The sequence below is a fragment of the Anoxybacillus sp. LAT27 genome (assembly GCF_022030075.1).
GTDB lineage: Bacteria > Bacillota > Bacilli > Bacillales > Anoxybacillaceae > Anoxybacillus > Anoxybacillus kestanbolensis.
The window spans coordinates 1-57,671 of sequence record NZ_JAIWYK010000068.1 but is presented as its reverse complement, the minus strand read 5'-3'; the positions used below and the strand labels follow the sequence as shown (position 1 = coordinate 57,671).

Sequence of the window (57,671 nt, the reverse complement as noted above, 5' to 3'; positions counted from 1 at the left end):
TTATCAACTCTTTCCTCTCCCCTCTTCAGCTCTTCTAAAGGATTTATTAAACAATAAATTATGAAAACTATTTAAATAATCGAGTTAAAAAGAAAAGACTACTTACTATATACCAATATCAGAAGTAACCAAAAAAATCTGTCGAATCCTGTCGTTGGAAGTAAAAAAAGACAGAAGTTTTAACAACTTCTGTCGTAAATGGATGGCTGAGCTGTATCTTTCTTCGCTAATTTTGTCTATATAGCGCCTCCAACCCTTTTATCGTCTTATTCGAATCAACATCATCGTGCGGGATTAACAAGTATACCCATTCTTTTCCGTTGTTTGCACGAGCGTGGTCGGAAGCGTGTTGGCACCAAGTGATTGCTGCTTTTGCTTTTGCTTTGACTTCTTTATCGTCTTCGATTTTATTGGTCGCTTTGATTTCACATATATACATTTTTTCGTTTGTTTCCACAATGAAGTCCGGAATGTATGCTTTTGTCTGGTTGTAGTAAATTTTCAGGTGATTTTGTGTCGGTTTCAGCCATTTTAAAACGGATGGATCACTTTCGCAAATGACGGCGAATCTACGTTCGGCGTTAGATTCGAATTTTTGCGTTCGATATAAGCATTTTGTAAAGCCGCCAAAGCACATGCCACGAATCGAGGATTTATTCGTAATCGGTTGGCGAAAATCGCGCACTTCTTCATCAGCATCGACGGTTACTACGTTGCTCTTTAATGTGTCGAATCCTACCCGAACAATCACTTCATAATTCGTTTGTTCTTCATAATAATGTGCTTTCATTTGCGCATAAATAAGTTGAGCTAGCCGTTTGGCATTGTAGACGACAACATTTTTCACGTCTTCTTCTTTTAAATAACTACGAAGATACGCAATTAGCTGTCCTGATAGTTTATATAACAATTCCGCATGATCATCGTACGAAATGTTTGGATAATCTATGAGATGAAACACAATGTAATTTTCTAAATGCTCTTCTGCTTCTCGGACGTCTTTTTTAATTTGCAGCCATTCTCTTTCATGCGTACGTAAATGCTCAATTAAAATGTTTTCCGCAACTGGCTGTAATTTCGGGATCACGCTACAATCTAAATCAAAATCGTGATACCCCCATGAAATGTCGCCCGTTGGTTGTAAAATCACCCTTGGAATTTCAATCGACAAATCAGGAATTAACTCAACCGCCTTTGCCACCATGTTTTCCACGATTTTTTGCGGCTCTTCTTCAAACCAAGACAACTGGGACGATGTGTAAAGTTCATTGACTTCGTGAATAATCTGTTGTTGAACTGACGGGTCTTTTAATTGTTTGGAACTATACAACGTTTGTTTATTAGCAATCGTTTTCACCACAGTTTCTGCAATACTTTTCTTTAGCTCGATTTTCTTTTCTTCCTCAGGAGTAACAGGTTTATTTTCACCGACAAGTTGCTCAATGAGCGTTGCTTCTACGTTTGATTCAACGACAACCATTTTCTTCTCTGTCTGCGCTATATCACGACCAATGACAACACCACGGCGGATAATCGATGTAGGATTGTTCGCCTCGTCAATAATTTCTTGGAATTTATCATGAGCAATAATCGTTAAACGATCAACCGCCGGCACACCTGTTCGTTTTCCATACGGAAGACGAAGACCGCGGCCGATCGATTGTTCGACTAGCGTCTTTGAGTTTGCCGCACGAAGTGGAATAATCGTATATAAATTGGTGACGTCCCAACCTTCCTTTAACATATTCACATGGATAACAATTTCTACTTTTGAATGAGGATCTTCAAGCGCTAACAGTTCTTTAATTGTTTCATCTTTTTCTTCCCCACGCTGATTGGAATGGACGGTAATCACTTTCCCTTTATAACGCCCTCCAAAAAAGTCGTCGTTTTCCATCATATTCATGAGATCTTCTGCATGTTTCGTATCTTGAGCCACAACAAGAATAAACGGCTTTACTAATTTTTCGTTGTTTTCCCGCGCATATAGTTCTAATTCTAGTTTTGTTTCCTCATGAACTCGAACGCCGTCTTCAAGTTTTAAGCGCTCTAACTGCTCCTGACTTAATTTCTCTGGATTGAAATTTTCCCTTGTGGCAACCGCAGGTTCTTTTACATATCCATCTTCCATCGCTTTATAAAGAGGATAGCTGTAAATCACGTTTTTAAACGGAATCGTTTTGCTTCCGCTCTCGACTTGCGGCGTCGCAGTTAATTCCAAACCAAGAATTGGGTTTAACTCGTTAATCGCTTTTACACCTGCCGTTGCGCGATAACGGTGCGATTCGTCCATTAGCAGCACAAGATCAGGTAGCGATTTTAAATAATCGTAATAGCTCTGTCCTAAATATTCACTTAACCGTTTAATACGCGGCGATTTTCCTCCCCTTACTTCGCTGTTAATCTTAGATATATTGAAAATATTAATATTTACAGCTAGAGGATCTTCTAAAAAGAGGGCTTGTTGTTCATAGTTATCCCCTGTAATAATATTTGGCTGTTTATTTGCGAACGATGAAAGCCCCTTAAATACATACTTCGGTGTATTTGGTGTAAAATCTTGAATTAATTTTTCATAAATCGTTAAGTTCGGTGCTAACACAAAGAAGTTGCGAATTCCTTTCGCCATATGTAAATAAGCAATAAACGCCCCCATCAGCCGTGTTTTCCCGACGCCTGTTGCCAACGCAAAACAGAGCGAAGGAAATTCGCGTTCAAAATCTGTTACGCTTGGAAAGTTCGCGTTAACAGCAGCTAACTTCTCTTGTAATGATTGGGGATCATTTTGTTTATTTAAGCCGAAGTGTTCAATCACTTCGGCAAGAATTTCTAACGACTCTTTTTGTGGTTTACGCAGGCTAAGACGGGATGAAATAGCGCTAACGATACGATTCATGACCTCTTCCCCCTAAAATAACTCCAATTGTTCTGGTTCTCTTTCTTTCATCGGTAAATTGTTGACATTTAAGCTATAGTCGTCACGACCAAATTCGCATTTATTTAAAATCGCTTGCGGCAATTTTTTAATCGTAATTTGTGGAAATTCATCTACATTTACATTATATGCCTTACAGCAAATCAACAGCGTTTCGTTTTCTTTCATTTGTTCCACGATGCCAGCGACCATTTGGTGAGTGACGAGCTGCGTTGTTGTGAAAATAAAATCATTTTCCGTCGATTGACCTTGCTTCCAAAATACGTGCGGGTCTGGATTGTACGTAAACCCTTCATGCTTACACATCGCTTCCGCGAGCATTTCGGCATTGTATTCTGGGTTGATAATCCAATTGCCGAATTTGTCTTTCTTTAATAAGCTTGGCGCTAGTTTATAATAGCGAAAACCGCCGCCGCCTTGCCAATTGACCGCTTTACTAATTCCACCTTGATCCGTTCCATCAATCACTCGCTTCATCCGTGGAATAATATGCGTATGGCAATGTTCGCCAAGCTCAATCATAATCCACCGACGCCCCATCTTATGCGCCACCGCCCCAGTCGTACCAGAACCGGCAAACGAATCAAGAACCCAGTCGCCTTCGTTGGTTGCTATTTGCAATATTCTTTGTATCAGCCGTTCAGGCTTAGGAGTAGCAAAAACATTTTGCTCATTAAATTTTTTAACCTCTCTTTTTGCTTCCTGATTATCTCCTACTTCATCTCTTAACCATAAGGTCTTAGGAACTATCCCCTCCTGAACTTCGCTTAAAAATCTTTTTAAACGTGGAACGTTATTTCCTTTTTCTCCAAACCAAATACGATTATCTTTTACTAATTCTTCGAACTTACTTTTTGGAATTCTCCAACAAGAACCTTTAGGTGGATAAACAACTCTTCCAGAAGGTGTGGTTATAGGATAATCATATTCTTCAGAATATGTTTTTACTGACAAATCACCAGATGTCCATGGACCTCTCGGATCATTATCAGGGTTTTTATATCTACTATTACTCTCCGTTGTTCTAGGCAGCAAATTTCTTTTCCACAAGTCCTTATTTTTGGCATAAACAAGTATATAGTCGTGGCTATCTGAAATAAATTTCGCATCATTACTAGGAGAAAACTTTTTTTGCCATATAATACTAGAGATAAAATTTCTTCTCCCAAATATTTCGTCACAAAGAACCTTTAAATAATGAGCCTCATCGTCATCTATTGAAATCCATAACGAACCGTCTTCACTTATAAGGTTTCTTATAATTTCTAATCTAGCTTTCATTAATGATAACCAAATACTATGCTCCAACCCATCATCATAATGCTCAAATGCATTCCCTGTATTATACGGTGGATCAATATAAATGCACTTAATTTTCCCCGTAAACTCCTGCTCCAATGCTTTCAACGCGAGCAAGTTGTCTCCGAAAATTAACCGATTATCAAAAATATCATTTTCCGTCACCCGTTCTTTTGCATGATAAGAAAGTTCCGGATCTTCGAGAAGAATGCGCGGTTCGAGCTTTGGCTGCTCGCCTTTGCCAATCCACGTTAACTCTAGTTTTTGTGCCAATGTACTCCCTCCTGTTGCTATACGATTCTCCATTTGATAGTAAATAAGTGTTCGGTTGCGGTGCGTTGTTCAAGCTTTTTCTCGATTTCTTCAAACAGCCGGTCTTTTTGTTCATCGATTTCATCTTGCTGGTCATAAAGACTTCGGCGCATTTCATTTCGCTTTTTTTCCAGCTCTTTAATTTGCTTGTTCATTTCTAGCTTTTCGGCAAGATTGCGGGTTAATTTCGCTTCCCGCTTCAAATGTTCAATTTCCACCGTCATTTCATCTATATCTTTTTCGAGCTTATTTTTCAAGTCTTGTGACCATTTTTCTAATTTTTCTAATTCCGCGTCAAAATAGACAGATGTCCGCTCCATAATGTCATTTAAAATCGATTGCTGCTGTGCTTCGCTAATACGGTTAATGGTATTTCCGATCGATTCGGAAAGTTCGGTTTCTTCTCCTTCCACAGCAGGCAACTCAAACATTTTTTTACAAATTTCTTGATCGAGTTGCTCCCCTTCTAAATCAATTGCTGAAAAAATCAAATGCTGCTCGTTTTCCAACGATTGAACATGAAGCAAATCTAGCGACAGCCATCCTTCTTTCCCAATCAATTGTTCCAAAATCGTCACTTTTCCCTCATAATCTGAATAGCGGAAAGTAATTTCTTTCGGGATAAGCTGGCGGCTTTTTGCCTGTTCGATCCATTTTTGCGCCAATGGATGAGAAAAACGATAATGATGGACGTTTGAACGATCTTGTTTTTTCGCTTGCGATATCATTTGGTACGTTTCATCATCTTTCGTAAAGCTTAACGTTTCATCATCAAATATCGCTTCTTTTGCACCTTCATACTTAGACAAACTCCAGAGATAGCGCTCCATCCGATTGAGATGCAAGCTTGTTTGATGGTAATGATCTCGTAGCTTCTCCCGCACTTCATCGTCAAAATTCTCTAATAAGTGCATACGCGTTTCTTTCATTTTCAGTTGAATTTGCTCATCTAGCTCTGCTTGCAATTGTTTAAACGCTTGCTCAATTTCCTCTGCTGTACGGCATGTTTGATAAATTTGTTGAATTCGCTTTTCAAAATCGACGCCTGATTCAAGCGCACCTAGCACTTCATCTGAAGAGCCAAAAACTCCTTCAAACAGCCGAAATTTTTCAGAAAGAATTTCATACACTTTTTTATCTGCTTCGTTTTTATGGTTCAAAAAATTAATGACAACGACATCATGGGTTTGTCCATATCGATGGCAGCGACCGATCCGCTGCTCAATCCGCTGCGGATTCCATGGCAAATCATAGTTGACAACTAAGCTGCAAAATTGCAGGTTAATTCCTTCTGATGCTGATTCTGTTGCAATCATAATCGATGCCTGCTCTTTAAAATATTCCACAAGAGCCGCGCGCATATCGGCTGTTTTTGAGCCAGTTATTTTGTCGCTATGCTGATGTTTTTCTAGCCACTGTGCATAAATTTGTTTTGCCTGTTCATCTTCATTTTTCCCATTAAATAATACGATTTTCCTTGCATATCCATTGCGTTCAAGAAATTCGCGCAAATACGATTGCGTTCGGCGCGATTCGGTGAAGATAACGGCTTTTTCATTTGCGCCTATCATTTTTAATTTCTCAAATCCTTTTTCAAGAGCAATTAATAGCGCTTCTGCTTTTGAATTTTCCCGAATCGATTTCGCGAGCTCATAATATTGTTCTAGTTCTTGTTTTTCTTGTAAAATCAGCTGCTTCATTTCAGAAAGTGACAACCCGTTATGTATTGGCTGTTCCTCTTCTTCCCACTCTTCCATTGTTTCATTAAATTCATCAACATCTTCGTAAACATCAGAACATTCTGCCGCCGCCTCAAGCTTCCCCCGCTCTAGCTCGATTAATAATTGATCCAATCGTTTGATGAGAGAATGCAATGTGTCAGAAATCGCAAACGAAGAAGAAGCAAGCAATTTGCGGACAACTAACGTCATTAGCGCCCGCTGGCTTGTCGGTAATGCAAAAAGCTGTTCCCACTGCAAATACGCCGATACTTTTTCGTACAATTCCCATTCGTTGTTTGTCGGCATAAATTCTTGTGTAATTGGGATACGTTGCGTGTAGTTGACATACTCCGTCACTTGCCGCCGCAACGTCCGGTGGCAAACAGGTTTAATGCGTCGTTTCAAATCGAGAAAATCCGCATCTGACATTTCTTTTGCCCCACGCGCAAACTGGCGCCGGAATGTCGTTTCATCCCCGAAAATATGTGGGTCGATAAAGCTAATCAATCCATATAATTCCATCAATGAATTTTGCAATGGTGTAGCGGTAAGTAAAATTTTTGGGCATCCAGCTGTTGCTGTACGTAAAGCTCTGCCAATTTTGTTTGATTTTTTATATACATTTCTCATCCGGTGGGCTTCATCAAAAACAATTAAATCCCAATTTACTTTTCGTAACATGTCCGCTTTATTGCGTGCATATTGGTAAGAAGTAATGACAATTTGATCTTGCTGCAAGAAAGGGTTGCGATGACCTGAACGCACCATTTCATTAAAGTTTTTGCTTTCCAAAATGATCGACGGGATATAAAATTTCTCCCAAAGTTCTTGATTCCATTGCTTCCTTAGTGGTGGCGGTACAATAATAAGGATATTGCGCTTTCGTTCCGCCCACAATTGGCTAATAATGAGCCCTGCTTCAATCGTTTTTCCTAATCCTACTTCATCGGCTAAAATCGCTCCTCTCTCAAGCGGGGCGCGAAAAGCGAATAAAGCCGCCTCTACCTGATGAGGGTTTAAATCAACTGTCGCGTTAATTAATGACTGGCTTAACCGACCGATTGAACGTGAAGAATGTTGTCGAGTTAGCTCGTAAGCAAAATATTGGCTTTGGTATGGCGTTGTCACTACAAAAACCCCCCTATATATCCGAACAAACTATCTACGTCTTATTATACCCGACATTATTTTACAAGAACAGACATTCGACAAAACATGACATTTCTATATTTATCATTTTTAAAAATACCACAAGCCCCCTCCCTCATCACCAAGAAAGGGGGCATTCCATTCTCTTGAGCACGTAAATACTTCTTTCATGCGTCTTGCAGAATTTGTGAATCGTTTACAAATAAATGATCAAACCATCTTGGAATGGCTAGCGTCTTTTTTCCATTTCATAGCGAAAAGGCGGCATCCATACTTCAATAAAGACAACGGTTTTGTTATTTTTGTATGGAATGTCCGACAATTTTGAAGGCTCAGGAATGACTTCATTCTCCTGTTCTAATCCGTATAAATGCAGTGCCAATGCCTCTTTTGCCATTTGCAGCGCTTCTTCTTCTGTATCGCCACACGTGAAACATCCAGGAAGATCAGGAAATTCCACAGATATTCCGTCACTGTCATCATCGAAAATAGCCGGATAAATATAGCGGTCTTTTTTCATATACACTGTCCTCTCTATTGGAGCATAGATTCGTTTCAATGACCAATGTAATACACTATGTCATGATCCTCTTTGAATGCTATGGATGAACTCCTTATTGATCAACCTCCGATCATCTACAATATCCAACAGTTCATCATGCGGGCGAATGTCGTCGCTTTCATCAGAATAATAGAGAGTAATATGCACTCCTTCTGATTGTGCAATTTGCAACGCTGGCAAAAAGTCGCTATCCCCTGTTAAAAGAGCTGCATGCGTAATCAGTTTTTTCGTACTATGCATAACTAAGTCTGTCGCTAGCATAACATCAACACGCTTTTGCTCGAACACAAGGAAACCGCGATCATCAATACCGCGGAATGCAAGTTTTCCTTCTCGAACAGTGAAGCTTTCTAGCCTGTTCAATCTTTTGAAAAAGCTTTGGGCATTGGAAAAATACTCTTTTTCCTCTGAAGATGGATTTGGAGATTGATAAGGGAGACAGTGATAGTAGTACGTTCTCAGAAGCAAGTGGTCGTTAGCCATAGCTGCAGCAAGCTTACCATAATCAATTTTTGCTTTTCCATGCCATTTCAATACGTTGTCAAGATATCCGCCATCAATAAATAAGGCGATGCGTGAATACAAAAACATCCCTCCTCACATGAAAAACAAAAGGAGCGACACGATGCCGCTCCCTTCTTGACCTGCCATCCATATGAACGACAGCGTTTATTCTATGCACAATTATACAACAAAAACACGACATGTCAACACACCATCCTTGTAACGCAACGAGCTCGCCTATTGCATAGTGGTAAAACAAAAACCCATAGCCCCTCCCGCTATGGATCGACTCCATTCACAAAACTTCAGGCGGGTTGGCACTCCCGCATCTCCACCGAGGGCGATGGCTGCCTGTTCCATCCTCTGAACGCTTTGTGTGATTTTTATCTACTACACTGTTATTGTCAACTCCATATCGTGTACCATGTCTAGCTGAAGCTGTTTCATTGTCGTTGTCAGCGTTCCACGCACACAAATGTTTACTTTTAACTGTGGATTGGCCTTCGGGTAAATAAATTGAATGTTAGCTTTATATGCCCCACTACTTTCTTCAATAAGCCAAAACATAAATTCACTATAAAAAGCAGGGATATATCCTAATTTTTCCCCTTGTTTCGTCAATACGACAACCGCTTTCGGATCTTGTTCATTTGTCGATTCTAGTTGAAATATCACATCGTCCCCTACTTGCAACCGATCAAGTACTCGTTCCCCTTCATAATATCTCCATCCAGCAATGTAAAAATCAAAGTCAAACTCATTGCCGTATACATAAATGGGTGGTACAAACTCATACGTGTCCGTCGCCAGTCTTCCACCAGTAGCACGCAATAAATCCATATTTGTATAATCATCGGATAAGCCGTGTGCCCCTAGAATTTCTTGAAAATCCGGACGACGACGATTCAGGAAGACGTCTTTCAAAAGGACCAAACAAACGCTCGGATACATAAACTTTATTTACATCTGGGAAAGCTAAATGTAGATGATATCCGTTTTTTAATGCTTCGATAACTCCTCTTCTCTTTGCATGCTTCTCATAATAAAACATGTATTTTCCTTCATGATGCACTAAATTGCCTACATGATATCGCTGACGAGTACGTTCATTTTGCCAAATAAGCCAAAGCACAAAAGGTCGAATCATGTTTTCACCTCCGCAGATCAAAATCTTCCGCAATCGTAAAGAATAAATCACCGCCTTCGTAAAACTCTGCATTAGCAACAACGAAATTTTCCAGTAAACAACCTGTTAAACCATTATAAATTGCTAAATGTGCCTTCATTGTATTTATCCCTATCAACTCCCCTAACTTTGAGGCAACAACTTCTGCCCACGCTTCTCCTGTATTTTCTTTCGGAATTTTAAACAAATATCGTTTTTCGTTATGTGGACTAACTAACCAAAACTTTTGTCTTGTTCCAGATGCTTGCCTTTTATCATCTTTTTCCCAATGGCTAACGTCTAGTATATTCACAAACCCCATCCCTTTTTGACCACTTATCTTCTAAATAAAAACATAATTTTCTCCTTTACTTCGTCATCCTCACCAAAAATCCTGCCCATGCAAAAAACACCAGGGCCCCCTGGTGCTCTGGTGCTAGCAACATGTTTGTTTGTCGTCTTCGCAACAATCTTCTTGCTCTTTGCAGCAGTCCTCTTTCCCCTCGCAACAATCTTCCTTTTTCTCGTCATCTTTAACCTCAATAATTTGCACATCGCAACAACCTTTTTCTTTTTTCTCAAACAATTTTTTAAACATACGAATCTCCTCCATGTTTTATATGATGTAAAACAAAAATCCTGACAAAGTCGCCATCGAGATGACCGAGGCGATGAACGCCCAAACGAGTTTCTTATGAAAAATGCTATGCAGTAGTGTAATCTCTGGTAAACTTGCGCCCGCAGAGCTAATCATAAGCGCCATGAATGAATACGCCGATGCCAGCCCCGATGAATAAATATACTTTACAATATTTTTATTATGTGATAGATTGTTCTTAAAGTTCATAATTTTTCATCTACTAGGGGAGTCCAATAGCTTGGACTGAGAGAAGAACGCGCAAAAGTTCTTTGACCCTTCGAACCTGATCTGGGTGATGCCAGCGTAGGGAAGTAGATGGTGCAAGTGTTGTTTGCTTGTGCTATTTGCGGACAAAATCAGGTTCTCATTACGGAACCTGATTTTTTTTACGTGTTGGCATGACTCCGACAAAAACAAAAAAGGAGAGAATGTCGATGAACAATTTATTTTCACAGATGCATTTCCCTGCAAGTAAAAAAGTGTATGTACAAGGAACACGTGAAGATATTCGTGTTCCAATGCGTGAAATTCAACTAACACCAACAAAGACAGAAACATCCATACGAGAAAATGAACCGATTCGAGTATATGACACAAGTGGACCGTATACAGACCCACTTTTTAACCCGAACATTCATAAAGGACTACCAAAATTAAGGGAAAAATGGATAGCAGAACGTGGTGATGTAGAAGAATACAATGGTCAAACACCTAAAACGAAATTGCCTTTCGAACGAAGACCTCTTCGTTCGAAAAAAGGAAAAACGGTCACCCAAATGCATTACGCAAAACGAGGGATCATTACACCTGAAATGGAATTTGTTGCGATACGTGAGCAAATGGATCCAGAGTTTGTTCGTCAAGAAGTGGCGGCAGGACGGGCAATTATCCCAGCTAACATTAACCATCCTGAAAGTGAACCGATGATTATAGGGAATAAATTCCACGTTAAAATTAACGCAAATATCGGGAATTCAGCTGTGACATCCTCGATGGAGGAAGAAGTTGAAAAGATGCTTTGGGCCATTCGTTGGGGTGCAGATACGATCATGGACTTATCAACAGGAAAATATATACATGAAACAAGAGAGTACATTATTCGAAACTCACCTGTTCCCGTAGGTACTGTGCCTATTTATCAAGCACTAGAAAAAGTGAACGGTGTTGTGGAACGTTTATCATGGGACATTTATAAAGAAACGCTCATTGAACAAGCAGAGCAAGGTGTCGATTATTTTACTATTCACGCTGGGGTGCTACTTCGTTACATTCCATTAACAATTAATCGAACGACAGGTATCGTCTCACGCGGAGGTTCCATCATGGCGCAATGGTGTTTAGCGCATCATGAGGAGAACTTTTTATACACTCACTTTGAAGAAATTTGTGAAATTTTAAAAACTTACGATATTGCCATTTCCCTCGGAGACGGATTGCGTCCTGGATCGATCGCAGATGCGAACGACGAAGCGCAATTTGCCGAACTACAAACACTTGGTGAATTGACAAACATTGCATGGGAACATGATGTTCAAGTGATGATTGAAGGTCCAGGACATATTCCGATGCATAAAATTAAAGAAAACGTTGATAAGCAAATTGAAATTTGTCATGGAGCACCTTTTTACACATTAGGTCCAATCACTACTGACATTGCGCCAGGATACGACCATATTACATCAGCCATTGGAGCAGCGCTAATCGGTGCTTACGGTACGGCTATGCTTTGTTATGTCACACCAAAGGAACATCTTGGACTTCCGAACAAAGAAGATGTACGCGAAGGTGTTATTGCCTATAAAATCGCCGCCCATGCGGCTGATTTAGCAAAAGGGCATCCTGGTGCACAAAAACGAGATGACGCTTTATCAAAAGCTCGATTTGAATTTCGTTGGAACGATCAATTCAACTTATCTTTAGACCCTGAACGCGCACGTGAGTATCATGATGAAACATTGCCAGCCGAAGGAGCAAAGCTCGCCCATTTTTGCTCTATGTGCGGTCCAAAATTTTGTTCCATGAACATTTCACATCAACTTCAAAAAACTTTGCAAGACGAAGGTATGAAAGAAAAGGCAAAACAGTTCATTGAACAAGGAAAATCATTATATACAAATGCCGTGCAAGTTGAGCGCTAGCGCTCAACTTGTGCTCGTTTAGTATGATAATGTTAATCTAAAACAAGTCGTGCACATGCTCCGTTCATGACACCCCAATCCATACGTACATAAAGAAAAAAACAAAAATCGCTGTTAACACTGTACCTAACAATGTTTCGTTATGAATATCACGGCCTTGGTGCAATTTCTTCAACAGCAATGCCAAATTAAAAAACCATAAACCTGCGATAATCGGTAAAACCACAAAGCAAAGGTAAATCATTCACTCATCCCCCTTTTTCCTCATTATAACAAATGCATGCACGATCACTACAAAAAAAGACAGAAGTCCACCGACTTCCGCCTTTTATGTTTATGCAATTTGAAGTGGCATATTTTCTTTTAGGCCAAGCGTTTCAGCAGCGAGCGTTTGGACATCGCGTAAAAGCGCTTCGTTTTTCATTAGCGATACGCCATATGATGGGATCATCTCTTTAATTTTCGCTTCCCATTGTTTCATTTCATTTGGGAAGCATTTTTCAATGACTTCAAGCATGACATGAACAGCCGTTGAAGCGCCTGGTGATGCACCGAGTAAAGCAGCAACGGAGCCGTCATGGGCGGCAACAACTTCCGTACCGAATTGAAGCGTTCCTTTGCCACCTGCTTCTGTATCTTTAATGACTTGCACGCGCTGACCAGCGATAATAACATCCCAATCTTCGCTTTTCGCATTCGGGATAAATTCGCGCAATTCTTCCATGCGTTGTTCTTTTGATAACATGACTTGTTCAATTAAATATTTTGTAAGCGCCATGTTTTTCGCCCCTGCTGCAAGCATCGTCAACACGTTGTGCGGTTTGACAGACGTAATTAAGTCGAATATCGACCCGTTCTTTAAAAACTTTGGTGAAAACCCAGCGAACGGTCCAAATAATAACATTTTCTCATTGCCTATGAATCTCGTATCTAAATGTGGGACAGACATCGGCGGTGCACCAACTTTCGCTTTGCCGTACACTTTCGCATGATGTTGAGTAATGATATCCGGATTGTTGCACACCATAAATAGTCCGCTTACCGGGAATCCACCGATTCCTTTTCCTTCAGGGATACCTGACTTTTGTAGCAAATGTAGGCTTCCGCCACCTGCCCCGATAAAGACGAACTTCGCTGTATGAACGTCAACTTCCCCAGTCGCTAAATTGCGCACCTTTACTTCCCATAAATTGTCGCTTGTCCGTTTCATATCTTCAACATGATGTTTATAATATAAATTGACATGCTTATGTTCTAAATGTTCAAATAACATGCGCGTTAAAGCTCCAAAGTTCACATCTGTCCCTGACTCCATGCGCGTGGCAGCAATCGGTTCTGTGACGATGCGGTCTTCCATCATCAGCGGAATCCACTCTTTCAATTTTTGCGGATCGTCAGAAAACTCCATCCCTTTAAATAACGGATGATTAGCCATCTGCTCAAAGCGCTTTCTTAAAAACGCGACGTTTTCTTCTCCCTGCACAAAACTCATATGTGGGATTGGCATAACAAAGTCCTTCGGGTTGCGAATGTGCTTATTTTGAACGAGATAAGACCAAAATTGTAGCGACTCCTGAAATTGTTCGTTAATTTTAATCGCTTTGCTTATATCAACTGATCCGTCCGCTTTTTCCACTGTGTAGTTTAGTTCACAAAGTGCCGCATGTCCGGTTCCGGCATTGTTCCATTCGTTCGAACTTTCATCTGCTGGTTGATCAAGTCTTTCAAACACCGTAATTTCCCACTCTGGCGCTAACTCTTTCAACAATGTCCCTAATGTCGCACTCATAATCCCCGCACCAATTAAAATGACATCTGTTTTCATCATTGGACCCCCTAAATCCCATCGATTCGATCAAAAACCTCTCCGCATTTATTATAACACATTTAAATTATAGTATGTCACTATTATTCTACATGATTACAAACATGTTAATATAATTAAATGATTACAAATGCACTTACATATGTTCGATAAAAAGAAACAATATTCTTTTTTTAATGATTTTACAAAATGATTTGATATTTTTCTAGTTCAATTCAAAAAAAAACGAACGAGGTTATCCCTTGTTCGTTTTACTCAGCCAGCGCTTCTTGTGTACGAATAAATTGATCGTAAAACGCTGCAAGCGATGTGTAGACGTACGGAATGAGCCATAAAAGTCCGATCCCGAACGTTATAATCGAGAGTAGCCCCCAGCCGATGAAGCTCAAATATAACAAAAATAGTTTTCCTTTATATCCTTTCATTCGTTTTTTACTTTCGCTAATCGCTTGAAGTGCACCGTATTCGGGATGATCTTTTAATAAAAAGAATGTTTGTGAATAAGATAACGATTTAATAATTCCAGGGATAATAAGTAGCAAACTCCACAAAAACACAAAAATACCAAATAAAACAGACGTGCCAATGAGTTTTAATGATAACTTCCCATCTTGATATACTGTAAACATTGGAGAGATTCGGACAGGTTCATGACGATACACATCTAAAAATACCCAATACACAACAACACTAAACGGAATGAGCGCAAGTGAAAGAAGCAGACTGACGATCGAAACAGATGTTGGCACGTTTTCTTGTTCAATCCATACGTCCCATCCTCCACTTAATACAACCTCAACTACCATAGGGAAAACGATGGTCACGAACGCATAAACAAGCATAAGAAGCACGGCACTGCCCCATTTTCCTTTCAACGCTTCCCTTGCTTCACGCCTTAACAATGATAATGTCATATGATAAAACCTCCTTTTACGTGATCGCACTTACACATATAGTCTATGCGCTTTTTACTCTAACATACTTATTTGAAAAATGCTATTGATCTTTTAGTAAATGAGATGAATATTTTCTATGTTTTGTATATAATGGGTGTATCCATTATAAGGGAGGAAAAGCAAATGAAAAGCATCAAACCTGGCCGTGGACCGTCCATGCAAGGATTTATCGGCAGTATCGCCACCATTTTATTCGGTATGTTTTGGACGTTTATGACTTTTTCTATTACGAAAGATTCTCCCATTCCAGGGTCACAAATCTTTCCTTTTTTCGGATTCGTTATCATTGGTATCGGTATTTTTCAAGCTGTGTATCATTATAAAAACGCTACAGGGAAAGAACGGATGTCGATCGTCGATATTGTAGAAGAAGACGAGGAAAAAGATCCGCTCAATACTCGTTTCGGTCATATCGAAGGAGAAAAGTTTTGTCCACACTGTGGAACGAACGTACAAGCAAACTTCCGCTTTTGTCCATCTTGCGGAAAAGCATTATAAATCCAAGTGATACGCGAGAATAAGTAATGAATAAAAAGTTCGGCGCCTGCCGAACTTTTTTACCCTCTTTTTCCCTTTATAGACCTTGTCAACCACACAGCACCAGAATACAGCAAAAACCCCAAGCAACGTGCCGAGCATCACGAGTTGAAATACAATGTCCCCGATGTACATAAAATCAACTCCTTTTATTTCCATTATACTTTATTTTTCATATACGAGCCATGTTGGTTTGTTAATTTTTGCTGATAAACGAACGTATCTTTATCGCTCGGATTTTTATTGCCTCCGAACATAAAGTTGCCTAAGCTATAAACAATCATTTTTCCTTTATATTGTTCAATGCCTTGAATGACGTGCGGATGATGACCAACGACAAGATCTGCCCCACTATCGATCGTAAATCTTCCTAACGATGTTTGCGTGCGATTTGGTATATAGCTTCGCTCTTCACCCCAATGAAAATGAACGAGAATAATTTGTGCCCCTTGCTTTCGTAGTGCGCGAATGTCGGTGACAATTTGCTTTCGTACTGCTTTGGTGTCACTCCATCCTTTATAACCGAGCGTGCCGATTTTTACTCCTTTAACTGTTTTCATTAAAGGTATACCGTTCCCAAAATAGCCGATATTCGCTCGCTTTAGCGTTGCAATTGTATCCGCATATCCTTTTTGTCCATAGTCGAACGTATGATTATTCGCAAGATTCACTCCTTCAATACTTGCGCGCGTTAAAATATTGACATACGACGGATCACCTCGAAACCGAAACTTCTTCTCCGCTTTTTGCGTGGCGTTTGTTAATGTTGTTTCCAAATTAACCGTTCTGAATCTCCCGACGACTAAAGTCGCGGGGTTCTTGCGTACAAAAGGGTTTCTCGTACACCTGCGTGCAGAACTCGCCCTTGCTCCGCAAGACTTTCATGGGCAAACACCTTGGTGGTGCTTTCCGCCCTGTACGCCCGATTCAAGACGTTGGATTTTTCTTCTCTATAAGAGTAGTATACCATCTTTGACTGCGTCAAAGCAATCGGTTCATCCCATGTCTGAAGACGGGCTACGCCCTGCTTGGGCTTTCTCCGATTGTTCTTTGTAAAATCATCTTGCTTAAAAATCGGCTCAATGTATTTCGTAAAAAAAGCAAGACCATTTTTTTTCGCTTCATGATCAAATGAATACGTATAGCCATAGTTATCATCGCGACCGAGCGTGACGTCCCCGGCAACGCTTAATGTAATGCTCGTTTCTCCTTGCGCCCAAGCAGGATGGGCAAATAAAAACAGAAAAATCCATAAACACATCCATATCTTTCTCACTTTTTCCTCACTCCCCTTTGTGTATATAAATTTTTTCTACACATGGAGGAAAAACCCTTTTTTTATTTTATTTGTTGATGATTTAGAACATAGTTTTATAAAAATAGATAAAAAATGATTGTAGATGTTGTAGCAATGGCTATGCCTATGAGCGTTTCGTACGGAAGCAATGTAAGGCGCTCTTTCGTTGACATATGTACACTCGCTGCGGTGATATGAAAAAAACTGCCGTGCGGTAAATGATCGAGCACTGTTGCCCCCGCATGTACCATAGCTGCTCCCGCAAGCGATGGGACACCCGCTTCAACTAACGCTTTTCCAAACACGTGGCTTGCGACAGCTGTCCCCGCCGTTGTAGATGCAGTAATGCCTGACAATAATGCACCAGCTAACGATGCCATGACATATGGCGGAAACCGTAGCGATTCGAGCGTATACATAAACGTTTGGTGCAAAGCGGAGTTCGCAATTACACCTGCTAGCGTTCCAGTACCAAGAAGCATGAATACAACACCGCTCATTTTTTCCATGCCTACGCGTAGAAACACGTTCAACTCCCTCGTTTTATTCATAACAATCACACCAATCACTGCACCAGTCGGCAAAGCGATAAGCGGATCCATTGACACACCAAAGAGCGGACGTGACAATAAAAGAATCATCGCAACACCGGGAGCAACGATCGCTTTTTGCCATGGAGGTGTTTCTTTTTCAACCGTTTCAATTTTTGGCATATGTTTGTCATCACCCCGCCACCGTTTTGCAAGCTGGTACGTGACAAAAAGACCAATCACCGCCGGTGCGATGCCTGCCATCATGAGAGAGGAAAGAGGGACATGAAATGCCTCAGCAGCTGCAATCGTATTCGGATTAGGAGAAATAATATTCCCGGCTTTCCCCCCACCAATTAATGCAAGCAATATAGCAAAACGCGACACGTCAAGTCGATGTGCCATCGCAAGCGCAACAGGTGCAATCGTCATAATGGCAACGTCAACAAACACCCCACACGCTGTTAACATCATCGCTGCAACACATAGCGAAAATAGCGCATATTTTTCTCCGCATGCTTGCATAAGCTTTTCCGCAATTGCCATAGCTGCCCTAGAATGTATCAATACACCAGCAAGCACGCCAGCCGCTAAAACGCGCAAAATAGACGGGATCATCTCTTTTGCCCCATTCATCATTAGCCAAACAGCCTCATCGATGGAAGCTCCCCCTAATAAAGCACCAATAAACGCTCCGCCCATCATTCCATACCCCACCGGCACATTTCGTAAAATAAATACAACAGCTAGTAGAAAAGCAGCTATCGCTCCAAATGTGTTCAATTTGATCCCCTCCAAGTATACAATCTATAAACATATCATGATGTAACGTCATTTTTTTGTAAATATATCACAAATAACATAAAAACTGTGTAAAAATTTTTAAAAATACATACAGATGTATTGTCATCCGTATATACATATAGTATTTTTGTAATAGTCTTTTTGTCGGAGGTGACATATGTATTGTTCAGTGTAACAGGACGTTTTTTACTTATTTCTATCGGAACAGGTGTTATGATGGGGCTCGCTTTTCCGATCGTCGCTAGCTTTTTTACAATATACAAACATCCGTCATACGCTACATACTTTACACTTCTTTGCGTCGGAGCAGGCATCATCGTTGGGCTAACTAGTTTTTTCGTCGGAAAAGTAACGTTAATTCGCGCGATGAAAGAGATGAACAAACAATTTGAAACGATTGTACAACGTGGGGATTTAACGTCTCGACTTACTTTAAAAAGCAATGATGAAATCGGGCGCATCGTCGCCAATTTTAACGTCGTATTAGATACGCTTACCACGATGATTTGGCGCATCCAACACGAAGCACATGAACTTGATGGAATCGTTTCCACCGTCTATCAAGATATCCGTCATTTAAGTAAACAACTTGAACATATTTCATTAGCCACAAAAAATGTGTCTGGAAATGTTGATGAGACCGCTGCGTTTGCTGAGCAAATGTCCGCCACATCAAAAGAGATTGAGCATGCTGTTCAACAAATGATGCGAACAATGAAAGAGGGAGAACAAAATGCTTCGTCGATTCGCCAACAAGCTGTGAACATCCATCACATCGTAACAACATCATCAAAAAAATCAAGCGATCTGTTGGCAGAAACAAAAATAAGATTGGAAAAAGCAATCGAAGCTTCACATGTCGTAACAGATATTGAGTTATTCACAAATACGATTATGAATATCGCCAAACAAACAAATTTACTAGCCCTCAACGCCTCAATTGAAGCTTCTCGCGTTGGAGAACAAGGAAAAGGGTTTGCTGTCGTTGCAGAAGAAATTCGCAAGTTGGCTGAACAATCACAACAAGCGGGTGAAAACGTTCAGCACGTTGCTAAACAATTAGTATCCGCTGTAGAGCAACTATCCGCGAGCGCATCCACTGTCATATCATATATATCGACAGACGTTCAACATGATTACGAGCAAATGAAAACTATTTCAAAACAATATGAACAAACAGCTTTGTTCATTGAAGATATTGTTGCTCAATTTAGCAACACAGCGGGCGAACTTAGTCGCGCGCTGCATGAAATGATTACTTCCATTCATGAAGTATCTACAGCTACCGCTAGTAGTGCACAAGAAGTAAATGACTTGTCGAACCGATTAATCGAAACAAATGAAATTGTCGGCCAAATCGCAACATCTGCTGCAAAATCAGAACATATTTCCAATGAAATGAAGCGAGCCATTCGACAATTTTCCACGTAAGAAAAAGGTGCCCAATCGGACACCTTTTTCTTATGATGAAATCGTACGTTTAAACGTATCAAACTGCTCTGCCACTTGTTTATCTGGCGCTGCTGTCAATACGCTAACGATAACAATAGCGATGAGGCTTGCGATAAAACCAGGAACCATCTCATACATGACACTAGCGTAGGAAGAGTTTGCCCAAACGATGACCGTCGTCGCCCCTGCAATCATTCCTGCAAGCGCTCCCCATTTTGTCATGCGACGCCACCATAAGCTTAATATAATGACAGGACCGAACGAAGCACCAAACCCGGCCCACGCATAGCCGACAAGATTTAAAATCGTATTGTTTTGCTCATATGCCAAAATTAAAGCAACAACAGCAACAAGTAACACCGATAAACGACCAACAAACACAAGCTCTTTATCGGACGCTGAACGACGGAATAAAACTTTATATAAATCTTCTGTTAGGGAACTTGATGTCACAAGCAATTGTGATGAAATCGTGCTCATAATTGCCGCTAAAATGGCTGCAAGTAAAAACCCTGTAATAAGCGGATGGAATAAAATTTCCCCAAGTTTAATAAATACCGTTTCTGGATCTTCCAACGTCATGCCGGCTTGTTTAAAGTAAGCGATTCCAAAAAGACCTGTGAGCATCGCGCCGACAGATGAAAAAATCATCCAGCCCATTCCGATCCGACGAGCTTGTTTCATCTCTTTCACCGATGAAATCGCCATAAAGCGAACGATAATGTGAGGCTGTCCAAAATAACCAAGTCCCCAAGCGAATAAAGAAATGATGCCGACTACGCTTGTTCCTTTAAACAAATCGAGCAAATTCGGATCGATGTCTCGAATCGTTGTTGTCGTTTCTGTGAATCCACCTGTATGCATAAGCGTCACAACAGGTACGAGAATAAGTGCAATAAACATAATGAGACCTTGCACAAAGTCCGTCCAGCTGACCGCTAAAAATCCCCCGAATAACGTGTACGCAATAACAACACTAGCGACAATCCATAGCCCCGTATGATAATCTGTACCGAACGAGTTTTTAAACATGACCCCGCCAGAAACGAGACCAGAAGAAACGTAAAACGTAAAGAAAATCATAATGACGAACCCTGAGACGAGGCGAAGTAGCTTCGATGTATCACCAAAACGATTTTCTAAAAATGCTGGAATCGTAATCGAATCGTTTGCCACCTCTGTATACACACGCAAGCGTGGAGCGACGTATAACCAGTTCGCATACGCCCCTAAAGCTAGTCCGATGACGATCCATGAAGCGCTTAACCCTTGTGCATACATCGCGCCAGGCAAGCCAAGCAACAACCAACCACTCATATCTGACGCCCCAGCACTTAACGCCGTTACGGCTGGACCGAGCGTCCGTCCACCTAACATATAATCAGACAAGTTCGATGTCCGTTTATATGCCCAATACCCAATGAGTAACATCCCCACCATATATACGACAACAGATGCAATAACCAAAACAATCTCCCCTTCCTTTGTTGTCTATAAAAACCCCTTTGCATCTATCATTATACTAAAATATGTTCACAATTTGTACAAAAAATTATTTTCCAAAGAAACCTTTTAATGCGAATGCGACATTTTGCGGACGTTCTGCTAACCGGCGCATAAAATAACCGAACCAATCATTTCCGAAAGGGACGTATACTCGCATGGTATAACCTTCTTGTGCAAGCTGTTGTTGCATATCTGTCCGAAAGCCATACAACATTTGAAACTCAAATTGATTACGTGGAATATTATTTTCTTCTACAAATGTTTTTACTTTTTCAATAATATGATGATCGTGTGTAGCAATAGCTGTATAACTTCCGCTTAATAAATGGAGTCGAATGATATTCATATAGTTTTCATCGATTTGTTGTTTCTCTTGAAACGCCACTTCTGGCGGCTCTTTATATGCCCCTTTCACTAAACGAAGTGATACCCCTTTTAAATCTTTCACATCTTGTTCAGCGCGATATAAATATGCTTGAATGACGGTTCCAACGTTGTCGTATGTGCGACGCAGTTCTTGTAATAAATCAAGCGTCGCTTGACAGTGCCCCGAATCTTCCATATCGATGCGCACAAAATTGTTGTATCGTTTTGCTGTTTCGACGATTTGACGCATATTGTTTAAGCAAAAATCAAAGTCAATGTCGAGACCAAGTTGTGTCAATTTGACGGATAAATTACTGTGAACTCCTGCACGATGAATCGCTTCTAACGTACGAATGTTATATTGTGTTGCTTCAATTGCCTCTTCACGACTAGAGACAAATTCTCCTAAATGATCGAGCGTACAGACGAGTCCTTTTTCATTCAGTTCACGCACCTTTTTGATAGCGCTTTCAATCGTTTCCCCTGCAACAACTTGGGAAGCTCCAAAGCGGAGCCCCCATTTTTTCGCAGCTTGATTTAGCACTTTACTTTGCGAAGCGTATAAAAAGATGTTTTTCGATAGTTGTGCGAGCATTGTATTCACCTCTTTCAAACTTAAAACATTTCACTTACTGTTTTTGCTTGCATATGAAGCAATAAATAGTCTGGACCACCTGCTTTCGAGTCTGTTCCTGACATGTTAAAACCACCAAACGGATGATAACCGACAATCGCTCCTGTACAACCGCGGTTGAAGTATAAGTTACCAACGTGAAACTCTTCTCGCGCTTTTTCTAAATGCGCACGATTGTTTGAAATGACCGCCCCTGTTAATCCGTAATCTGTATTGTTCGCCACTTCAAGCGCTTCATCAAACGTACGCACTTTTGTAAATGCAACAACTGGCCCGAAAATTTCTTCTTGCATGATGCGTGCAGTTGGGGCGACATCCGCAAAAACCGTTGGTTGAATAAAAAATCCTTGCGAGTCGTCTCCTGTTCCACCTGTCATGAGCTTTCCTTCTCGTTTGCCAATGTCGATATAGCCCATAATTTTATTATACGAGGCTTGATCAATGACCGGGCCCATAAATGTGCTTTGTTCTTCTGGATTGCCAACTTTTAATTGTTTTGTTAATTCGACAACACGCGCAAGCACTTTGTCATATACATCTTCGAGCACGATCGCACGTGAGCATGCGGAACATTTTTGTCCCGAGAAACCGAATGCCGAAGCAACGATGGACTGTGCTGCTAATTCAAGATCAGCTTCGTTATCGACAATGATTGCATCTTTTCCACCCATTTCTGCAATGACACGTTTCAACCATTTTTGACCTGGCTGAACGATCGCGGCACGCTCATAAATGCGACAGCCAACAGCACGCGATCCTGTAAACGAAATGAAACGCGTTTGCGAATGTTCAACGATATATTCACCTACTTCCGCTTCTCCGCCCGGCAAGTAGTTTAATACACCTTTCGGAAGACCAGCTTCTTCCATCAGTTCAACAAATTTTGCAGCAACAATTGGCGCGCGATCAGATGGACGTAAAATAACTGTATTTCCCGTCACAATGGCAGCCACCGTCGTTCCAGCCATAATGGCAAGCGGAAAGTTAAATGGCGAAATAATTAAGCCAACACCAAGCGGTACGTAAAAAAATCGGTTTGCTTCTCCCGAACGGCTCAACACCGGTACACCTTCTGCAAGAGAGATCATTTGTCTCGCGTAATATTCTAAAAAGTCAATGGCTTCTGCGGTATCGGCATCCGCTTCTTTCCATGGTTTCCCGACTTCTTTTACTAGCCATGCTGAAAACTCGTGTTTCCTTCTTCTTAGTATAGCTGCAGCGCGCAATAACACATCGGCACGCGCCTGTGGTGACACGCGCTTCCATGTTTCAAACGCAGAGAGTGCCGCGTTCATCGCTTCATCAGCAAGCGCTTTCGTCGCTTTCGATACAACACCAACGACTTGTTGTTTATTCGCAGGATTGATCGACACGACTTTTTCTTCAGTAACGACCCGCTCTCCTCCGATGATAAGTGGATACTCTTGTCCGAGTTGTGATTCGACATAACTAAGCGCTTCACGAAACGCCTTCGATTCTTGTTCAAGCGCAAAATTTGTAAATGGCTCATGTTTGTATGGTACAGTCACATGCATCGATCCTTTCACGAATTTGTCACATATTCTACGATTCATTATAATTTATACTTTCTGAAAATTGTTTGTCGTCTGTACATAATCATTTCTATTTATTTTTGTTGTTTATCCACAGTACCTTCCTTATATTTGTATAAAAGGAGATCAATATACAACATCATTCGTTGTTCAAAATCATGAAGAGGGAGGCTTGTAATCGTCTGCATGCGTTTCAGCCGATAGTGTAACGTATTCGGGTGAATATATAAACTTTCGGCTGTTTGTTTTATGTTACAGTCGTGTTGAATATATGCCCGAAGCGTATGCAAAAAATCAGTTCCATGCTGTTCGTCATGCTTTTTTAGCTTTAACAGCGCTTCGTTTTTATATCGACGTTGTTTATATTGTTCGTATATGAATGGAATGATGCGATAAATGCCTAAATCGTTGTAAACATGTGGCAAAGGTTCATCGATATGTCTTTTTAAATGAATGACTTCCATCGCTTCTTTGTAGCTGTCACGCAGCCGCTTCAACTCGCTATACTCATTGCCAATGCCGACAATGACGTCACGATCTATATGATAACGGAAGTCTTGCTGCAATTTTGTAACCATCATTTTTGCTATATCTATCGGACGTTGTGTCGCCGTCCCTCCGACAATGAGCAAAAACGGATGGTGGCGATCGATAAAAAATATCGGGGCATGTGTCGTTTTTGTTATAAATGTCATGTATTGGCGGATATCATCTTTTTTTGCATCGTGTCCGACAAAAAAAGCTGCAACAGTAAATAATGAAGGAAATGTCACACCGAGTAGCTGTGCTTCCATTTGCACATCCCGCTCACTCACGTCACGATATTGAATAAAACGAAGAAAAAGGTCATTTATTTCTTCTTGACGTTTATAACGCTTTCCTATTTGCTCATGTAGCATTTGCGCCGCTTCCTTTGCTACATCTTCCATTCGTTTTCGCTGCGCTTCTGTCAAATCGTGAAACGCTGCTTGCACCCAAAGGTAGCCATACACTTTTCCCGCATGTTTTAAACAAACGACCGCGCGAGCCCCAAGATCAATATCGGGGAGTGGAGGAATGCTCACCACTCCGTCTGCTTGTTCAATTTTTTGTATCCATCCATGTTCATGTAAATAATGAAACACGTGGGCAGATGCCCGTTTACTTAAAATCGTGCGCATCCGCACTTCATCCGTTTCATCGTGATGGCCGCTATATGCAAGCAATTCAAAATCACGTGATTCAATCGTTACAGGACGTTGCAACTCGAGAAATAATTGATCGACTAATTTGTGCAATGCCATCCCCTCCTTAGCTTTTATTATGCGTGATCGAAGGAATAAAAAAAAGACTTCGAGTCCGTCCCGAAGTCTTTTCCAAAATTAACGTTTTCCTTTTTCATACGGAGTACCGAGCGCTTTTGGTGCATCTGCACGCCCGATAAATCCGGTCAGTGCTAAAATCGTTAAAGCATACGGTAAAATGAGCAAGTAAACGGTTGGAACGTTTTTTAAAAACGGAATGGCCTGCCCAACGATACTTAAGCTTTGGGCAAATCCGAAGAAAAGGGCCGCTCCCATCGCACCAAGCGGATGCCATTTTCCGAAAATCATCGCAGCAAGCGCCATAAATCCTTGCCCGGAAATTGTCGCGTGGCTAAAGTCGCGCGAGATGATTGTCGCATAAATTGAACCGCCAATTCCTGCAAGGGCACCGCTTAACATGACTGCGATGTAACGCATCTTTGCCACGTTAATTCCCATCGTATCTGCCGCCATCGGATGTTCCCCAACCGCGCGAAGACGAAGCCCAAACGGTGTTTTATAAATGACGTACCATACAACAAAGGCGAGTACAATTGCTAAATAGGATGGCACATATCCGTTTGAGAAAAAAATCGGACCGATAACTGGAATTTTGCTTAAAATCGGAATGTCAATTTTATCAAATCCAACTTGCACTTGATCCGTTTGTCCTTTTCCGTACCACATTTTCACAAGAAACAATGATAAACCTAACGCTAAAAAGTTGATGGCTACTCCGCTGACTACTTGATCCGCGCGAAGTGAAATAGCTGCGACCGCATGCATAAGCGAGAAAATCGAAGCAACAACCATCGCCACTAGCATCGCAAGCCATGGTGTGAATTGTCCAAATTGATCGGCAAACGTTAAGTTGAACACGACACCGGTAAATGCCCCGATGACCATCAATCCTTCTAATCCGATATTTACAACGCCGGAACGCTCACTAAATACGCCACCGAGCGCTGTAAAAATAAGTGGTGCCGCAAAGAAAATCGCGGAAGGAATAATAATTTCAAGGATGTGTAACATTTATTTTCCCTCCTTTTTGAAGCGCATAAGCACAAGGCGAATTAAGTAGCTTGATGCAACGAAGAAAATAATTAACGCAATGACGATGTCTACAAGTTCTGTCGGCACATCAGCTGCTGATGGCATTTCGAGCGCTCCAACTTTTAACGCTCCAAATAAAATAGCTGCTAAAATAATGCCAAACGCATTGTTTCCACCGAGAAGGGCGACGGCAATTCCATCAAATCCGACTCCGGTGAATCCAGCTTTAACGGAGACGTTTTCAAAAGTTCCTAACCCTTCCATCGCTCCAGCAATACCAGCAAATGCCCCAGAAATAACCATCGATAATATAATATTGCGATTAACGTTCATACCTGCATAATGTGATGCATGTTGGTTAAAACCGACGGCACGAAGTTCATATCCTGTTGTCGTTTTCTCAAGTAAAAACCACATGACAACAGCTGCAATTAACGAAATAATAATGCCGTAATGAAGGGTAGAGTAATCAGTTAATGACTGTAAAAATTCCGAACGTAACGATGCAGTCGGATGAATTTTTTCCGACTTAAATCCTTGATCAGATAAAACAGAGCGAATGATCGCATTCGACACATATAAAGCAATATAGTTCATCATAATCGTGACGATTACCTCATGAACACGAAAACGCGCTTTTAAAAATCCCGGAATGAATCCCCAAAGTGCCCCAGCGAATGCAGCAGCAACAATAGCAAGTGGCAGATGGATTACTTTCGGGAGCTCAAACGCAACGCCCACCCAAACAGCAGCGAGCCAACCGACGATCAGTTGTCCTTCTACCCCGATGTTAAATAGCCCTGTGCGAAAAGCGAACGCAACCGCTAACCCCGCTAAAATATATGGTGTCACTTGACGAATCGTTTCCCCAATGTAATATCGATCCCCAAAAGCACCGTACAATAAAGCGGAATAGCCAGCAATTGGGTCATATCCGCTGACGATCATCACGATGGCGCCAGCAATAATTCCGAGAATAACCGCAAAAACAGGGACGAGAATATTTGTTAAACGATTTTCACTCATGATGATACACCTGCTTCCTTCCGTTTGCTTCCTGCCATCAACAAACCAAGCTCTTGTTCTGTCGTTTCTTTCGGGTCGACAATGGCGACAATTTTCCCTTCATAAATGACAGCAATACGATCACTAACGTTCATAATTTCATCTAATTCAAACGAAACAAGCAATACTGCTTTTCCTTTATCTCGTTGTTCGATCAGACGTTTGTGAATAAACTCAATCGCTCCGACGTCGAGTCCACGCGTTGGTTGCGCGGCAATAAGTAAATCCGGATCGCGATCCACTTCACGTCCGATAATCGCTTTTTGTTGGTTTCCTCCTGATAAAGCCCGCGCTTTCGTATATTCATCTGGCGTACGAACGTCAAACTCTTGAATAAGTTGGCGCGCTTTATCGTAAATCGCTTTAAAATTCAAAATACCACGTTTTGAGTATGGTTCTTTATAATACGTTTGAAGCACCATGTTTTCCCCGATTGGAAAATCGAGCACAAGACCATGTTTATGACGGTCTTGCGGAATGTGTCCGACACCTGTTTCTGTAATTTGTCTTGGCGTTAAATTGCGAATTTCTTTACCATTTAGACGAATGGAGCCGGATTCAGATTTAATTAAGCCCGTGATCGCTTCAATAAGCTCTGTTTGTCCGTTACCGTCTACCCCAGCAATCCCGACAATTTCCCCTGCATGTACCGTTAAATTTAAATGATCAACCGCAGTAATTCCACGTGAGTCTTTGACAACTAAATTTTCAATTTCAAGGACAGGTTTGCCAACTTTCGGCGGTTGTTTTTCCGTTTTGAAATGCACCTCACGTCCAACCATTAACGAAGCAAGTTCGTTCGGGTTTGTTTCCGATACATTTAACGTACCGATGCCTTTTCCACGTCGAATAACTGTGACACGATCGCACACTTCCATAATTTCTTTTAATTTGTGCGTGATTAAAATGATGGATTTTCCTTCCCGTACAAGCGCTTTCATAATTTGGATGAGCTCTTGAATTTCTTGCGGCGTTAAGACCGCTGTTGGTTCGTCAAAAATTAAAATATCTGCTCCGCGATATAACGTTTTTAAAATTTCTACCCGTTGTTGCATACCGACAGAAATGTCAGCGATTTTCGCTTTTGGATCAACAGCTAAACCGTATCGTTCAGAAAGCTCACGCACCTCTTGCTCTGCTTTTTCAATATCGATTTGTCCACCTTTTGTCGGCTCGCTTCCTAAAATAATGTTTTCAGTAACTGTAAACGTATCAACAAGCATAAAGTGTTGGTGCACCATTCCGATTCCTAAGTCGTTAGCGACGTTCGGATTGGCGATATTTACTTTTTTTCCTTTGACGCGAATTTCCCCGCCATCTGGTTGGTATAAACCGAATAACACGTTCATTAGCGTCGATTTTCCTGCACCGTTTTCACCTAATAGCGCATGAATTTCCCCTTTTTTCAATTGCAACGTAATGTTATCATTGGCCACAAAATTCCCAAAAACTTTGCGGATATTTAGCATCTCAATTACGTATTCCAAACGTGATCCACTCCTTATGTGAGCTTGTTAAAATCACTAAATGAAAAGCTGCAACATGTTGCAACTTTTCATTTAGTGGTTCTCCGAAGAAACGTACTCTTCGGAGAACACAGTCATTTGATTACTGCAACTCTGCGCGAGTTGTAGGCACTTTCACTTCACCATTAATAATTTTTTGTTTCCACTCATCAACTTTTTTCAACACATCTTCAGGAACGTTATTTTTCGTTGTCGGAGCAATACCTACACCATCTTCTTTTAAGCCGTATTCAACTGCTTGACCGCCTGGGAAGTTGCCATTTTTCGTTTTTGTCGCTAAGTCATATACAGCAACGTCAACACGTTTTACCATCGATGTTAATGTTACGCTTTTATCTGTTCCTGGCACTTTTCCTTCTTCATATTGGTCACGGTCAACACCGATCACCCAAATTTCTTTGTTTGGATCTTGTTTTTTCAAGTCGATTGCTTCTGAGAACACACCGTTTCCTGTTGCACCAGCTGCATGGTAAATGATATCAATACCAGAAGCGTACATGCTTGAAGCAATAGCTTTTCCTTTATCCGCTTTGTCGAATGCACCTGCATATTGCACTTCAACTTTGGCATTTGGATTTACTGCTTTTACTCCTGCAATAAAACCGCTTTCGAATTTTTCAATTAACGGAATTTCCATACCGCCAACGAAACCGATTTTATTTGTTTTTGTCATTAAACCAGCGACAACGCCGACAAGGAACGAACCTTCATGCTCTTTGAATGTGATGCTAGCAACGTTCGGTTTTTCAACGACGCTATCAACGATCGCAAATTTGTTATCTGGCTTTTGTTCTGCGATTTCTGTAATGGCATCCGTCATTAAAAACCCAATACCATAAATGAGATCAAAGTCGTTACGTACAAGTTTGTTTAAGTTTGTTGCATAATCGGCATCACTTTGTGACTGTAAGTAGTCATAGCCGCCTTTTCCTTTTTTCAATCCGTTTTCTTCACCGAATTTTTGTAACCCTTCCCATGCAGATTGGTTGAACGACTTATCGTCAATTCCACCAACGTCTGTAACCATTGCTACGCTAAATTCAGACGCTTTTCCTTCTTCTTTTTTCGGCTCTTCTTTTGCTTGTCCGCAACCGCCAAGAAGCATGCCGGCAGTTAATAATAAAGACATTGACAATCCAAAACGCTTTTTCTTCATCAATCATTACCCCCTCAATTTAAAAATATGGATAAGTAAAAAATTTGAAATGTGAACGAACCTTCTCCCTCCAATGTCACCTCCTTAACAGGATAAGCGCTTGTATAAGAAGCTACACGCGTTTTCGCAACACGTGGAAGCTAAACTTATCTGATTTAAAGTAGTCAATTGAGTACAAAATCGGCTCGTCATTTTCATCAAAATGCATTTGCTTTAAAACTAAAAGCGCTGTTTCTGGCTCACATTGCAAAATAGGCGACACCTTGTCATGGTAGCCGAGCGGCTCAATGTGGGTAACCGCATAGGCGATGTATCGATTCGCTTCATTATGTAATATTTCTAATAATGACTCATTTTCATAAGCAATTCCTTTAGGTAAATATTTACAAGGAACTTTATCGATACAATAAACGACCGGTTCATTATTTGCAGTTCGCACCCGCTCAACAACAAGTAAATCTTCCTCTTTATCACATTGAAAGCGCTTTATATCATCTTCAGTCGGCTTCTGTATGGAAGAAGATAAAAAAATCGTCCCCGGTTTTCGACCGGCTTGACGGATCATCTCCGTCACGCTACTTAGCTGCTCAATACCCGACGTAAACATCGGTCGGGAACTCACGAACGTCCCGACACCGTGGCGGCGGATGATGACGTTTTCTTCCTCTAATACCCGCAATGCTTCCCGCAACGTCGCCCGGCTAACCCCTAATTGTTTGGCTAATTCAAATTCAGAAGGAAGTTTTTCTTTTTCCTTGTATACCCCTTGCTCAATATCTTTCTTAATCCGATCAATCACTTGTAAATATAAGTGTCGATGATCCGATTTGACTGACATTCACCATCCCCCACCTTAGATATCAGACATCTGATGTTAGACAAATTTCTTACTAATAATATAACATTTTTTCATTCATAAATAAATAGTGAATAAAAAAATTGTCGAAAAAAGTCGTAAGAAATCATATGTAAGCGATTGTAATAATATATCATTATTATGTCCCATTTATACAAAAAAAGAGGCTTATTTTTAGCCTCTTTTATGACGTTTTTGCTTCATCATTGGACGATACGAGCACGGCGCGCGGTTTACTTCCTTCATAAGGCCCAACGATGCCACGCGCTTCCATCGCATCAATTAGTCGTGCAGCTCGGTTGTAACCGATGCGAAAACGACGCTGTAACATCGAAACAGATGCACTTTGCATGTCGATGACGAGTTGAACCGCTTCTTCAAACAGCTCATCATCAAACGCTTCTTGTGGCTCATCATCTTGTGCGATCATCGTTTCTTCGTATTGCGCTTGTTGTTGTGAAATCACATATTGTACAACTGCCTCCACTTCTTGATCAGACACAAATGCCCCTTGAATACGAACAGGTTTAGACGCACCGACAGGCAAAAAGAGCATATCACCACGTCCAAGCAATTTTTCAGCTCCACCCATATCTAAAATCGTCCGTGAGTCCGTCTGTGATGATACACTAAACGCAATGCGGGATGGAATATTTGCCTTAATTACCCCAGTAATGACATCAACAGATGGACGTTGCGTTGCGATAATTAAATGAATGCCCGCCGCCCGCGCCATTTGGGCAAGACGTGTAATCGAATCTTCAACATCGCTTGAAGCAACCATCATTAAATCTGCTAACTCATCTACAATGACGACAATGTACGGTAAAAGAGGTTGTTTCACTTCCGCTGTTTCATTATGCCGCTCAATATATTCATTATATCCTTCAATATTACGCGTCCCTGTATGCGAAAATAGCTCGTATCGTCGCTCCATTTCGCTCACTACTTTTTTTAATGCTTGGGACGCTTTTTTCGGATCGGTAACGACAGGAGAAAGCAAATGTGGAATGCCGTTGTACACGCTTAACTCAACCATTTTCGGATCGATCATCATCATCTTTACTTCATGTGGTTTCGTGCGCATCAATAAACTAACGATAATGGCGTTAATACATACGCTTTTCCCGCTTCCTGTCGCACCCGCAACAAGTAAGTGCGGCATTTTATTTAATTCAGCAAGCACCGCTTGTCCCGATATGTCACGCCCAAGTCCAATTAACAGTTTTGCTTCAGGTTTATCTGCTTCTTTCGCTTCTAACACTTCGCGTAGAGATACCATCGCAATTTCTTCATTCGGTACTTCAATGCCAATTGCTGATTTTCCCGGAATCGGTGCCTCGATGCGAATGTCCTTCGCCGCTAACGCAAGCGCTAAATCATCACTTAAGCTTACAATTTTACTTACTTTCACACCGACGTCTGGATATACTTCATATCTCGTTACAGCTGGACCAATATGCACTTTCGTTACTTTTGCCTTTACCCCGAAACTTTGAAACGTTTTTTCAAGCTTGCGAGCATTTTCATAAATATTTTCTTTTTCCCGCGATTGATCGACCGCTTTTGGTGGGAAAAGTAAATCAATTGGCGGCAATGCATAATCCGCCGCATGATTTTGCGTAAATGATATCGGCTTTTCTTCTTCAACAGCTTCATTAAAATTAGAAATAACAGGTCCTTCAACAACAATTTCTTCTATTTCATTTTCTTCTTTTTCCTCGAGCGCTGTCACCACTTCAATATGAGTTGGCTGTTGTTTTTCTTTTTTCGGACGGCTTAAAAATGAACGAGCGTCCGCAATTACCGCTTTCGTTTGCGCTCGAATAAACGAAAGGAACCATTCAATTCCTTTGCCGGCTGTATCACGTAACGTTTTTCCTGTAAGAAGTAATACACCAATGATCATCAATAATGAGGCAATCCATTTTGTTCCTAATTGATCAAATAAATAATAACTGATCGTATACAGCAAGGCGCCAAGCATCCCACCACCTAAATCCGAAAAAGAACTATTTTCTCCATGCACATCTGCCCAAAATAGTTCCCATGTCGTTCGAATAATGCTTGGATTTGCTAATTTCCCATTTCTTGATAAAATATGAAATAACGCTTCGTGACTAAACAACAATAAGGAAAGAACAATCAAGTACAGCCCAACGAGCACGCGTTGAAAAAATGGAGGCCATGATCGCTTCCAAATGACATATAGCGATGTCACAAGCGCCCCTAATAGCGCAACAATATACCATTCACCCATGAAGAAACGAGTAGTAAAAACAAGTGAACGGCCGACCGCTCCGACGTTTGCCATCGCAATGACCGTACATGCTAACATCGTTAAACCGATTAGTTCAAAACGTAACGTTTTTTTCCATTGTTCTTGTTTGTTTGTGCGACGCTTATTTTTCTTTCCCATTTCGCCCACTCCAACATATAAGATGAAAAAGCAGCCAACAGAGAAGCGTGGCTGCTTGTTCTTATTATACCATAAATTGTAGTGATGTCGCATAAAGTTTTGTGCCCGGTTCATACGTTAAATAATGTTGTGGATCGCTACTTAATACACGCACAATTTCATACTCGTTCATTTCTGTTTGTTGCACAAGTAACGTCACTCCGTTATATTGAACGGTGCGTTGCTTTTTATACTCCGCCTCGTTCGTTTGAAAAACGATAAACTCTGGAACGATCGTATGTAAAATCATTGTAACATCGCTCCTTGCTGATGTGAATGGTCAATGAGTTCGCGCAATTTGTGCATCGCTTGTGACAGTCCCCCGACTTCATCAATTAAACCGTACTTCACAGCATCTGTTCCCACCACATTCGTTCCGATATCGCGCGTTAAATTGCCTTTCGAAAACATAAGTTCTTTAAATTTTTCTTCACTAATGTTTGAATGTTTAACAACAAAATTGACGACGCGCTCTTGCATTTTATCTAAGTACTCAAACGTTTGTGGCACACCAATAACAAGACCTGTGAGGCGAATCGGGTGAATCGTCATCGTTGCCGTTTCTGCGATAAACGAATAGTCGCACGACACCGCAATCGGCACACCGATCGAATGGCCTCCGCCGAGCACAATCGAAACAGTTGGTTTGGACATCGAGGCTAACATTTCTGCAATGGCTAACCCTGCTTCCACATCACCGCCTACTGTATTTAATACGACGAGCAAACCTTCAATATTCGGATTTTGCTCAATCGCTACAATTTGTGGAATAAGATGTTCATATTTCGTCGTTTTGTTTTGTGGCGGTAATTGAATATGCCCTTCAATTTGTCCAACAATCGTTAAACAATGGATCGTTGAATCTGAAGGAAGTTGTGGAATATTCGTTTGACCGAGCTGTACAATATTTTCGGCTGGAGAAGGCTTCGTTTCCTCTTGAGATATATCCCGTTCTTCCATAACAATCCCCTTTCCATTACATGATGTCGTTAGTATGCGTGAACATCGACATGTTCATACAAAAAACACCTGCGCGTCGCAGGTGTTTTCTTGACTTTGAGCATGTTGTTTTATACTTCCATAATAATCGGTAAAATCATCGGTTTCCGTTTTGTCTTTTCAAATAAATATTGGCTAAGTGCATCACGAATGTTTGTTTTTAGTGAAGACCATTCAATGACGTAATCTTCCATACTTTTTTCCACAATCTCTTTCACAATTTTTATCGATTCTTCGAAAAGTGTTTCGGATTCACGCACATATACAAATCCGCGTGAAATCATTTCTGGCCCAGCAACGACGCGCTTCTCTTGTTTACTTAACGTCACAACAACGATCATAATTCCATCTTGTGACAGTAAGCGACGATCACGCAACACAATATTTCCTACGTCTCCAATGCCTAACCCATCAATTAAAATTTGACCGCTCGGCACTTTTCCACCAAAACGCGCGTGACCGTTACGGAACTCGATCACTTCTCCTTTTTCAATCAAAAAGATCGCATCTTGACGAATACCTACAGCTTGGGCGATTTTTCCGTGCGCCTTTTGCATACGAAACTCTCCGTGTACCGGGATAAAATATTTTGGTTTCATAAAATTTAACATAAGCTTTAATTCTTCCTGATACCCGTGCCCAGACACATGGACTTGACGTTGTCCGTACACGACATTCGCTCCTGCACGATATAGAGCATCAATTGTGCGAGCAATAAATAACTCATGCCCTGGCATCGGAGAAGAAGCGACAATAACTGTGTCTCCTTCTTTAATATTGATGTATTTGTGTGCCTGTTTCGCCATGCGTGCTAACGCCGCCATCGGTTCTCCTTGATTGCCTGTCGTTAAAATGACTAAATCACGATCGTGGCAACGATCCACTTCACTCATCGGAATGATCATGTTTTCATCTAATTTCAAGTACCCGAGGCGCACCGCGATATCGATGACTTTATGCATATGACGGCTCATAATGACAACTTTCCGTCGATGATCACGAGCAGCGTTTAGCACTTGTTGAATGCGTGTAATGTTCGAGGCAAAGCAAGCGACAATCACACGCCCATCGGCATTGTAAATAACATCGGAAATTTCTTGACCAACAATCGCTTCAGAACCAGTATATCCCGGTTTTTCTGCGTTTGTACTATCGGATAGTAAACAAAGCACTCCTTGCGCTCCGATTTTCGCCATTTTACCAAAATCGGTGCGACATATGCCAACAGGTGTTTGATCAAATTTAAAATCACTCGTATATACAATGGCGCCTTGCGACGTTTGAATGCTTACACCAAGGCAATCCGGGATGCTATGGTTCGTTTGGAAAAACGACACGATCGCTTTTTCAAATACAATTTCGCTGTCAGCATGTATTTCGATGCGCTTCGCTTTCGATGTAATCCCTTGTTCTTTCAATTTTTCTTCCATGAGCGCAAGCGTCAATTTTGCCCCGTACACAGGTACAGTAATTTTCCGCAACACGTATGCAATTGCGCCAATATGATCGTCATGACCGTGTGTTAAAAAAATGCCACGAATACGTTCTTGTTGTTCCACTAAATACGAAATATCAGGAATAACCATATCAATGCCGAACATCTCGTCCTCTGGAAACATAAGTCCTGCATCAAGGACAAAAATATCTTCGTCCACCTCGACGACATACATGTTTTTGCCTACCTCTCCCACGCCGCCGAGAGCAAACACACGAATTTTCTCTGCTTGTTTCATCTTAAATCCTCCTACAGTCAACCAAACTTACCCGCTCAAAGTCACTTACATCCATTATAACTGATTCAACAATAAAAAAGAAAGGGATGAATTCCCTTTCTTTTAACGTTGTAGCACGTGCATGAGTTGCAAACGTTCTTGTTCCGTCAACGGTACAAGTGGTAGTCGAACAGAACCAACATCTAATCCCTTCAACTGTAAAGCCGTTTTTACTGGCACTGGGCTTGGAGCAGCAAATAGCGCTTTCATGATCGGCAATAGTTGTTGGTGTATCGTTGCCGCTTTTTTATTGTCTCCGCTCATGAAAGCTTCTATCATTTCTTTCATTTCGTTGCCGATAATATGCGAGGCAACGGAAACGACACCTTTTCCACCAATAGCTAATACAGGAAGTGTCAATCCGTCATCTCCGCTATATAGCATAAAATCATCGCGCGTTTTTGCTATAATTTCCGTCATCGCATCTAAATTTCCGCTTGCATCTTTGACAGCTACAATGTTTGGAATTTCGGAGAGGCGAACGATTGTTTCAACGGAAATATTGACGACAGCTCGCCCTGGAATGTTGTACACCATGACAGGCAACGACGTGCTTTCAGCAATCGCTTTATAATGTTGGTAAATTCCTTCTTGGTTCGGTTTGTTGTAATACGGTGCGACGATCATCACCGCATCGACACCGATTTGTTCTGCCTTTTTCGTTAGTTCAATCGATGCACGCGTATTGTTGCTTCCTGTTCCAGCAATAACAGGGACACGTCCATCAACAACGTCGACAACGTGACGGAAAAGCGCCAACTTTTCTTCTGTCGTTAACGTTGGAGATTCTCCAGTTGTTCCAGCAACAACGAGTGAATCTGTACCGTTTTCAATTAAATAGTTCACTAATTGCGTTGTTTTCGCAAAATCGATGTTCCCTTTATTGTCAAATGGGGTGACCATCGCTGTGGCAATTTGACCAAATTGAACCACAATGTTTCACTCCTAACTAAAATCATATTGTTTTTGTTCCGCAAGTTGAAATGCATCATGCAATGCATTTACCGCTTCTTTTAAATGCTCCTCTTTCACAAGTACCCAAATGGTTGTATGGCTATCAGCCGACTGCAAAATTTGAATGCCTCGTTCAGATAGTGCTGTCACAATTTTCGCTGTTACCCCCGGAACGCCAGCAATACCCGCTCCGACAGTCGATACTTTCGCGCAACCGCGCGTGACGGTTGGCTCATAGCCAAGCTTTTGCAACGTCGTAATCGCTCGATCTGCCACGTCGCTCGATACGGTATATACGACCCCGTTCGGTGATATGTTAATGAAGTCAACGCTAATTCCTTCATTCGCCATCGCTTTAAATACTTCTGCTTGTAAATCGTAATGTCCCTCTTTTGCTGGCACTTTAATTTGCGTAATGTTTGAAACGTGGGCAATTCCTGTCACTAATCGTTCTTTTACATCGCTTCCTTTTTTTCCAATCGATGTAACGAGCGTTCCCGGTGAATCAGAATACGTCGAGCGAATGCGCAGAGGCACTTTCGCTTGCATCGCGATTTCGACCGCACGCGGATGGATGACTTTTGCCCCTTGATATGCCATATTGCAAATTTCTGTATATGTTACAACATCAAGCGGTCGCGCATTTTCTACGATGCGTGGATCCGCCGTCATTACACCTTCGACGTCAGTGAAAATGTCAATCCATTCTGCACCGAGTGCAGCCCCAAGCGCAGCAGCTGACGTGTCGCTTCCGCCGCGCCCGATCGTTGTCACATCTCCGTTTTCAGCCGCACCTTGAAAGCCTGCGACAACGACAACATCATGCTCTTTTAGGGTACGCAACAACCGTTCGCACCGCATATCGATAATTTTCGCGTTCGTATGATCATTGTTCGTGCGAAAGCCTGCTTGTGCTCCGGTAAAGGCTGTCGCTTTGATACCATGTTTATTTAACATGTTTGTAAAAACGACGCTTGAAATAATTTCCCCGCACGCCATCAACAAATCTTTTTCACGGTTTGTTACATGTGCATTGGCTCCGTCAATAAGGCTAAGGAGCGTATCCGTTGCATACGGATCCCCTTTTCGCCCCATCGCTGAAACGACAACAATAACTTTATATCCGTCTTCTAACGCTTTTTCAATATGTTTGCGCGCTAAATTTCGACCGTGTTCATCACGAACGGACGTACCGCCAAACTTTTGAACGATAATTTTCAACGTCAACACCTCGATGCCGATTTTACGCTTTCACAAGCCCTAATTTTAAAAGACTTTCAGCAATTTGAACAGAGTTCCATGCCGCTCCCTTTAACAAGTTATCAGAAACGATCCATAAATGGAATCCTGTGTCGCGATGTAAATCTTTGCGAATGCGACCAACGAATACGTCATTTTGTCCTGTTGCATATAGCGGCATCGGATAAAGCTGCTCGCTTGGATCGTCTTGTAAGACGACGCCCGGTGCCTCTTTTAGGAGCGACTGGATTTGCGCGACCGTTACTCCCTCTTTTTCTACTTCAATGTAAACAGATTCCGAATGCCCTACCATCACCGGAATGCGCACGCATGTTGCCGCTACTTCCAATTCAGGCATATGCATAATTTTTTTCGTTTCGTTAATCATTTTCATTTCTTCAAATGTAAATCCATTGTCTTGAAACTTATCAATCTGTGGAATGGCGTTAAACGCAATCGGATAATGTTTGCGATCCGATTTTACCGGTAAAATTTCCGGCGTCACTTCTTCGCCGTTTAACATGTGCGCTGTTTGCGTTTTTAACTCTTCTACCGCTTGTGCTCCTGCGCCTGACACCGCTTGATATGTCGAGACGATGACGCGCTTTAATCCGAACGCTTGACGAATCGGTTCGAGCGCCACAACCATTTGGATCGTTGAGCAGTTTGGATTTGCGATAATTCCGTTATGCCAATGTAAATCTGCTTCGTTTACTTCAGGGACGACAAGCGGTACGTTTTCGTCCATGCGAAATGCACTCGTATTATCAACAACGACCGCTCCGCGTTTCACCGCCTCGGGAGCAAGTTGCTTTGATACAGATCCGCCTGCGCTAAATAGCGCGATATGCACACCTTCAAAACTTTCCGGTTTTGCTGCTTGCACTTCAATTTCTTCACCTTTAAACACGACTTTTTTTCCAGCTGAACGCTCCGATGAAAGTAAAGATAGTTTTGCAATTGGGAAATTTCTTTTTTCTAACGTTTGAATCATTTGTTGTCCGACAGCTCCTGTCGCACCAACGACGGCGACATGTAATCCTTTTTGCTCCATCTCTTCTTCTCCTTCCAACTCATAGGCAATTTTAATATCATTTATTTTAGCACATTCATTCGTAAAGGAGAGACGTTTTTTATAAATTTTCTTTCAACTGTTTATTTATGAGCGACGATATTCAACGATGACTGGTTGAATTTGCCGACCTTCGAGCGCCGCTTCTACCGTATCAAGCAGCAATGGCATATGAGCAACCATCGAATTCGGTTTTTTGAACGGATCATCTTGCCCAAATGGGATGAAGTAAATATTTTTTGCTGCCATTAATCGCATTAAATTGACACCGTTTAAACCGAGCGCATCGTTTGTCGAAATGCCAACAACAACGGGACGATGATTGCGCATCGTTGCTTTTGCAGCCATTAATACAGGCGAATCCGTCAGCGCGTTCGCTAATTTGCTCATCGAATTTCCGGTTAGTGGCGCAATAACCATGCAATCAAGCGGTAATTTCGGTCCTAACGGTTCCGCTTTTACAATTGTATCAATGACTTGATGACCTGTCATCTCTTCAAGCTTTTTCACCCATTCTTCTCCTTTGCCGAATCGGGTATTTGTCGATTGCACCGTATACGAAACGATCGGGATGACGTCTGCCCCTTTCGCAATTAATTTTTCAATTTCCGGCATTACCGCATCATATGTGCAATGAGAGCCTGTTAAACCAAAACCAATGCGCTTTCCTTGTACGTTCATTTTTTATTCTCCTTTCGTTTTTTCAAATCTGCAGAAAGAAGTTGCGCCAATACATTTGCGACAATTTGCCCCGCTGTTTTTGGCGCGACAATGCCGGGAAGTCCCGGGGCTAATAGCGCTTGAATGCCGCGCTTTTCCGCATATCGAAAATCCGTGCCACCAGGTTTTGATGCCAAGTCAACAATAAGCGTATGAGCAGGCATTTTCGCAATGACGCTTGCGGTTACAACAGGATATGGGATCGTATTAATACAAACGTCAATATCTTTCACGTGTTGTTCTAAATCGTTTAAATGAAATGGCTCTAACGCCATCTCTGCAATGCGCGCTAAATGTTCGGAGCGGCGGGCTCCCACTTTTACTTTTGCGCCTAAAGCTGCAAACGTTCGAGCGACCGTCATCCCTACACGTCCCAAACCTAAAACAGCAACGCGTGATCCATGAATCGTCACATCTGTATGTTGAATGACCATCATGACCGTTCCTTCTGCCGTTGGAATCGAGTTATAAATGGCGACATCGTCTCGCTCAAATAGTTGCACATGTTTTCGACCAACAGATTTGACGACGTGGTCTAAATAGTCATTTGTAATTCCTGAATAAACGGTGCAATGCGCCGGGGTTTGACGAAGCAATTCTTCAGTAAACGTCATTTTTTCGTTTGAAAATACCGTTTGAATTTCACCGTCCATGCTCGTTCCGTGAACAGGTAAAATAATGGCGTCTACTTCGTGAAAATCGACTTCGTGAATTTTCATTTTCGTTACTCCAGCAAAGCCATGGTCTAATTGATCGAAGCCAACGAGCGACAATTTTGCGTCAAGTTCCATCAATTTCCGAATGACTTCAAGCTGCCGAGCGTCCCCACCGATGATCGCAACGTGCATTCCTGTCAGCATGAGTTCATTCACCCTCTTATACATCTAGTTTTTTGCCCATCGTTACTTTCACATCTTATGATGTCAGTCATCAAACGGTGAGCGGAAAATGAAAAAAGACACCCCTTGAGGTGTCTAGTCATCGACATCAATTAAAATCATATCTGAGCCGATCTTTTTTACACGGCTCCATGGTACGCGTATATCTGTTCCATCTTTCCGAAAGCCAAACCATTTTGTTGTTGGAATTAAAAGTGCTTGAATTTGACCTGTTCGTTCATTAATTTCTAAATCAGTCTGTCCTAAAATACCGAGCCGCTCTGCTCGCTTCATATCAACAATTTCTTTTCCGCTTAATTCACTTAATCGCATATGATGCCCCCTTTCTTTATCATTGTAGAAAAAAGGGCAAAAAAAATGCCTGCAAGTTTATTGTTGCAGGCTTTTTGGCAATGTTCCTTCCGGGCTAATAAGCGCAACGGAGAAGTCGTCTGTAAAAATCGTTTGCGCCATGCGGTCAACGCTTTCTTTTGTTACGCGATCAATGCTTTCAATAATTTCGTCAAGCGAGCGGTGACGGCCGAGTAACAGTTCATTTTTTCCATTTCGACTCATACGACTGTTCGTACTTTCTAAACTTAACATTAAGTTCCCTTTCATTTGCTCTTTACTATTTTCTAACTCTTTTTCAGTAATGCCATCTTGTTTCAATTGTTCAATTGTTTGTTGAATCGTATCGAATAAAAGATCAAGTTGTTGGCTGCCTGTCCCACCATAAATTGTTACCATCCCTCCGTCGCGATATGCGGAATGGTATGAGAAAATGGAATAAGCTAATCCACGTTGTTCGCGTACTTCTTGGAAAAGACGACTGCTCATGCTTCCGCCTAAAATGTTGTTTAAAATAATTAAGCTATAAACATCTTCATGACCAATTGGTAACCCATTAAATCCAATGCATACGTGCGCTTGCTCTGTCTCTTTTTTGCGCGCGATTTTATTCGGGTAAAACGATGGTGCTACATACACGTCGTTCCCTTTTTGTCTCGTAAACGAACCGAAGTAAGCTTCTACTTGTTGAATAAACGACTCATCGACATTCCCTGCGATCGAAATGACGACCCGATCTGGCGTATACGTCTCGTACATGTATTGGCGCAACGTATCACCCGTGAACGCCGCCAACGTTTGTTCTGTTCCTAAGATCGGATAACCGAGCGGGTGGTTGCCGTAACTTGCCTTACTTAATAGATCATGAACGAGATCATCTGGCGTATCTTCATACATTTTAATTTCTTCGAATACAACATTTTTTTCTTTTTGTAATTCTTCGTCTACAAACGTCGAATGGAAGAACATATCGGCTAGTATGTCTAAAGCAAATGACGCATGTGTATCTAACACTTTGGCATAATAGCACGTGTACTCTTTTGACGTAAACGCATTGACTTGACCGCCAATGCGATCGAACGATTCCGCAATATCGCGCGCTGTGCGCGTTTTCGTTCCTTTAAAAAACATATGTTCAAGAAAGTGTGAAATGCCGTTGTTTTGTTCATTTTCATTGCGTGATCCGGTGCCGATCCAAATGCCGATCGCCACGGATCGAACCGTTGGAATGTGTTCGAGTACAACTCTTACCCCGTTTTGACACGTATATGTTTTAATCAAGTCCCTTCCTCCTACTTTTTACAATTCTTTCCTCATTTAATAATGTGGACACATCGTCGATAACATATTCTTGTTTTTGTAATGATTGAATTAACGGTTGTAACGCTTTTACTGTTGATACAGTTGGATGCATTAAAATCATCGCCCCGTTGTTCACTTTTGATGTTACTCGTTCCACTATAACAGAAGGCGATGGTTTTTGCCAATCAATTGTATCGACCGTCCATAAAATCGTGTACATCCCAAGCTCATGAGCGATGTATACGACATCATCTCGATAGCTGCCGCTTGGCGGAGCAAATAGACGAGGTTTTATTCCTGTTGCTGCCTCAATTGCATCATTTGTTTTGACAATTTGTTCCCGAATGGCTTGTTTACTCATCGTTTTCATATCGGGATGGTTGTATGAATGATTGCCAATTTCATGCCCGGCATCTGCAATCATTTTCGCTAGTTGTGGATTTTCTTTTACCCAACGCCCTTCTAAAAAAAACGTTGCACGTACGTTGTATTTTTCAAGAATATGTAACATACTTGGGATATGTTCGCTTCCCCATGCAACATTAATTAAAAAAGAGACCATCGGTTTGTCTGGATGTCCCCGATAAATAGGCGATGGGGGCAAATCAGATAAGTGAATAGACGGCGATACTTGTTTATATACAAGCTGTTGTTCAGAAAATGTCCCATTTTGCTTCATTTGCTTATATGATGCCTCAACATCTACGACTAGCCCATTATATCCAGGAATGGCTTTCCATACAGCATCTATTTTCGCATTTTGCGCAGGAATATTATACTGCTTTGCTCGCTCCGTAATTTGAATATATAGCGGATCGCTTTGTTTTGCCACCGTCACATGCCGTAACTCATGGATGTACGTTGTCGTCCATGGGTTTTGTACAATCATAGCCGCCATACATATGATCATCGTTAAGAAAAACGCTCGCCGCACGCTTCGTCCCTCCTTTTCTAATAAAGAGGGTATGTGTAAGAAGGACAAGGTAGAACGGGCATGAAAAAATTTTACACACAGCAAAGAAGCCAAGGGGATGCGAACCCAAGGCTCCAATTTTATTGCTCGGCTTCTTTTTGATCGCGTAATACGGCCTTGCGCGACAAGTTTACGCGACCTTGTTTATCAATTTCTGTTACTTTCACTAAAATTTCATCGCCGATGGAAACAACATCTTCTACCTTTCCGACGCGTTCCTCCGCTAATTCTGAAATGTGTACAAGACCATCTTTTCCACTAAACAATTCGACAAACGCTCCAAATTTTTCAATCCGTTTCACTTTGCCTAAATATACTTGTCCAACTTCCACTTCACGAACGATATCTTCAATGATCTTTTTCGCTTTTTTGTTCATTTCTTCATTTACTGATGAAATGAAGATCGTTCCATCTTGTTCGATATCAATTTTTACGCCTGTTTCTTCAATAATTTTGTTAATTTGCTTTCCGCTTGGACCGATCACATCACGAATTTTATCAGGATTAATTTGCATCGTTAAAATTTTCGGTGCATACGGCGATAGCTCTTTACGCGGTTCGCTAATCGTTTGCATCATATGTTTTAAAATTTCGAGACGACCTTTGCGCGCTTGTTGCAACGCTTCTTCTAAAATTTCACGAGACAATCCTTTAATTTTAATATCCATTTGCAAGGCGGTGACCCCTTTTTCTGTACCGGCCACTTTAAAGTCCATGTCACCAAGATGGTCTTCCATACCTTGAATATCTGTTAAAATCGTATAATGTTCACCGCTTTTCACAAGCCCCATCGCAATACCTGCAACAGGTGCTTTAATCGGCACTCCCGCATCCATCATGGCAAGCGTACTTGCACAAATGCTTGCTTGAGACGTGGAACCGTTTGATTCTAACACTTCAGACACGAGACGAATCGTATATGGGAACTCTTTTTCAGATGGGATGACTGGCTCAAGTGCACGCTCACCAAGCGCACCATGCCCGATTTCACGACGGCCTGGTCCACGCATCGCTCCTGTTTCTCCAACGGAGAATGGCGGGAAGTTGTAATGATGCATAAACCGCTTCGTTTCTTCAATGCCAAGTCCATCTAAAATTTGCACATCACCAAGTGCTCCGAGCGTACATACACTAAGTGCTTGCGTCTGCCCCCGCGTAAACAAACCAGATCCGTGCGTACGTGGCAAAAGTCCAATAGCTGATGAAAGCGGGCGAATTTCATCGACTTTTCGTCCATCCGGGCGCACTTTTTCTTCTGTAATTAAGCGACGCACTTCTTCTTTCACAAGTTTATGTAAAATTTCTTTTACTTGTTTAATCGTTTCTTCGTCCGCTTCTTGGTCTTCGTACGCAGCAACAACTTCCGCTTTTAATTGTTCAATCGCTGCCTCACGCGCCAATTTCTCAGGTACTTGAACAGCTCGTTTCACTTCCCCTTCCACGCGCGCACGAATCTCTGCTTCTAGCTGAGCGTCAAGTTCATAGAGGACAACTTCCATTTTCTCTTTGCCGACTTTTGCCGCGATATCTTCTTGAAAGGCGATAAGACGCTTAATTTCTTCATGGCCAAACATGATCGCTTCAAGCATAACTTCCTCTGGTACTTCATTGGCTCCTGCTTCGACCATGTTAATTGCGTCTTTTGTTCCTGCAACAATGAGATGCATATCACTTTGTTCCATTTGTGCGATAGACGGGTTGATGACAAACTGCCCATTTACGCGACCAACTGTCACTCCTGCAATCGGTCCTTCAAACGGAATATCGGAAATCGTTAACGCAAGGGAAGACCCAAACATGGCTGCCATTTCCGGTGAGCAGTCTTGATCAACGCTCATGACCATGCTGACAACTTGCACTTCGTTTCGAAATCCTTCCGCAAACAATGGACGGATCGGACGGTCAATGAGACGGCTCGCTAAAATCGCTTTTTCACTCGGACGCCCCTCGCGCTTAATAAATCCCCCTGGAATTTTACCGACAGCGTATAACCGTTCTTCATAGTTCACCGTTAACGGAAAAAAATCTACGCTTTTTGGTTCTTTCGATGCTGTCGCTGTGCTCAATACGACCGTATCGCCGTAACGCACTAATACAGCGCCGTTTGCTTGCTTGGCTAATTCGCCAATTTCAACAGTTAGCGGCCGACCTGCCCAGTCGATCGAAAACACATGTTTTTCTTGTTCCATATAAACCGAGTACCCCTCTCTATGTACAAGTGAAAAATCGTATTTGTTTTAGTATAATCAAATATCGGTGCAAATACTAATAAAAAGCGGGAATGCTCCCGCTTTTTACTTATCGGCGTAATCCGAGTTTGTTGATCAATTCACGATAACGGTTGATGTCTTTGTTGCGTAAGTACGTAAGTAAGTTACGACGACGACCAACCATTTTCAAAAGACCACGACGAGAATGATGGTCTTTACGATGAACGCGTAAATGATCGTTCAAGTTGTTAATTTGCTCTGTAAGGATAGCAACTTGTACTTCAGGAGAACCTGTGTCAGTTTCGTGAATTTTGAACTGGTTGATGATCTCGTTTTTACGCTCTTGTGTTAATGCCATCCTTGTTCACCTCCTCTTTTTTCAGCCCCAATTACCGAGCAAACGGCGGTGACTCGTATTGCCCAGCAATGGTTAACATACATTAAATAGAATACATGTTTTTCCGATAAAATGCAAGGGGGTTTTGAAAATATTCGCGTGCCGCTTGCGCATCGCGATGAATTTGTTCAATCAACTCTTGAACAGAAGAAAACGCTCGTTCATCACGCAATCGTTTATGCCATTGGATCGATACGCTCGCACCGTAAATGTCTGCTGAGAAATCGAATACATGCACTTCAATCGTTGGCTCTTTCGGCTGTTCCGTATGAAATGTCGGCTTATACCCAACGTTACATACTCCCGTCCACGTGTTACCGTCAATCGTGACCGTTACCGCATATACCCCGATACGCGGAATGATGTAATCATCGTCAAGCGCAACGTTCGCCGTTGGAAATCCGATTGTACGCCCGCGTTTATCCCCATGAACAACCTTGCCTGTTACTTCATATAATCGCCCAAGCAAATGCGGAAGTTGCTCAACGTCCCCTTCAGCTAAACACTGGCGAATATATGTCGAACTAATTTTCTCTTTGCCAAACGTCTGTTTTGGAATAACCGTTTGTGTAAATTGTTGACGGGAATGAAATGGCAATGTTTCCATCGTCCCTTTCCCTAAGCGACCGTACGTAAAGTCAAACCCTGCCACAACGTGTTTCACACCGAGTCCGATGATATATTCATCGACAAATTGTTGTGGCAACAAATGGGCAAATGCTGGTGTAAATTCAACGACGTATAAATAATCGATACCGAGTTTAGCTATTTGTTTTTCTTTTTCTTTTAATGGCGTAATAAAATGAACATGTTGCTTCGAGCGCCCTAGCACGACAGACGGATGCGGATGAAACGTCATAACCGCACTTTTATATTGATGATCGTCCGCAATTCGCTTCGCTGTCTGAATCACTTTTTGGTGCCCAAGATGAACACCGTCAAAATATCCGAGTGCCATGACAAGCGGACCATTGTTTTTTTCGTTTAACGGATGGGAAAGCCAAATCGTTTTCATTGTTTTCACCTACAATACTTTTAAAGGTTTCATACAGCCTTGCTTTGTCGGATGAGGCATGTAAATCGCTAATGCTTCACCTTGCTTATTTATCATCAATAGACGCGTAGGCATGTCAGACAGGGCTGGCAAAAGCGCTCCGTTTTTTACTTTTCTCTCTTCTTCATCATTCAGTACATATGTCGGCAAATGGGCTAACGCTCGTTTAATCGGTAAAAGTAGCATATGTGCAGTACCAGCCGACAGGTGTTGTTCGATGTCAGCAAATGTCACACATTGATCAAGCGTAAACGATCCGGACGCTGTGCGAACAAGGCGGGACATATGCGCTGGGTATCCAAGTTGTTCGCCTATTTGAACCGCAAGTGTACGCACATATGTCCCTTTACTACACGTCACCCGAAAACGAAACGATATACGTTCACCTGCAAATACTTGCCTGTCATCAAGGAGTTGCAACTCGTAAATATGCACATGTCGTTTCGGTCGTTCGACATCAATCCCTGCACGCGCATACTCATACAATTTTTTTCCATTTACCTTTACTGCAGAATACATCGGTGGAGTTTGTTCAATTTCCCCTGTCAGCTTAGCCAATACATGTTCAATTTCATGGCGAGCGATCGACCGCTCTATCGGTTTGATTGAAACAACATCGCCCGATGCGTCTTCTGTTGTCGTTGCTATCCCTAACGTCACTTCTCCTTCATACGTTTTTTTCTCCGCTGTTAATAGCTCAACAATTTTTGTTGCTTTGCCAATGCAAATGGGCAACACACCACATACGTCAGGATCGAGCGTTCCTGTATGACCAACTTTTTTCGTTTGAAATAGCTTACGAATGCGCATGACACAGTCGTGCGACGTCATGCCCGCAGGTTTATGTAACAATAACACTCCGTCCATCGCTTCACCTCTAAAATAGCGGAAATGGATAGACGCATGTCTATCCATTATTCTTCTTTATGTTCTTTTTCTTCGGAAATTTGTTTAATTAAACTTTCAATGCGTTGTCCGTAATCAATTGTTTCATCAATTTCAAAGTAAATTTCTGGAGTCTTGCGCAAACGAATACGCTGACCGATTTCCGAACGAATAAATCCAGTTGCTTTTGCTAATCCTTTGAGCGTATTTTTCTTTTGTTCTTCATCTCCAAGAACCGAAATATACACTTTTGCTTGTTGCAAATCGCCCGTTACTCGAACATCTGTTACAGTAACGAAGCCAATGCGTGGGTCTTTTAGTTTGCGACCGATAATATCACTTAACTCTTTTTTCATTTGTTCGCCTACACGTGTGGCTCGCAAACTCATGATCATCACCTCGATTAAAACCACTCGAATGTTGTAACTGTTCGTTCGATTTCTGGAAACGAATCAATGAATTGCAACGTACGTTGAAGCTCTTGTTCCGTCGCAGCTCGTTCGGCCGTAATAGCTACAATTCCAAGCTTCGTTCGTTGCCATACGTCTTGATAATCGACTTCAGCTACTGATATATTATATTTTTGTTTGAGCCGTGTGATAATGCGTTGCAACACGGCTCGCTTTTCTTTTAATGATTGGACGTCGTAAATGATGCATTCACATTCGACGTATCCGATCATTTGCGTACCACTTCTTGCATGACATACGCTTCGATAACGTCGCCTTCTTTAATATCGTTAAAGTTTTTAATCGTTATTCCGCACTCGTATCCTTGTGCCACTTCTTTTACATCGTCTTTGTAACGTTTTAACGTATCGATTTGTCCTTCATAAACGACGATGCCTTGACGAATGAGGCGAACGCTACTATCGCGCGTAATTTTCCCATCTGTTACATAGCATCCTGCAATTGTACCAACTTTCGATACTTTAAATGTTTGACGAACTTCTGCTTGACCGATGACTTTTTCTTCATACTCCGGATCAAGCATCCCTTTCATCGCCGCTTCAATTTCTTCAATGACTTTGTAAATGATGCGGTGGAGACGAATGTCTACTTTTTCTGCTTCTGCGACACGTTTGGCGTTCGCATCCGGACGAACGTTAAAGCCGATAACAATCGCATTCGATGCCGAGGCAAGCATAATGTCGTACTCTGTTACTGCCCCAACACCAGAGTGAATAATTTTCACTCGCACACCTTCGACTTCGATTTTTTGCAATGCGGCAACGAGCGCTTCGACAGAACCTTGTACATCCGCTTTGACGATAATGTTTAACTCTTTCATTTCGCCTTGCTTAATTTTTTCAAACAAGTCGTCTAGGCTGACACGCGCTTTTACACTTCGTTGTTGAGCAATTTGTTTTTGCGCACGCGCTTCGCCAATTTGACGCGCTTTTTTCTCATCTTCGAATACCATGAAGCGATCGCCTGCTTGCGGTACTTCGTTTAATCCCGTAATTTCAACAGGGGTAGATGGACCTGCCTCTTTCACGCGACGACCAAGATCGTTTGTCATTGCCCGCACGCGTCCGTACGTATAACCAACAACAATTGGATCACCGACACGCAATGTACCCGATTGAACGAGAAGGGTTGCAACCGGACCGCGACCTTTATCTAATTTTGCTTCAATGACCGTTCCTGTCGCACGGCGGTTTGGATTTGCTTTTAGTTCTTCCATTTCACTCACAAGCAAAATCATTTCGAGTAAGTTGTCAATTCCTTCGCCCGTTAACGCCGATAATTTACAATAAATTGTATCTCCGCCCCATTCTTCTGGAACGAGTTCGTATTCCATTAACTCCTGCATGACGCGATCAGGGTTCGCTGTTGGTTTGTCGATTTTATTGACCGCGACGATGATTGGAACTTTTGCCGCCTTCGCATGGTTAATCGCTTCAACAGTTTGTGGCATTACACCATCATCGGCTGCAACAACAAGGATGACGATATCCGTTACTTGTGCTCCACGCGCACGCATCGTTGTGAACGCCTCATGACCCGGTGTATCTAAAAACGTAATTTTTTTGCCGTTCACCATGACTTGGTACGCACCGATATGTTGTGTAATACCGCCCGCCTCTTGTTCTGTCACTTTCGTATGACGAATCGAGTCAAGCAACGTTGTTTTGCCGTGGTCAACGTGTCCCATAATCGTGACGACAGGTGGACGTTCGACTAAATCTTCTGGGTTATCGACAATTTCAATTGTCTCAAATTCTGTTTCGTCAATCGTTACTTTTTCTTCTACTTCCACACCGTAATCGGAGCAAATTAACTCGATCGCATCTTTATCTAAATCTTTGTTAATCGTTGCAATAATGCCGAGCATAAATAACTTTTTAATAATTTCAGAAGGCTCTTTACCTAGTTTTTTCGCTAGCTCAGCAACCGTTAATGAGCCTTCAAATGTAATTTTTTTCGGAAGCTCTTTTTCTTTTTTCTTTTGCACTTCTTGTTGTGGAGCTTGCTGAGGTTTTTGTTTTTTATTTTTTTTGTTATTGAAAATTTTCTTTTCTTTTTGTTGGATTTGCAAGTCGTGTTTTTTCCCTTCGCGATTTTTGACTACTGCTTTTTTAATCGGTACTTTCGTTTGAATGACCTCATCTTCGTCTTCTTCAAACTGTTCTAAAACAGGCTTTTTCACAGGTGCCTTCTTTTCTTCTTTTTTTGCTTCTTGTTTTTGTTCTTGTTTTTGTCCTTTGTTAAATGAACGATCTAATTTTTCAACAACGTCCGCTTCAATCATCGTCATATGATTAGATACGTCGATGTTCATTTCTTTCAGTTTATGGATGACATCTTTACTTGACACATTATGTTTTTTCGCATATTCGTATACACGCATTTTTGACATACATTCACCCCCAAAATGTTAGAGCATCGTTTTCAGCTTTTGTGCGAATCCTTCATCTGTAATCGCTACAACAACCCGTGCTCCTTTTCCAATCGCCCCACCTAATTCGTGGCGATTATCTACGTAACAAAGCGGAACGCGATAAAACGCGCATTTATCGGAAATTTTTTTTCTTGTATTTTCTGACGCATCTTCCGATAAAATGACAAGCTTCGCGCGTTTACGCTGAATTTCTTTTACAACAAGCTCTTCTCCCGAAATGACTTTGCGCGCCCGATTCGCCAGTCCGAGAAAAGAGACCCATGGTTTATGATTCATTTGTTTCTCTGTTCTCCTTCTCGGCAAGCTGTAATAGCTGTTCGTAAATCGAATCGTCAATAGTCGCTTTTAAATGATGCGCAAGTGTATTTTTCTTTTTCGCAAGCAAAATGCACTCTTTACTTAACGTAATGTACGCACCGCGCCCGGCTTTTTTTCCGGTCGGATCAATCGACACATCGCCTTCTTTCGAACGAACGATGCGAATGAGCTCTTTTTTCGGCTTCATTTCCCCTGTGACAACACATTTACGCATCGGAATTTTTTTTGGCATGTTATTCCACCTCACTAATCTCCTCTTCGTCAACTTCGAACGATGATGAAGAACGAGGGTAAATACCTAATTGTTCCGCTTCCGATTGACTTTTAATATCAATTTTCCAATTTGTTAATTTTGCCGCTAAACGAGCATTTTGACCACGTTTTCCGATCGCAAGCGATAATTGATAATCCGGCACAATGACCGTCGTCGCTTTCTCTTCTTCATTCACGATGACGTCAAGCACTTTAGATGGACTTAACGCATTGGCTACAAATTCGACTGGATCGGCTGACCAGCGAACGATATCGATTTTTTCGCCCTTTAACTCGTTTACAATCGCTTGCACTCGTTGTCCCTTTGGTCCAACACATGCACCAACCGGATCGACTTCTGGGTTATCCGAATGAACGGAAATTTTCGAGCGATCTCCTGCTTCGCGTGCAACAGACTTAATTTCGACCGTACCGTCATAAATCTCCGGCACTTCTAATTCAAACAATCGTTTTAGTAGTCCTGGATGTGTGCGCGATACGTAAATTTGTGGTCCTTTTGTCGTTTTCTCTACTTTTGTAATGTACACTTTAATGCGATCATGCGGCTTATATGTTTCATTCGGCATTTGTTCGCTCACCGGAAGCAACGCCTCGATTTTGCCAAGGCTGACGTAAATAAATTTTGAGTCCGTCCGTTGTACAATGCCAGTCATAATATCTTCTTCACGATCAACAAACTCGGCATAAATGACGCCTCGTTCCGCTTCACGGACGCGCTGCGTGACGACTTGTTTCGCTGTTTGGGCAGCGATGCGCCCAAAGTTTTTCGGTGTTACTTCAATTTCAACGACATCGCCTACTTGATAATTCGGATTGATTCGCTTCGCCTCGTCAAGGGAAATTTCTAAGCGTGAATCGTACACTTCATCAACGACTTCTTTGCGTGCAAATACGCGAATCGTTCCCGTTTCTTGATTAAAATCAACGCGAACGTTTTGTGCTTGATTAAAATTGCGCTTATAAGCGGACACGATCGCCGCCTCTATCGCTTCAATTAACACTTCTTTACTAATACCTTTATCGCGCTCAAGCGCCGTTAAGGCATCTAACAACTCTGTATTCATGAACCGGTCGTCCCCCTCTAATGTGAATTAAGAAAAGATGACAGCTAGCCGTGCACTAGCTACTTTTTCATATGGAATTGTGATTGTTTTTTTCTTTGTTTTCACTTTCACTTCTACCGTCACGGTTTGCCCATCAAACGCGGTCAACAACCCTTCGAACTCTTTTTGACCGTCAATCGGTTCATACGTTTTCACATAAACGTTTTTTCCGACAGCGCGTTCGAAGTCTCTCGTCTTTTTAAGCGGACGCTCCGCCCCCGGTGATGATACTTCTAAAAAATAATTGTGGGGAATAGGGTCGATTTCATCAAGCTTTTCGCTTAACCGCTCACTTACGACACCGCATTGATCGATATCAACTCCCGTTGGGGAATCGATAAACACACGCAAAAACCAATTCTTACCTTCTTTCACATATTCAATATCGACAAGCTCCAACCCCATATGCGTGACGATCGGGGTGACAAGCTCTTCGACGATGTGTGTAACTTTTTTCATATTGGTCCTCCTAACTGCAAGAAAATCCCTTGCAACAGCAAGGAATCTCGAATCAATACGAAAGAGTGGGTTTCCCCACTCTTTTTGTCCATTATCTTTACCATTTCCACTAGAACTATAACATATTGGCAAAAAAATTGCAACTCATTTAAAAGAGTGATAATTGATTGTGATCCGGCAACGACTGCAAACAGCCTCTGCTTTCAAGATATTCTAAAATCGTTTTCGATACTTTGCCGCGTTGTTGCAAATCTTCTTTCGATAAAAACTCGCCTTCCTCACGAGCACGTACGATGCTATGCGCTACGTTCGTCCCAAGTCCCGGAATGGCATTAAACGGCGGAATAAGCGAATTGCCATCAATAATAAACTCGGTTGCTTGTGAGCGGTACAAATCAATATGTTTAAACGAAAAACCCCGTTCACACATTTCTAGCGCGATTTCAAGTACGGTTAGCAAGTTCTTTTCTTTCGCTGACGCATCAAGCCCTTTCGCTTGAATTTCCTCAATGCGTCGACGAATCGCCGCAGATCCTTGAATCATGACATCTAAATCAAAATCTTCTGCACGTACGGTAAAATACGATGCATAGTAAAGGAGCGGATGATGTACTTTAAAGTACGCAATGCGTACCGCCATGAGAACGTAGGCTGCCGCATGCGCTTTCGGGAACATATACTTAATTTTTTTACATGATTCAATATACCATTCTGGTACGTCATGTTTGCGCATTTCTTCTTCAAATTCTGCCGTCAATCCTTTTCCTTTACGAACGGATTCCATAATTTTAAATGCTAATGACGGTTCTAAACCGCGATAAATTAAATACACCATAATGTCGTCACGACATCCAATCACTTCTGATAGCGTACATGTGCCGTTTTGAATAAGCTCTTGCGCGTTGCCAAGCCAAACGTCCGTCCCGTGCGATAAGCCCGAAATTTGCACAAGCTCGGAAAACGTTTTTGGCTTTGTTTCTTCTAACATTTGACGAACGAAGCGCGTACCGAACTCTGGGATACCGAGCGTTCCTGTGTTACACATAATTTGTTCCGGTGTCACCCCGAGCGATTCTGTGCTACTAAAAATTTTCATCACTTCAGGATCATCTGTTGGAATCGTCTTCGGATCAATTCCACTCAAATCTTGTAACATCCGAATGACTGTCGGATCATCGTGCCCGAGAATATCGAGTTTTAATAAATTGTCGTGAATAGAGTGGAAATCAAAGTGCGTCGTCCGCCATTCTGCTTCTGTATCGTCGGCTGGATATTGAATTGGCGTAAAATCATAAATGTCCATGTAATCTGGAACGACGATAATACCTCCTGGATGTTGCCCTGTCGTTCGTTTCACTCCCGTACATCCAGCAGCTAAACGATCGATTTCTGCCGCACGTACATGAAGATTTTTATCGCTTATATACCCTTTGACAAATCCGTACGCCGTTTTGTCAGCAACTGTACCAATCGTTCCAGCACGATATACGTTATCTTCACCGAATAGCACTTTCGTATAGTTATGCGCTCGCGGTTGATACTCGCCTGAGAAGTTCAAGTCAATATCCGGTACTTTATCACCTTTGAATCCTAAAAACGTCTCGAATGGAATGTCGTGCCCATCTTTATTGTACCGCGCACCACATTTTGGACAGTCTTTATCAGGCAAGTCAAATCCCGAGCCGACCGAACCATCATCGAAAAACTCAGAGTGTTTGCAGTTCGGGCAAACGTAATGCGGCGGAAGCGGGTTCACCTCTGTAATTTCGGTCATCGTCGCAACAAACGATGAGCCAACTGAACCACGTGAACCGACAAGATAGCCGTCATCAAGCGATTTTTTTACGAGTTTATGAGAGATTAAATAAATGACTGCAAAGCCGTGACCAATAATGCTTTTCAACTCTTTTTCTAACCGTTTCTCAACGATGTCCGGAAGCGGATCACCATAAATGCTCTTCGCTCGTTCGTAACTCATTCGCCGAATTTCTTCGTCCGCTCCTTCAATTTTTGGGGTGTACAACTCATCTTTAATCGGTTTTACTTCCCCAATGAGATCGGCAATTTTTTTTGTATTCGTAACGACAATTTCTTTTGCTTTTTGTTCACCAAGAAACGAAAATGCTTCTAACATTTCGTTTGTTGTACGGAAGTGAACGTTTGGCAGTTCATGACGATTTAACGGATTGCCACCGGATTGTGAATGAATTAAAATTTTGCGATAAATTTTATCTTCTTGGTTCATGTAATGCACGTTTCCTGTCGCAACAACTGGGATGCCGAGCCGTTCACCAAGTTGTACAATGTTTGTAATAATTTCTTTTACGGCTCCTTCGTCGCGTACATATTCCATTTCAATAAGCGGAGCGTACACTTCTGGCGGATGCACTTCAAGGAAATCATAAAACGGGGCAATCGCCTCTGCTTCTTCGATCCCTTTTTGCATCATCGCTTCAAATAGTTCCCCTTTATCGCATCCTGATCCGACTAAAATACCCTCACGATGTTGTTGCAAGACGGAACGCGGAATACGGGGAACACGATAAAAATAGTTCACATGTGAAAGCGATACGAGTTTAAATAAATTTTTTAACCCCACTTCATTTTGGACAAGCAACGTGGCATGAAACGGCCGAGATCGTTGAAACGCTCCTTGTTCTTTTGATGCTTCGTTTAATTGATCAATGTATTGAATTCCTTTTTCATCAAGTTCTTTCAACAAATGAATGAGTAAATACCCTGTCGCTTCTGCGTCATAAATGGCACGATGGTGTTGGGTTAATTCAATATTGAATTTTTTACAAAGCGTGTTTAAACGATGGTTTTTTAGCTCTGGATATAAGTAACGAGCAAGTTCAAGTGTGTCAATCACTGGATTAGTTACTTTGCCACGATTGATTTTCTTAAATCCTGCATTTAAAAAGCCAATATCAAACGTTGCATTATGGGCAACGAGCACGCAGTCATCGATCCAATGATAAAATTTTTCTAATACTTCTTCGACGTCTGGTGCATCTTTTAACATATCATCTGTAATTTTTGTTAATTCAATAGTTGTCGCAGAAAGCGGATGATGCGGGTTAGCAAATGACTCAAAACGGTCGATAATTTCTCCGTTTTTGACTTTGACCGCTGCTAATTCAATAATTGTATCGTATACGGCCGACAGTCCTGTCGTTTCCACGTCAAACACGACAAACGTATCGTCCATGAGCCGTCGATGCGCTTCATTGTAAGCGATCGGTACCCCGTCATCAACAATATTAGCCTCTAGTCCATATAAAATTTTCACACCATATTTTTTTCCCGCACTATACGCTTCCGGAAACGACTGAACAACGGCATGGTCCGTCACAGCAATCGCCTCATGTCCCCATTTTTTCGCTTGTTCAACGAGTTTTGTAATCGAAGCGACCGCATCCATTTGACTCATTTGTGTGTGGACGTGCAATTCCACACGTTTTTCCTCGGCTGTATCTTGTCGCTCGTTCGGCTTTATTTCATTTAGGTCGTTCGCAATGAGCACAAGATCGCGCACAAACGTATCGTTTTGCACGCTACCGCGCACTTTAACCCACATACCTTTTTTTACACGTTGCATTAATTCCGCATCTTCTTTATCGCGTGAAAACATTTTCACAAGAATAGAGTTTGTATAGTCCGTCATTTTTAACGTCAATAACGTACGGCCACTTTTTAGTTCTTTTGCCTCGGCATCAAAGACGTATCCTTGTACGACGACACGACGTTCTTCTTCCACAATTTGATCGAGCGAACGAATATGTTCTTCATCTTTAATTTGATAGCCAATTACAAGCGGGCCGCTTGCTTCGGTTATATTTGTCTCTTCTTGTTTCGGCATCGCTTCCATAAATGCGGCTAACGCTCGTTCTTCATCTTCTTTTTGTTTTTGAGCTAAAAATTGTTCAAACTGTTGCGCATCATGTTTCACGCCCGCTTCTAATTGTAAGTGAGGAAAGCCAAACGATACATACGTCTCAGTAAACAATGGCGCAAATCTTTTTTTTAGTGCAATCGCTTCTGCTTCGTTGCGCGCTTGCACAGTGACTTTCGTCCCCTTCACTTCCGGTTGTTGCTGTGTAAGTAATGAAAAAAGAGGGGAGCTTTGTTGAATCGTCTCAACAAAGAGCGGCCAATACGACACAATATCTTCAACAGTAAACGTTTGATCCTCTGCTTCAATGGTACATTGCACGTGAGCGATATGACGAAATTGTTCGATTAAACGTTTACGAAACTCGGCATATACATTCGCTCGTAAAATCGTAGGAAATTGAAAATAAAAATGCCAACATTTCGTTTGTTTATTAACAACAACTTTGTTAATCCGTCCGTGTGCTAAGTCGTTTGCTATACTCGAAGAAGTGAGCTGTAGTTGTTGTAGTAAAATAGAAAATCGCTCTTTTTGTTCTTCTCTCATCGTTGTTCGTTAAACCGTTACAGAAAACTTACAAGACTTTATAAGAAACTTATAAAAGTCTATGTTTCCTTCCTTGTTCATCGCG

Annotated in this window: 48 protein-coding genes, 4 pseudogenes and 1 riboswitch (1 of these 53 running past the window's edge); of the genes and pseudogenes, 3 read left to right on the top strand and 49 right to left on the bottom strand. The window is 41.7% G+C overall.

The window, feature by feature from the left end; genetic code table 11:
* The 10 genes and pseudogenes from LD028_RS06315 to LD028_RS06270 all read right to left on the bottom strand — a co-directional run.
* A protein-coding gene (locus LD028_RS06315) for an AAA family ATPase (RefSeq protein ID WP_237810758.1) crosses the window boundary here: on the bottom strand, window positions 1–7 show its 5' portion. 2,297 nt of this gene lie to the left of the window's left edge; only the first 7 of its 2,304 coding nucleotides appear in the window; the start codon lies at window positions 5–7; its stop codon lies off the left edge, out of view.
* A 219-nt stretch (window positions 8–226) separates the two neighbouring features.
* A complete protein-coding gene (locus LD028_RS06310) occupies window positions 227–2,896 on the bottom strand; it encodes a DEAD/DEAH box helicase (RefSeq protein WP_237811301.1) in 2,670 nt (889 codons plus the stop codon).
* Window positions 2,897–2,908: 12 nt separating this feature from the next.
* Complete coding sequence (locus tag LD028_RS06305) at window positions 2,909–4,507, bottom strand: site-specific DNA-methyltransferase (protein WP_481736491.1); 1,599 nt, start codon at window positions 4,505–4,507, stop codon at window positions 2,909–2,911.
* 17 nt (window positions 4,508–4,524) lie between these two features.
* Window positions 4,525–7,395 carry an SNF2-related protein gene (locus LD028_RS18095; protein WP_237811299.1) on the bottom strand — a complete coding sequence of 957 codons (2,871 nt, stop codon included), beginning with the start codon at window positions 7,393–7,395 and terminating at the stop codon, window positions 4,525–4,527.
* A 250-nt stretch (window positions 7,396–7,645) separates the two neighbouring features.
* A complete protein-coding gene (locus LD028_RS06295) occupies window positions 7,646–7,936 on the bottom strand; it encodes a type II toxin-antitoxin system HicB family antitoxin (RefSeq protein WP_237811298.1) in 291 nt (96 codons plus the stop codon).
* Window positions 7,937–7,996: 60 nt separating this feature from the next.
* Complete coding sequence (locus LD028_RS06290; RefSeq protein WP_237811297.1) at window positions 7,997–8,563, bottom strand: NYN domain-containing protein; 567 nt, start codon at window positions 8,561–8,563, stop codon at window positions 7,997–7,999.
* 309 nt (window positions 8,564–8,872) lie between these two features.
* Window positions 8,873–9,629: pseudogene (locus LD028_RS06285) on the bottom strand (HIRAN domain-containing protein).
* A gap of 4 nt (window positions 9,630–9,633) precedes the next feature.
* Complete coding sequence (locus LD028_RS06280; protein WP_237811296.1) at window positions 9,634–9,960, bottom strand: HipA domain-containing protein; 327 nt, start codon at window positions 9,958–9,960, stop codon at window positions 9,634–9,636.
* A gap of 123 nt (window positions 9,961–10,083) precedes the next feature.
* Entirely contained in the window at window positions 10,084–10,245 is a 162-nt protein-coding gene (locus LD028_RS06275) for a hypothetical protein (RefSeq protein WP_237811295.1), read from the bottom strand.
* An 18-nt stretch (window positions 10,246–10,263) separates the two neighbouring features.
* A pseudogene (locus LD028_RS06270) lies at window positions 10,264–10,410 on the bottom strand (permease); the annotation flags it as partial.
* 89 nt (window positions 10,411–10,499) lie between these two features.
* Window positions 10,500–10,614: riboswitch (TPP riboswitch) on the top strand.
* A 107-nt stretch (window positions 10,615–10,721) separates the two neighbouring features.
* Here LD028_RS06270 and thiC point away from each other — a divergent pair.
* Window positions 10,722–12,425 carry a phosphomethylpyrimidine synthase ThiC gene (gene thiC / locus LD028_RS06265; RefSeq protein WP_237811294.1) on the top strand — a complete coding sequence of 568 codons (1,704 nt, stop codon included), beginning with the start codon at window positions 10,722–10,724 and terminating at the stop codon, window positions 12,423–12,425.
* Window positions 12,426–12,489: 64 nt separating this feature from the next.
* Here thiC and LD028_RS06260 read toward each other — a convergent pair whose 3' ends face one another.
* From LD028_RS06260 to LD028_RS06250, 3 genes are all read right to left on the bottom strand, one after another.
* Window positions 12,490–12,669 carry a hypothetical protein gene (locus tag LD028_RS06260; RefSeq protein ID WP_144330058.1) on the bottom strand — a complete coding sequence of 60 codons (180 nt, stop codon included), beginning with the start codon at window positions 12,667–12,669 and terminating at the stop codon, window positions 12,490–12,492.
* A 90-nt stretch (window positions 12,670–12,759) separates the two neighbouring features.
* Window positions 12,760–14,250: a malate dehydrogenase (quinone) gene (gene mqo, locus LD028_RS06255; RefSeq protein ID WP_237811293.1), complete on the bottom strand. Its 1,491-nt coding sequence runs from the start codon at window positions 14,248–14,250 to the stop codon at window positions 12,760–12,762.
* Between the two features lie 251 nt (window positions 14,251–14,501).
* Complete coding sequence (locus LD028_RS06250; RefSeq protein ID WP_237811292.1) at window positions 14,502–15,164, bottom strand: DUF975 family protein; 663 nt, start codon at window positions 15,162–15,164, stop codon at window positions 14,502–14,504.
* Between the two features lie 165 nt (window positions 15,165–15,329).
* Here LD028_RS06250 and LD028_RS06245 point away from each other — a divergent pair, with 165 nt between their 5' ends.
* Window positions 15,330–15,704: a zinc ribbon domain-containing protein gene (locus LD028_RS06245; protein WP_237811291.1), complete on the top strand. Its 375-nt coding sequence runs from the start codon at window positions 15,330–15,332 to the stop codon at window positions 15,702–15,704.
* A 203-nt stretch (window positions 15,705–15,907) separates the two neighbouring features.
* Here LD028_RS06245 and LD028_RS06240 read toward each other — a convergent pair.
* The 3 genes and pseudogenes from LD028_RS06240 to LD028_RS06230 form a co-directional block, all read right to left on the bottom strand.
* Window positions 15,908–16,534 (bottom strand): annotated as a pseudogene (locus LD028_RS06240) (CapA family protein); the annotation flags it as partial.
* Window positions 16,535–16,794: 260 nt separating this feature from the next.
* Window positions 16,795–17,004: pseudogene (locus LD028_RS06235) on the bottom strand (CapA family protein); the annotation flags it as partial.
* A gap of 110 nt (window positions 17,005–17,114) precedes the next feature.
* Complete coding sequence (locus LD028_RS06230) at window positions 17,115–18,359, bottom strand: GntP family permease (RefSeq protein WP_237811303.1); 1,245 nt, start codon at window positions 18,357–18,359, stop codon at window positions 17,115–17,117.
* 177 nt (window positions 18,360–18,536) lie between these two features.
* Between LD028_RS06230 and LD028_RS06225 the strand changes: the two genes are divergently transcribed.
* A complete protein-coding gene (locus tag LD028_RS06225) occupies window positions 18,537–19,805 on the top strand; it encodes a methyl-accepting chemotaxis protein (protein ID WP_237811290.1) in 1,269 nt (422 codons plus the stop codon).
* Between the two features lie 30 nt (window positions 19,806–19,835).
* Here LD028_RS06225 and putP read toward each other — a convergent pair whose 3' ends face one another.
* The 33 genes from putP to LD028_RS06060 all read right to left on the bottom strand — a co-directional run bounded on the left by putP (window position 19,836) and on the right by LD028_RS06060 (window position 57,586).
* A complete protein-coding gene (putP, locus tag LD028_RS06220) occupies window positions 19,836–21,293 on the bottom strand; it encodes a sodium/proline symporter PutP (RefSeq protein WP_237811289.1) in 1,458 nt (485 codons plus the stop codon).
* Between the two features lie 85 nt (window positions 21,294–21,378).
* Window positions 21,379–22,293: a proline dehydrogenase family protein gene (locus LD028_RS06215; protein ID WP_237811288.1), complete on the bottom strand. Its 915-nt coding sequence runs from the start codon at window positions 22,291–22,293 to the stop codon at window positions 21,379–21,381.
* 20 nt (window positions 22,294–22,313) lie between these two features.
* Entirely contained in the window at window positions 22,314–23,861 is a 1,548-nt protein-coding gene (gene pruA / locus LD028_RS06210) for an L-glutamate gamma-semialdehyde dehydrogenase (RefSeq protein ID WP_237811287.1), read from the bottom strand.
* Between the two features lie 98 nt (window positions 23,862–23,959).
* Window positions 23,960–25,168, bottom strand: a complete 1,209-nt coding sequence (locus LD028_RS06205) for a PucR family transcriptional regulator (protein WP_237811286.1) — start codon at window positions 25,166–25,168, stop codon at window positions 23,960–23,962.
* A 78-nt stretch (window positions 25,169–25,246) separates the two neighbouring features.
* Entirely contained in the window at window positions 25,247–26,200 is a 954-nt protein-coding gene (locus LD028_RS06200; protein ID WP_237811285.1) for an ABC transporter permease, read from the bottom strand.
* Complete coding sequence (locus LD028_RS06195) at window positions 26,201–27,247, bottom strand: ABC transporter permease (protein WP_237811284.1); 1,047 nt, start codon at window positions 27,245–27,247, stop codon at window positions 26,201–26,203. It abuts the gene before it with no gap.
* Entirely contained in the window at window positions 27,244–28,773 is a 1,530-nt protein-coding gene (locus tag LD028_RS06190; RefSeq protein ID WP_035020666.1) for an ABC transporter ATP-binding protein, read from the bottom strand. The genes LD028_RS06195 and LD028_RS06190 overlap by 4 nt, the downstream gene beginning before the upstream one ends.
* A gap of 121 nt (window positions 28,774–28,894) precedes the next feature.
* Window positions 28,895–29,968, bottom strand: a complete 1,074-nt coding sequence (locus LD028_RS06185) for a BMP family lipoprotein (RefSeq protein ID WP_006322276.1) — start codon at window positions 29,966–29,968, stop codon at window positions 28,895–28,897.
* Between the two features lie 112 nt (window positions 29,969–30,080).
* Entirely contained in the window at window positions 30,081–30,806 is a 726-nt protein-coding gene (locus LD028_RS06180; RefSeq protein WP_237811283.1) for a GntR family transcriptional regulator, read from the bottom strand.
* A gap of 202 nt (window positions 30,807–31,008) precedes the next feature.
* Complete coding sequence (locus tag LD028_RS06175) at window positions 31,009–33,243, bottom strand: DNA translocase FtsK (RefSeq protein ID WP_237811282.1); 2,235 nt, start codon at window positions 33,241–33,243, stop codon at window positions 31,009–31,011.
* Between the two features lie 64 nt (window positions 33,244–33,307).
* Window positions 33,308–33,532 (bottom strand): YlzJ-like family protein, encoded by a 225-nt coding sequence (locus LD028_RS06170; RefSeq protein WP_004890988.1) that lies wholly within the window; start codon window positions 33,530–33,532, stop codon window positions 33,308–33,310.
* Window positions 33,529–34,242 (bottom strand): ClpP family protease, encoded by a 714-nt coding sequence (locus LD028_RS06165; protein WP_237811281.1) that lies wholly within the window; start codon window positions 34,240–34,242, stop codon window positions 33,529–33,531. Before LD028_RS06165 ends, LD028_RS06170 begins: the two co-directional genes overlap by 4 nt.
* A 110-nt stretch (window positions 34,243–34,352) precedes the next feature.
* Window positions 34,353–36,014, bottom strand: coding sequence for a ribonuclease J (locus tag LD028_RS06160; protein ID WP_237811280.1), 1,662 nt, complete (start codon window positions 36,012–36,014; stop codon window positions 34,353–34,355).
* Between the two features lie 102 nt (window positions 36,015–36,116).
* Window positions 36,117–36,986: a 4-hydroxy-tetrahydrodipicolinate synthase gene (dapA, locus tag LD028_RS06155; protein ID WP_006322288.1), complete on the bottom strand. Its 870-nt coding sequence runs from the start codon at window positions 36,984–36,986 to the stop codon at window positions 36,117–36,119.
* A gap of 12 nt (window positions 36,987–36,998) precedes the next feature.
* Window positions 36,999–38,228, bottom strand: a complete 1,230-nt coding sequence (dapG, locus tag LD028_RS06150; protein WP_077429664.1) for an aspartate kinase — start codon at window positions 38,226–38,228, stop codon at window positions 36,999–37,001.
* Between the two features lie 22 nt (window positions 38,229–38,250).
* Window positions 38,251–39,300 carry an aspartate-semialdehyde dehydrogenase gene (asd, locus tag LD028_RS06145; protein WP_237811279.1) on the bottom strand — a complete coding sequence of 350 codons (1,050 nt, stop codon included), beginning with the start codon at window positions 39,298–39,300 and terminating at the stop codon, window positions 38,251–38,253.
* 105 nt (window positions 39,301–39,405) lie between these two features.
* Entirely contained in the window at window positions 39,406–39,999 is a 594-nt protein-coding gene (gene dpaB, locus LD028_RS06140) for a dipicolinate synthase subunit B (RefSeq protein ID WP_004890997.1), read from the bottom strand.
* Entirely contained in the window at window positions 39,996–40,898 is a 903-nt protein-coding gene (gene dpaA / locus LD028_RS06135) for a dipicolinic acid synthetase subunit A (RefSeq protein WP_238799010.1), read from the bottom strand. The genes dpaB and dpaA overlap by 4 nt, the downstream gene beginning before the upstream one ends.
* Window positions 40,899–41,012: 114 nt before the next feature.
* The gene (locus LD028_RS06130) at window positions 41,013–41,249 is read right to left on the bottom strand and encodes a YlmC/YmxH family sporulation protein (RefSeq protein ID WP_004891000.1); all 237 of its coding nucleotides are present in this window, start codon (window positions 41,247–41,249) and stop codon (window positions 41,013–41,015) included.
* 57 nt (window positions 41,250–41,306) lie between these two features.
* Window positions 41,307–42,548 (bottom strand): M16 family metallopeptidase, encoded by a 1,242-nt coding sequence (locus LD028_RS06125; RefSeq protein WP_237811278.1) that lies wholly within the window; start codon window positions 42,546–42,548, stop codon window positions 41,307–41,309.
* Complete coding sequence (locus tag LD028_RS06120; RefSeq protein ID WP_237811277.1) at window positions 42,541–43,503, bottom strand: polysaccharide deacetylase family protein; 963 nt, start codon at window positions 43,501–43,503, stop codon at window positions 42,541–42,543. The genes LD028_RS06125 and LD028_RS06120 overlap by 8 nt, the downstream gene beginning before the upstream one ends.
* A 119-nt stretch (window positions 43,504–43,622) precedes the next feature.
* Entirely contained in the window at window positions 43,623–45,731 is a 2,109-nt protein-coding gene (pnp, locus tag LD028_RS06115; protein ID WP_077429660.1) for a polyribonucleotide nucleotidyltransferase, read from the bottom strand.
* Between the two features lie 109 nt (window positions 45,732–45,840).
* Window positions 45,841–46,110, bottom strand: coding sequence for a 30S ribosomal protein S15 (gene rpsO / locus LD028_RS06110; RefSeq protein WP_004891005.1), 270 nt, complete (start codon window positions 46,108–46,110; stop codon window positions 45,841–45,843).
* Between the two features lie 82 nt (window positions 46,111–46,192).
* A complete protein-coding gene (gene ribF, locus LD028_RS06105) occupies window positions 46,193–47,164 on the bottom strand; it encodes a bifunctional riboflavin kinase/FAD synthetase (RefSeq protein WP_237811276.1) in 972 nt (323 codons plus the stop codon).
* A gap of 9 nt (window positions 47,165–47,173) precedes the next feature.
* Entirely contained in the window at window positions 47,174–48,070 is an 897-nt protein-coding gene (gene truB, locus LD028_RS06100) for a tRNA pseudouridine(55) synthase TruB (RefSeq protein WP_237810626.1), read from the bottom strand.
* Between the two features lie 47 nt (window positions 48,071–48,117).
* The gene (gene rbfA / locus LD028_RS06095) at window positions 48,118–48,477 is read right to left on the bottom strand and encodes a 30S ribosome-binding factor RbfA (protein WP_003394813.1); all 360 of its coding nucleotides are present in this window, start codon (window positions 48,475–48,477) and stop codon (window positions 48,118–48,120) included.
* Between the two features lie 14 nt (window positions 48,478–48,491).
* On the bottom strand, window positions 48,492–48,770 hold the full coding sequence (locus LD028_RS06090; RefSeq protein WP_237810625.1) for a DUF503 domain-containing protein: 279 nt from the start codon (window positions 48,768–48,770) through the stop codon (window positions 48,492–48,494).
* Window positions 48,767–50,950, bottom strand: coding sequence for a translation initiation factor IF-2 (infB, locus tag LD028_RS06085; RefSeq protein ID WP_237810624.1), 2,184 nt, complete (start codon window positions 50,948–50,950; stop codon window positions 48,767–48,769). The genes LD028_RS06090 and infB overlap by 4 nt, the downstream gene beginning before the upstream one ends.
* A gap of 18 nt (window positions 50,951–50,968) precedes the next feature.
* Window positions 50,969–51,268, bottom strand: a complete 300-nt coding sequence (locus tag LD028_RS06080) for a YlxQ family RNA-binding protein (protein ID WP_077429657.1) — start codon at window positions 51,266–51,268, stop codon at window positions 50,969–50,971.
* Entirely contained in the window at window positions 51,258–51,542 is a 285-nt protein-coding gene (gene rnpM / locus LD028_RS06075; protein ID WP_004891012.1) for an RNase P modulator RnpM, read from the bottom strand. Before rnpM ends, LD028_RS06080 begins: the two co-directional genes overlap by 11 nt.
* Before the next feature lies 1 nt (window position 51,543).
* Window positions 51,544–52,647 carry a transcription termination factor NusA gene (nusA, locus tag LD028_RS06070; RefSeq protein WP_077429655.1) on the bottom strand — a complete coding sequence of 368 codons (1,104 nt, stop codon included), beginning with the start codon at window positions 52,645–52,647 and terminating at the stop codon, window positions 51,544–51,546.
* Between the two features lie 27 nt (window positions 52,648–52,674).
* Window positions 52,675–53,145 carry a ribosome maturation factor RimP gene (gene rimP / locus LD028_RS06065; protein ID WP_077429654.1) on the bottom strand — a complete coding sequence of 157 codons (471 nt, stop codon included), beginning with the start codon at window positions 53,143–53,145 and terminating at the stop codon, window positions 52,675–52,677.
* A 148-nt stretch (window positions 53,146–53,293) separates the two neighbouring features.
* Window positions 53,294–57,586, bottom strand: a complete 4,293-nt coding sequence (locus tag LD028_RS06060) for a PolC-type DNA polymerase III (protein ID WP_237810623.1) — start codon at window positions 57,584–57,586, stop codon at window positions 53,294–53,296.
* Window positions 57,587–57,671 lie beyond the last annotated feature (85 nt).

Excerpts from the sequence above, each read along its gene's own strand:
- LD028_RS06310 (WP_237811301.1), bottom strand. The coding sequence starts at position 2,896 with ATGAATCGTATCGTTAGCGCTATTTCATCCCGTCTTAGCCTGCGTAAA.
- LD028_RS06295 (WP_237811298.1), bottom strand. The coding sequence starts at position 7,936 with ATGAAAAAAGACCGCTATATTTATCCGGCTATTTTCGATGATGACAGT.
- LD028_RS06275 (WP_237811295.1), bottom strand. The coding sequence starts at position 10,245 with ATGTTTAAAAAATTGTTTGAGAAAAAAGAAAAAGGTTGTTGCGATGTG.
- thiC (WP_237811294.1), top strand. The coding sequence starts at position 10,722 with ATGAACAATTTATTTTCACAGATGCATTTCCCTGCAAGTAAAAAAGTG.
- LD028_RS06260 (WP_144330058.1), bottom strand. The coding sequence starts at position 12,669 with ATGATTTACCTTTGCTTTGTGGTTTTACCGATTATCGCAGGTTTATGG.
- mqo (WP_237811293.1), bottom strand. The coding sequence starts at position 14,250 with ATGAAAACAGATGTCATTTTAATTGGTGCGGGGATTATGAGTGCGACA.
- LD028_RS06250 (WP_237811292.1), bottom strand. The coding sequence starts at position 15,164 with ATGACATTATCATTGTTAAGGCGTGAAGCAAGGGAAGCGTTGAAAGGA.
- LD028_RS06245 (WP_237811291.1), top strand. The coding sequence starts at position 15,330 with ATGAAAAGCATCAAACCTGGCCGTGGACCGTCCATGCAAGGATTTATC.
- LD028_RS06215 (WP_237811288.1), bottom strand. The coding sequence starts at position 22,293 with ATGCTCGCACAACTATCGAAAAACATCTTTTTATACGCTTCGCAAAGT.
- LD028_RS06205 (WP_237811286.1), bottom strand. The coding sequence starts at position 25,168 with ATGGCATTGCACAAATTAGTCGATCAATTATTTCTCGAGTTGCAACGT.
- LD028_RS06200 (WP_237811285.1), bottom strand. The coding sequence starts at position 26,200 with ATGTTACACATCCTTGAAATTATTATTCCTTCCGCGATTTTCTTTGCG.
- LD028_RS06195 (WP_237811284.1), bottom strand. The coding sequence starts at position 27,247 with ATGAGTGAAAATCGTTTAACAAATATTCTCGTCCCTGTTTTTGCGGTT.
- LD028_RS06185 (WP_006322276.1), bottom strand. The coding sequence starts at position 29,968 with ATGAAGAAAAAGCGTTTTGGATTGTCAATGTCTTTATTATTAACTGCC.
- LD028_RS06180 (WP_237811283.1), bottom strand. The coding sequence starts at position 30,806 with ATGTCAGTCAAATCGGATCATCGACACTTATATTTACAAGTGATTGAT.
- LD028_RS06175 (WP_237811282.1), bottom strand. The coding sequence starts at position 33,243 with ATGGGAAAGAAAAATAAGCGTCGCACAAACAAACAAGAACAATGGAAA.
- LD028_RS06170 (WP_004890988.1), bottom strand. The coding sequence starts at position 33,532 with ATGATTTTACATACGATCGTTCCAGAGTTTATCGTTTTTCAAACGAAC.
- LD028_RS06165 (WP_237811281.1), bottom strand. The coding sequence starts at position 34,242 with ATGGAAGAACGGGATATATCTCAAGAGGAAACGAAGCCTTCTCCAGCC.
- LD028_RS06160 (WP_237811280.1), bottom strand. The coding sequence starts at position 36,014 with ATGAAACAAGCAGAGAAAATTCGTGTGTTTGCTCTCGGCGGCGTGGGA.
- asd (WP_237811279.1), bottom strand. The coding sequence starts at position 39,300 with ATGGAGCAAAAAGGATTACATGTCGCCGTCGTTGGTGCGACAGGAGCT.
- dpaB (WP_004890997.1), bottom strand. The coding sequence starts at position 39,999 with ATGAACGTACAAGGAAAGCGCATTGGTTTTGGTTTAACAGGCTCTCAT.
- dpaA (WP_238799010.1), bottom strand. The coding sequence starts at position 40,898 with ATGCTGACAGGAATGCACGTTGCGATCATCGGTGGGGACGCTCGGCAG.
- LD028_RS06130 (WP_004891000.1), bottom strand. The coding sequence starts at position 41,249 with ATGCGATTAAGTGAATTAAGCGGAAAAGAAATTGTTGATATGAAGCGA.
- pnp (WP_077429660.1), bottom strand. The coding sequence starts at position 45,731 with ATGGAACAAGAAAAACATGTGTTTTCGATCGACTGGGCAGGTCGGCCG.
- rpsO (WP_004891005.1), bottom strand. The coding sequence starts at position 46,110 with ATGGCATTAACACAAGAGCGTAAAAACGAGATCATCAACCAGTTCAAA.
- ribF (WP_237811276.1), bottom strand. The coding sequence starts at position 47,164 with ATGAAAACGATTTGGCTTTCCCATCCGTTAAACGAAAAAAACAATGGT.
- truB (WP_237810626.1), bottom strand. The coding sequence starts at position 48,070 with ATGGACGGAGTGTTATTGTTACATAAACCTGCGGGCATGACGTCGCAC.
- rbfA (WP_003394813.1), bottom strand. The coding sequence starts at position 48,477 with ATGAGTTTGCGAGCCACACGTGTAGGCGAACAAATGAAAAAAGAGTTA.
- LD028_RS06090 (WP_237810625.1), bottom strand. The coding sequence starts at position 48,770 with ATGATCGGATACGTCGAATGTGAATGCATCATTTACGACGTCCAATCA.
- infB (WP_237810624.1), bottom strand. The coding sequence starts at position 50,950 with ATGTCAAAAATGCGTGTATACGAATATGCGAAAAAACATAATGTGTCA.
- LD028_RS06080 (WP_077429657.1), bottom strand. The coding sequence starts at position 51,268 with ATGAATCATAAACCATGGGTCTCTTTTCTCGGACTGGCGAATCGGGCG.
- rnpM (WP_004891012.1), bottom strand. The coding sequence starts at position 51,542 with ATGCCAAAAAAAATTCCGATGCGTAAATGTGTTGTCACAGGGGAAATG.
- nusA (WP_077429655.1), bottom strand. The coding sequence starts at position 52,647 with ATGAATACAGAGTTGTTAGATGCCTTAACGGCGCTTGAGCGCGATAAA.
- rimP (WP_077429654.1), bottom strand. The coding sequence starts at position 53,145 with ATGAAAAAAGTTACACACATCGTCGAAGAGCTTGTCACCCCGATCGTC.
- LD028_RS06060 (WP_237810623.1), bottom strand. The coding sequence starts at position 57,586 with ATGAGAGAAGAACAAAAAGAGCGATTTTCTATTTTACTACAACAACTA.